Below are 57,671 nucleotides of genomic sequence, written 5' to 3'. Positions count from 1 at the left end.
GGCCCGCACCCGGCTCAAGAACCGGGTGCGGGCCTCTTCGCGTACGGAGGGGGAAGGGCCTCAGTCCTCGCCCAGGTACGCCTTGCGGACCGAGTCGTCGTGCAGCAGGTCCTGGCCGGTGCCGGAGAGGACGATGTTGCCGACCTCCATCACGTGCGCGTGGTTGGCGAGCGAGAGCGCCGCCTGGGCGTTCTGCTCGACGAGCAGGATGGTGGTGCCCTGCGCCCGCAGTTCGGTGATGGTCGCCATGATCTTCTGCATCATGATCGGGGAGAGGCCCATGGAGGGCTCGTCGAGCATGAGCAGTTTCGGCTGGGACATAAGGGCCCTGCCCATGGCGAGCATCTGCTGCTCGCCGCCGGAGAGGGTTCCGGAGGCCTGCTTCCGGCGTTCCCCGAGGATGGGGAAGAGGTCGTAGGCGCGCTGGATGTCCTTGTTGATTCCCTCGGTGTCCTTGCGGAGGAATGCGCCGAGGCGCAGGTTGTCCTCGATGGACATGCGGGGGAAGATGTGGCGGCCCTCGGGGGAGTGGGCGAGTCCGAGGGAGACGACCTGGTGGGCCGGGACCTTGCGGAGGGACTTGCCGTTGAACTTGATCTGGCCGGTGAGGGGCTTGATCAGTCCGGAGAGGGTGCGCAGCGTTGTGGTCTTGCCGGCGCCGTTGGTGCCGATGAGGGTGACGACTTCGCCTTCTTCGACCTTGAACGAGATTCCCTTGACGGCCTCGATCTTGCCGTAGGCGACGCGCAGGTCCTCGACTTCGAGAAGTGCGGTCATCGGTCGTTCTCCTTGCTGGTGCTCTCGCCGGGGGTGGCGGGGGCGTCCTCGGTCGTGGCCTCGGTCGTGGCCTGTGCCTCGGGTGCGGTGGCCTCGGCCGTGGGGGCCTCCGGGGCGGTGGTGGCCTCGGGGGTCTCCGCCGCTGCGGCGGCTTCGGCGGCTTCGACTTCGGCGACTTCGGCTGCGCCCGGGTCGCCTTCGAAGGGTTCGCCGAGGTAGGCGGCGACGACGCGGTCGTCGCCCTGGACCTCGGCGGCGGTGCCTTCGACCAGTTTCTCGCCCTGGACGAGGCAGGCGACGCGGTCGCAGAGGTTGAAGATGAAGCGCATGTCGTGCTCGATGACGAGGACGGCGATGCCCTTGTCGCGGATGGCGAAGATGAGTTCTTCGGCCGCGCGGGTCTCCTGCGGGTTCATGCCTGCGGTGGGCTCGTCGAGCAGGAGGAGGCCGGGCTCGCTGGCGAGCGCGCGGGCGATCTCCAGCTTGCGCTGTTCACCGTAGGGGAGGTTGCGGGAGAGGTGTTCGGCCTTGTGGGCGAGGCCGACGAACTCCAGCAGTTCCATGGCGCGGGCCTTGGACTCGGCCTCGGCGCGGTGGAAGCCGGGGCCGCGGAGCAGGGCGGACCAGAGGCCTTCCCTGGTGCGGGTGTGGCGTCCGACGAGGACGTTCTCCAGGACGGTCATGTTGGAGAAGAGCCGGATGTTCTGGAAGGTGCGGGCGATGCCGGTCGCCGTGATCTTGAAGGATTTGGCGGGGAGGACGTTGCCCTTGTAGCGGACTTCGCCCTCGGTGGGGATGTAGAGGCCGGTGAGGCAGTTGAAGAAGGTGGTCTTGCCGGCGCCGTTGGGGCCGATGAGGCCGACGATCTCGCCGGAGTTGACGGTGAGGTCGACGGACCGGACGGCGGTGAGGCCGCCGAACCGCATGGTGACGCCGCGGGCGTCGAGGACGGTTTCGCCGGGTGCGCTCACGGCTGCTGCCTCGGCGGTGGTGGTGTCGGTGGTCATCGTCAGGCCCCTGCCTTGGTGAGAGTGGCGGGCGCTTCGTCCTTCTCGTGGAATTCGAGCTGTCGGCGGCGGTTGGCGATGAGGCCCTCGGGGCGGAAGCGCATGAGGAGGACCAGCGCGAGCCCGAAGGCGAAGAGCTGGTAGTCGCTCATGAACTGGAGCTTGGCGGGGATGAGGAAGAGCAGTGCGCCGCCGACGAGCGGGCCGCTGATCGTTCCCATGCCGCCGAGGACGACCGCTGCGAGGAGGAAGGCCGAGTTGGGCGGGACGGCGTGGGCGAACTGGTACTGCTCGGGGGTCACGGTGTAGGTGACGTGTGCCTGTACGGCTCCGGCGAGGCCGGCGAGGGTGGCGCCGAGGGCGAAGGCGATGAGCTTGGTGCGGAAGCCGTTGATGCCCATGGCTTCTGCGGCTGTCTCGTCCTCGCGGATGGCGACCCAGGCGCGGCCGATGCGGGATTCGGCGCTGCGGCGGAAGACCACGACCACGATGAGGGTGACCAGCAGCATCAGGAAGAAGTAGTTCGCGAAGCGGCCGATGGTGAACCCGGCGATGGAGTGGGTGGCGCCGAAGTCGAAGCCGAAGATGGAGAGGTTCGGGATCGAGGAGATGCCGTTGGAGCCGTTGGTGACGTCGGGTCCGGAGGTGCCGTCGAGGTTGAGGACGGCGATGCGGAAGATCTCTCCGAAGCCGAGGGTGACGATGGCGAGGTAGTCGCCGCGCAGTCGCAGGGTGGGGGCGCCGATGAGGACGCCGAAGACCATGGAGGCGGTGGCGCCGACCAGGATGGCCTGCCAGAACGGCAGCTGGATGCCGAGCGGGGAGGTCGGGGAGCCGGAGACCAGGGCGGCGGCGTAGGCGCCGACGCCGAGGAAGGCGACGTAGCCGAGGTCGAGGAGGCCGGCGAGGCCGACGACGATGTTCAGGCCGAGGGCGACGGTGGCGAAGATGAGGATGTTGACGCCGATGGTCGCGTACTGGTCGTCGGACTGGGTGAACGGGAAGGCCGCGGCGGCGACGAAGGCGCCGACGAGGGTCACGTTGCGGTGGCGTGCGGTGAGGGTGGAGACGCGCTGGATGAGGCCGGCTTTCTGGATCGCCGCGAAGCCGAAGCCGGCGGTGATGAGGAAGCCGATGAAGAGCTCGTCGTACTCGGTGGTGATGCCATAGGTGAAGACGGCGAGGCCGAGGGCGAGGACGACCGCGACGATCAGGATCTCGATGTACGAGGGGAGGGTCTTCGCGGGCTGGGCGGGGGTGGTGGCGAGGGTGCCCTTGTAGGTGGCCCAGCGGTTGCTCAGGTTGTGCTTGAACTGGTCGTAGGCGCTGTCGTCGGGGTCGGCGGGGGTGATCTCGGGCCGCTCGTAGGGCAGGGAGCGGGCGCCGAGCCAGCCGATGAGGGTGGCGACGAGGGCGACGTAGGCGCCGGGTTCGAGGTTGACGACGCCGCCGAGGCTGACGCTGATGGCGATGATCGAGAACCAGGCGGTGGCGAGGGCCGCGTAGGAGGCGAGCCGGATCGCGGGGTCGGCGCCTTGGGGGGTGAGCCAGCCCAGGCCCTTGATCCCGTAGGAGGAGAGGCCGAAGAGGGCGACGAGGGCGCCGCTGACGAGGACGAGCCACTGGAGGCCGCCGGGGTAGCCGTAGACCGTGAGGTCGCCGGGGAAGGCGGAGGTCCAGGTCCAGGCGAGGAAGGCGGAGACGACGGTGAGTGCGCCGCCTGCCGTGGCGGTGGCCCGGGCTATGTGCGGCGGGAGGGTGAGCGGGCCGCGGGTGGTGGGTGCGGTCGTTGCGGGTGCGGTGACCGTGGTGGTGGTCTGTGTGGTGGTCATGGTGGTCACGCCCTGTCCGCGACGCGCTCGCCCATGATGCCCTGGGGCCGGAAGAGGAGCACGAGGATGAGGAGTACGAACGCCCAGGCGTTGGCCCAGGACTGGCCGCCGAGCTGTTCGAGGCCGGGGACTTCGGCGATGTAGGCGGCGGCCATGGTCTCGGCGACGCCGAGGGTGAGGCCGCCGATCATGGCGCCGTAGATGTTGCCGATGCCGCCGAGGACGGCCGCGGTGAAGGCCTTGAGGCCGAGGAGGAAGCCCATGCGGAACTGGACTTCGCCGTACTTGAGGCCGTAGGCGACGGCTCCGATGGCGGCGAAGGTGGCGCCGAGGGCGAACGCGACCACGATGATGCGGTCGGTGTTGATGCCCATGAGCTTGGCGGTGTCGGGGTCCTGTGCGGTGGCCTGCATGCCGCGGCCGGTGCGGGTCTTGATGACGAAGTAGCCGAGGACGGCCATCGACACGGGGGCGGCGATGAGCAGGAAGACGTCACCGGTCTGGATGGTGACGGGGCCGAGCTCGAAGGGGCCGCCGGGGATTTCGGGGAAGGTGCGGGCGGACTTGGCGCCCGGGTACCAGGCCCATACGGCTTGCTGGAGGGCGAGCGAGAGGCCGATGGCGGTGATGAGGGGTGCGAGGCGTGGTCCGCCGCGCAGCGGTCGGTAGGCGAATCGTTCCGCTCCGACCGCGATGGTGGTGGCGACGACGATCGCGCCGATGAGCATGAGGGGGAGTGCGAGCAGCACGCTGGTGCCGCTGGGGAGTATGAGCCAGACCGTGAGGGCCCCGAAGCCGCCGGTCATGAAGATTTCGCCGTGGGCGAAGTTGATGAGCTGGACAATGCCATAGACCATCGTGTAGCCGATGGCGACGAGCCCGTACATCGATCCGAGTAGCAGGCCGTTGACCAGCTGTTGCGGCAGTTCGTTCACCGCGGGTCCTCCGTGTCTTTCGCCGGGTATAGAGCAGCGCGGGGCGCCTGGTGTGCGGCGCCCCGCGCTGCCGGTGGTCGTTCAGTCAGGCTGGGTGGTGTCAGCTGGTGAGCTCGCCGGACTTGACCGCGGCCCAGGCGCCGTCCTTGTACTCGTAGACGGTGAGCTGCTTGTTGGTGGTGTCACCGAACTCGTCGAAGGAGACCTTGCCGGTCACGCCTTCGAAGTCGACCTTGCCGACGGCCTCGGCGACCTGGGCGCGGGCGTCGCTCGGGAGCTTGCCGTCGTTGGCCTCGACGACGGCCTTGACGGCCTCGATGATCGACCAGGCGGCGTCGTAGGAGTAGCCGCCGTAAGCCTCGAAGGGCTCCTTGTAGCCGGCCTTCTCGTAGTTCGCGACGAAGTCCTTGGCGGAGGGCAGGGTCTCGATCGGAGCGCCGACCGAGGTGGCGAGGTCGCCCACGCCTTCGGCGCCGGAGAGCTTGATGTACTCACCGCTGTAGATGCCGTCGCCGCCGACGAGCGGGATCTTGGCGCCGGCCTTCTTGATCTGCTTGCTCAGCGGGCCTGCCGCGGGGTACTCGCCGCCGTAGTAGACGACGTCGGCGCCGGAGCTCTTGACCTTGGTGGCGACCGAGGAGAAGTCCTTGGTCTCGGGGTCGATGTGCTCGGTGCCGGCGATCTTGCCGCCGAGCTTCTCGAACTCGGCCTTGAAGGTGCCGGCGAGGCCGGCGCCGTAGGTCTTCTTGTCGTCGATGACGAAGACCTTCTTCTTCTTGGCGTCGTTGAAGAGGTACTGCGCCGCGAAGGGGCCCTGGACCGCGTCGGTGGTGGCGGTGCGGAAGTAGGAGGCGAAGGGGCGCTCCTTGGTCCCCTCGTTCCACTTCTGGCCCTGGGTGAGGGAGGGCGAGGTGTTGGCCGGGGAGACCTGGGCGAGCTTGGCGTCGGCCAGGACCTTCTGCATGGACTCGCCGACGGAGGAGTTCAGCGGTCCGACGGTGCCGAGGACCTTCTTGTTGGCGACGAACTTGCTCGCGTTCTGCTGGCCGGACGACGGCTGGGCCTGGTCGTCGAGGGCCTGGATCTCGAAGGTGACGCCTTCGACGTACTTCTTGGCGTTGGCCTGCTTGGCGGCGAGGTCGGCGGAGTTCTTGATGCCGAGGCCGAGGGCGGAGAGGTCGCCGGTGAGCGGGGCGTCGAGGCCGATGACGACGGTCGTGGTGCCACCGTCGCCGTCGCTGCCGCCGCCCTTGCTGTCGTCACGCGATCCGCAGGCGGTGAGGGTGAGTGCTCCGGTGGTGAGCACGGCAGTGAGTATGAGCAAAGAACGGTGTCGCACGAAAAGTCCTTTCCCTGGCGCGGCCTCCTCTGCTTGAGGTGCCGTGTCGGTCGCCGGGCCGTACTGGGGTGGTGCGAGGGGGCTGTGCTGCAGACGTGCCCGGCGGCGCGGTGACTGGCGGTGACTCTAAGCGCAGCTGGGGGCGTCCGGGACGGGTCGGCGACGGATGTGACGCTCTTGTTATGCCGTTGAGCAAGGCTTGAGGTTCCTGGGTGCGGATGTGTGGCTTTGGCACGGAGTGCGGAATGACCACATGCTGAGAACGCGCAGCTCTGCTAAGGGGCTTGGGGTGATCTTGGTGCTGACGCGGGGTGGGGGTGGCGTCGGGCGTGCCGGGGCGCCCCGGGGGCCTCGGGCCGGGTCGGCGGCTGGTTCTCGCATTTCGCGGTTGTTACGCAGTGTTACAACGGCGAAGGTGCGTTCGGGTCCGCTGAGGCCAATGTGGCTGTTGAGTGGCTCATGGAACGTCGTGCGCCGTCAAGGGTGTTGACCGAGTGTGGTGATCGACGCCGTCGGATTTGGTGGGGATATGGTGCTGCCCGGCCGGAACGCGGAGGTGCGATTCCGGCCGGGCAGTGGGCCTTGCGGGGGCGGTACGGGGGTGACGGGGTGTGCTCTCGGGGTTCGGGGTTAGGGGGTCAGCCGGCGTCGGGGCGGGGGGCGTCGCGGAGGAGGCAGGTGAGGCGGGCGGTGCAGACCCGCTTGTCCTGTTCGTCGGTGATGACGATCTCGTACGTGGCGGTCGAGCGGCCGCGGTGTACGGGGGTGGCGACGCCGGTGACGAGGCCGCTGCGGGCGCCTCGGTGGTGGGTGCAGTTCAGGTCGACGCCGACGGCGATCTTGGTCGCGCCGCCGTGCAGCATGGAGCCGATGGAGCCGAGGGTCTCGGCGAGGACGGCGGAGGCGCCGCCGTGCAGGAGGCCGTAGGGCTGGGTGTTGCCTTCCACGGGCATGGTGCCGACGACGCGGTCGGCGGCGGCCTCGACGATGGTCACGCCCATGCGTTCGCCGAGGTGGCCGGCGGAGAAGAGGGCGGGCAGGTCGACGCCGAGTGTCGCGTACTCGTCGATGACTTCCTGCGGGAAGAGGGGTGCGGTGTGCTCGCCCATGGGTCCGGCTCCGATCGTCTGCGCTGGTTCATCGCTGTGTGCACTGTTCTTACCAGACGGCTGAGCGGACGCTTAGGGGGTGGCGGTTCTCAGTGGCTTCGGGGGTTTCCGGAGTCGCCCCGGAGGCTCTCGGATTCGCTTCCGGGGCTCTCGAAGCGGATGACGACCGACTTGCTGGCCGGGGTGTTGCTGGTGTCCGCGGTGGAGTCCAGCGGGACCAGGACGTTGGTCTCGGGGTAGTAGGCGGCGGCGCAGCCGCGGGCGGTGGGGTAGTGGACGACGCGGAAGCCGTCCGCCCGGCGCTCCACGCCGTCCGTCCACTCGCTGACGAGGTCGGTGTAGGAGCCGTCGGTGAGGCCGAGGGCGGCCGCGTCGTCGGGGTTGACCATGACGATGCGGCGGCCGTTCTTGATGCCGCGGTAGCGGTCGTCGAGGCCGTAGATGGTGGTGTTGTACTGGTCGTGGGAGCGCAGGGTCTGCAGCAGGAGTCTGCCTTCGGGGAGTTCGGGGAACTCGACGGGGGCGGCGGTGAAGTTGGCGCGGCCGGTGGCGGTGGGAAAGCGGCGCTCGTCGCGGGGGGCGTGGGGGAGGGTGAAGCCGCCGGGGCGGGCGATGCGGGCGTTGAAGTCCTCGAAGCCGGCGACGACGCGGGAGATGCGGTCGCGGATGGTGGCGTAGTCCTGCTCGAAATCCTCCCACGGCGTACGGGAGTTGGCGCCGAGTACCGCCCGGGCGAGGCGGGCGACGATGGCCGGCTCGGAGAGCAGGTCGGGGCCGGCGGGGGTGAGGTTGCCGCGGGAGGCGTGGACCATGCCCATGGAGTCCTCCACGGTCACGAACTGTTTGCCGCTCGCCTGGACGTCCTTGTCGGTGCGGCCGAGCGTGGGGAGGATCAGCGCGCGGGTGCCGGTGACGGCGTGGGAGCGGTTGAGCTTGGTCGACACGTGGACGGTGAGGCGGGCGCGGCGCATGGCGGCCTCGGTGACGGCGGTGTCGGGGGTGGCGGCGACGAAGTTGCCGCCCATGGCGAAGAAGACCTTGGCCTCGCCGTCGCGCAGGGCCTGGATGGAGCGCACCACGTCCAGGCCGTGGTGGCGGGGCGAGGTGATGCCGAACTCCTTGTCGAGGGCGTCGAGAAAGGCGGGTGCGGGCCGTTCGAAGATGCCCATGGTGCGGTCGCCCTGGACGTTGGAGTGGCCGCGCACGGGGCAGACGCCGGCGCCTGGGCGGCCGATGTTCCCGCGCAGGAGGAGGAAGTTGACGACTTCCCGGATGGTGGCAACGGAGTGCTTGTGCTGGGTGAGGCCCATGGCCCAGCAGACGATGGTGCGCTTCGAGGCGAGGACGAGGGCGAGGGCCTGCTCGATCTCGGCGCGGGTGAGGCCGGTGGCGGTGAGGGTCTCGTCCCAGTCGGCGACTTCGGCGGCCTTGGCGAACTCTTCGTAGCCGTGGGTGTGTTCGGTGACGAACACGGTGTCGACGGCGCCTTCGGTGGCGAGGACCAGCTTGTTGAGGAGGCGGAAGAGTGCCTGGTCGCCGCCGATGCGGATCTGGAGGAAGAGGTCGTTGAGCGCTGTGCCCTTGAGCATGCCGTGCGGCGTCTGCGGGTTCTTGAACCGCTCCATGCCGGCTTCGGGGAGCGGGTTCACCGAGATGATCTTCGCTCCGGAGTTCTTCGCCTTCTCCAGGGCGGAGAGCATCCGGGGGTGGTTGGTGCCGGGATTCTGCCCGGCGACGATGATCAGGTCGGCCTGGTGGATGTCCTCCAGGGAGACGCTGCCCTTGCCGATGCCGATGGTCTCGTTGAGCGCCGAACCGGACGACTCGTGGCACATGTTGGAGCAGTCGGGCAGGTTGTTGGTGCCGAACTCACGGGCGAAGAGCTGGAGGAGGAACGCGGCCTCGTTGCTGGTGCGCCCGGAGGTGTAGAAGAGGGCCTCGTCGGGGGAGTCGAGCGCGGTCAGCTCCTCGGCGATGATCGCGAAGGCGCGCTCCCAGGTGATCGCCTCGTACCGGTCGGCGCCTTCGGGGAGGTACACCGGCTGGGTGATCCGGCCCTGCTGGCCCAGCCAGTAGCCGCTGCGCCCGGCGAGGTCGGCGAGGGGGTGGGCGGCGAAGAAGTCGGGGGTGACGCGGCGCAGCGTCGCCTCCTCGGCGACGGCCTTCGCCCCGTTCTCGCAGAATTCGGCGGTGTGCCGCTTCTCGCCCTCGGGCCAGGCGCAGCCGGGGCAGTCGAAGCCGTCCTTCTGGTTGACCTTGAGGAGGGTCCGCGCGGTGCGGCGCACGCCCATCTGCTGCCTCGCGATGCGCAGGGAATGGGCGACGGCGGGCAGCCCGGCGGCGGCGTGCGGGGCCGCTTCGACCTGCGGGGCGTCCTGGACCGGGTCACCGGTCGGCGGCTTGCTGGCCATGATGCTGCTCCCCTTCGAGCGCTGTGTCCGCGTGCTGTGTGTCCTCACCATCGATCCTGTCACGGCTGCGCAAGGCCGTGCCGGTCCGGATTGTCAGTGGGCCGTGGCAGGATCGGGGGCGTGGCTGAGACGGCATCGAAGAAGACGGCAGACAACCGACCGCGCCTGCTCCTCATGGACGGGCACTCCCTGGCGTACCGGGCGTTCTTCGCCCTGCCCGCGGAGAATTTCACGACGGCGGTGGGGCAGCCGACGAATGCCGTGTACGGCTTCATGTCGATGCTGGCGAACACCCTGCGTGATGAGGCGCCCACGCACTTCGCGGTGGCGTTCGACGTGTCCCGCAAGACGTGGCGTGCGCAGGAGTTCCCGGAGTACAAGGCGAACCGCTCCAAGACCCCCGACGAGTTCAAGGGGCAGGTCGAGCTGATCGGCGAGCTGCTGGACGCGATGCGCGCGGACCGGTTCGCGGTGGACGGGTTCGAGGCGGACGACGTCATCGCGACGCTGGCGACCCAGGCCGAGGCGGCCGGGTTCGAGGTGCTGATCGTCACCGGCGACCGGGACTCCTTCCAGCTGATCACGGAGAACGTGACCGTGCTGTACCCCACGAAGGGGGTCTCCGAGCTGACCCGGTTCACCCCGGAGAAGGTCGTCGAGAAGTACGGGCTCACCCCGCAGCAGTATCCGGACTTCGCCGCCCTGCGCGGCGACCCGTCGGACAACCTGCCGGGCATTCCGGGTGTCGGTGAGAAGACGGCCGCGAAGTGGATCAACCAGTTCGGTTCGTTCGCCGATCTGGTGGAGCGGGCCGACGAGGTCAAGGGCAAGGCCGGGCAGAATTTCCGCGACCACCTGGACGCGGTGAAGATGAACCGCGTGCTGACCGAGATGGTCCGTGACGTGGAGCTCCCGAAGTCCCCGGCCGAGCTGGAGCGCGCCCCGTACGACCGCACGGCGGTCACCGGCGTCCTGGACATACTGGAGATCCGTAACCCGAGCCTGCGCGAGCGACTCCTCGCCGTCGACCCGGGTGCGGCGGAGGCCGAGCCGCCCGCGCCGGCGGCCGGTATCGAGCTGGACGGGGTCGTGCTCGGCTCGGGCGAGGTAGCTCCGTGGCTGGAGGCGCACGGTGCGCAGCCGCTCGGCGTCATGACCGTGGACACCTGGTCGCTGGGCGCCGGCACGGTCACCGAGGTCGCGCTCGCCGCCGCCGACGGGGCAGCGGCCTGGCTGGACCCGACGCAGCTGGAGGAGGCCGACGAGCGGGCGTTCGCCGCGTGGGTGGCGGACCCGGAGCGGCCGAAGGTGCTGCACAACGCGAAGAACGTGATGCGGGTCTTCCCGGAGCACGGCTGGCAGCTCGAAGGCGTCGCGATGGACACCGCGCTCGCCGCGTATCTGGTGAAGCCGGGGCGCCGCTCCTTCGCCCTGGACGCGCTGGCCGTGGAGTACCTGGGCCGGGAGCTGGCGCCGGCCGCCTCCTCGGACGGGCAGCTGGCCTTCGGCGCTGACGACCGGGCCGAGGCGGACGCCCTGATGGCGCAGGCCCGCGCCGTGCTGGACCTGGGCGACGCGTTCACGACCCGCCTGAAGGAGGTCAACGCCACCGAGCTGCTCCACGACATGGAGTTGCCGACGTCGATCCTCCTGGCCCGTCTGGAGCGGCACGGGATCGGGGCGGACCGGTCCCATCTGGAGGGCATGGAGCAGCAGTTCGCCGGGACCGTGCAGCAGGCGGTGAAGGAGGCGCACGCGGCGGTGGGCCGGGAATTCAACCTCGGTTCGCCCAAGCAGCTCCAGGAGATCCTCTTCGGTGAGCTGGGCCTTCCGAAGACGAAGAAGACGAAGACCGGATACACCACGGACGCGGACGCGCTGGCCTGGCTGGCCGCGCAGACCGAGCACGAGCTGCCGGTCCTGATGCTGCGCCACCGCGAGCAGGCCAAGCTCCGCGTCACGGTCGAGGGCCTGATCAAGACGATCGCCGCCGACGGCCGCATCCACACCACGTTCAACCAGACGGTGGCGGCGACCGGCCGGCTCTCCTCCACCGACCCCAACCTGCAGAACATCCCCGTCCGCACCGACGAGGGCCGGGCGATCCGCCGGGGTTTCGTCGTCGGCGAGGGATTCGAGACGCTGATGACGGCGGACTACAGCCAGATCGAGCTGCGGGTGATGGCCCACCTCTCCGAGGACGCCGGTCTCATCCAGGCGTTCACCTCCGGCGAGGACCTGCACACCACGGTCGCCTCGCAGGTCTTCGGCGTCGAGAAGGACGCTGTCGACCCGGAGATGCGCCGCAAGATCAAGGCCATGTCGTACGGACTGGCCTACGGTCTCTCCGCGTTCGGCCTCTCCCAGCAGCTGAACATCGACCCGGCCGAGGCGCGGGTGCTGATGGACACCTACTTCGAGCGGTTCGGCGGGGTACGGGACTATCTCCGCCGGGTCGTCGAGGAGGCGCGGGCCACCGGTTACACGGAGACGATCCTCGGCCGCCGCCGCTACCTCCCCGACCTGAACAGCGACAACCGCCAGCGCCGCGAGGCCGCCGAGCGGATGGCGCTCAACGCCCCGATCCAGGGAACTGCCGCGGACATCGTGAAGGTGGCGATGCTGCGGGTGGACCGGGCGCTGCGGGAGGCGGAGCTGACCTCGCGGATGCTGCTCCAGGTCCACGACGAAATCGTGCTGGAGATCGCGAGGGGCGAGCGGAAGCAGGTGGAGCAGATCCTGCGCCGCGAGATGGCGGGCGCGGTCGAGCTGCGCGCCCCGCTGGACGTCTCGGTCGGCGTCGGCAAGGACTGGGAGTCGGCGGCCCACTGAGCCAGGGAACGCCGAAGGGCCCGGAACCGCCACGGTTCCGGGCCCTTTCCGTTCCTCTACTTCCGGCCGGCAGGCGCTTCGGCAGGGGACCGGTCCGCCAAGGGCACCTGCCCCGGGCCGCCGTCCTCCGTCGGCCGCGGCTTCCGCAGCAGCCGCATCCACACCCCGTACAGCAACAGCCCCGCGCCCAGCCCGGCGCCCGCGCCGAAGCAGGCGGTCGGGATGATGTCGAGCGGGTTCTCGATGCGCCCGAAGTGGGCGTACCAGCGCACGCACCGGTGGGCGATGCCCAGCACCACACAGCCGGCCAGCAGCCCGAGCGCGCCCCACCGTTCGCCCCGGCCGAGTGCCGGGAGCGCCTGTGGCACCGGGGCCTCGGCGGTCCGCCGCAGCCCGGTGGCGACGAACCAGACCAGCACGGTGAGGGCCAACGCCGAGCTGCCGTACTGCGCGAACTGGTAGAGCGGGAAGCCTCCGACGCTCCGGTTCAGGAAGGGCAGCAGCTCCGTCCCCCACCGGCTGTGATGGGTGAACGCGTCCCACACCACGTGCGTGGCCGCCCCGAGTGCGGCGGACCGTACGAACCACAGCCAGGCGGACGGCCCGAACGACTGCCGGGTCCACCGCTCTCCCCGTACGAAGGTGTGGACGCGGCCCCGTAGGCGTACCGGTAGCAGCGCCACCAGCGGTTCGCGCAGCGCCGCCCACACCGCCACCAGCACGGCGGCGATCAGCACGTTCACGGTGACCACGCCGAGGAAGGTGTGTGTGAAGTCGCCGAACTTCATGGCCCCGGGGATCACCGTGTCCGCGAAGTACGTGACGTCGGGCGCGAACGAACCGGCGATGAGGGCCGAGGGGAACAGCTTCCAGCGGGCGGTCCCGTTCCGGCGGACGGCCGGGAGCACGGCGGCGGCATGGCTGAGGGTGAACGGCATGGCGGCAAGTATGCGGGAACGTCCGGCACCGCACGTCAGGGCACCCTCCGTTGCCCGCCCGGACAACGTGTGTGCAGGAACGTGAAAAAACAGTAAGAAGCGGTCAGGGTACGGTGCCTGGGCACCACGGGGTGCCGTAGGGTCGCTTGAGTCCTGCGCTGGGGAGCGCGAGCAGCCTTCGAGGGGGAGGGACCGGAACGTATGGCAGCGCACATTCGCCGACGGCTGCGCAAGGGGGCCACGACCACCGCGGTGGCGGCGGCCGCCGTGGCGGCGCTCGCGGCGTCCCAGGCACCCGCGGCCCCGCTGGCCGAAGGGTCCACGGGCGGCGACCAGCAGGCCGCCGGCGGTGAGACGGGCGGCCCGGAGGACGGTGCCGCCACGGGCAACTCGCCCTACTACACCGACCTTCCGCCCCTCGTCACGCCCGGCAGACCCGGTTCGTCCAGCAATCTCCCGGCCGCCACCGGAAGTGCCGAAGCGGGCATACCGGCCTCCATCCTGGCCGCGTACAAGCAGGCCGAGCGGACCGTCGCCAGCACCGACCCGGCCTGCCGGCTGCCCTGGCAACTCCTCGCGGCGATCGGCAAGGTCGAGTCCGGCCAGGCTCGCGGCGGCCAGGTCGACGCGAACGGCACCACCCCCACCCCGATCCTCGGCCCGGCCCTCAACGGTCAGGGCTTCGCGCTGATCAAGGACACCGACGGCGGGGCGTACGACGGCGATGCCGTCCACGACCGTGCGGTCGGCCCGATGCAGTTCATCCCGTCCACCTGGGCCACCTGGGGCCAGGACGCGAACGGTGACGGCCGCAAGGACCCCAACAACATCTACGACGCGGCGCTCGCCGCCGGCCGCTACCTCTGCGCGGGCGGCCGGAACCTCGCCGTCGCCGCCGATCTCGACCGGGCGGTGCTGAGCTACAACCAGTCGACGGAGTACCTGCGTACGGTCCGCTCCTGGTTCGCGTACTACCAGCGCGGCACGCACGAGGTGCCCGACGGCAGCGGAGTCCTCCCCACCGCTCCCAGCACCCCGTCGCCGAGCCCTGGCCCCCGCCCCGGCGGGACCACGAGCCCGCGCCCCGGCGGGACGACGAGCCCCACCCCCGGCGGGACGACGAGCCCGACGCCCACCCCGCCTCCCTCCAAGCCCGGCGGTACGAAGCCGGGCCCGGGCCCCTCGAAGCCCGGCGACGGCACCACCAGCCCGACCCCCACACCGCCTCCCACGCCGACACCGCCCCCGAAGCCGTCCCCGTCCCCGGCCGAGACCTTCGGCTCCCTGGAGAACGCGGGCACCGGGCCGCTCACCGCCACCGCGGGCGGGACGTTCGACGAGCGGGTCTCCGTACGCGCCCGGAACGCCCTCGGCGCGCCGATGGCCGAGGTGCCCGTCACCTTCACCGTCACCGGGACCACCGGCACCCTTTTCGACGGCGGCAAGAAGACGGTCACGGTCATCAGCAAGGCCGACGGCACCGCCACCGCACCCGCGCTCAAGGCGGGCGAGAAGACCGGCGAGTTCACCGTGACCGCCACCGCGGGCACCACCCGGCCGCGCACCCTCACCTATGCGGCGAGCGTCACCGCCCGCCAGGCCGACGCGATCGTCCGGACCGGTGACAAGGAGCTCGTCGCCGCGCCCGGCGAGAAGTTCGCGGACGCCGTCACCGTCAAGGCCACGTACAAGGGCGCTGCCGCCGCCGGAGTGGCCGTCACCGCCACCATGGTCAAGGACAGCCTGGGGCTCCTGGACAACGACAGGGGGCCGTACTTCGAGGACGCGGCCGGACAGCCGCTGCGCACCCTGGACCTCACGACGGACGCCGACGGCCTGCTCCAGCTCCCGGAGATCTTCGCCGACGAGAACCCGGGCAGGTACAAACTGCGGCTCACGACCGAGGGCGGCGCCTCGGTCGTCATCGAGCTCACCGTCCAGGCCCCGGAGGAGACGGCCCCGGAGGAGACCGAAACCCCCGAAGCCTGACCCACCGCTCCACCGCTCCACCGCTCCACGAACAGCCCCCGTGCCCACCCGGCACGGGGGCTGCCGTCCGTGTTCTCATCTCGCGTCCCGGTTGCTACGGTGCCCCACCCCTGACGAGCCGTCAGTCCCCGTCCCGGGAGGTCGAGCATGCGTGCCCTCGTCGCCGCCGCCATCGGTCTGGCCGCCGCCCTCGCGCTCGTGTCCACCATCTCCGCCGTCGGCTCCCCGCCGGGCGAGACCTCGCCGAAACCCCTGCTCACCACCGTCCCGGGCCCCAAGAGGTAATACCGCAGAGGGAGAGGTCCACCACCATGCGCCGCCGAGCCGGTCTCGTACTCCTGGCCTTCGCCGTGTTCTTCGCCGCCCTGTCGCCGCTGCTGCGCTGGTACGCCTTCCCCCGCCTGGCCAAGGTCCCGCCGAACCAGTACCAGGAGGTCGTCCTGGAGGCGAAGCCCGCCACCCTTCTCGACTACACGACCCTCAAGGCGAAGGAGGTCGAGAAGGTCACCATCGTCCAGACGCTCAAGGGCAACGTGGAGGAATCGGAGAAGATCGAACGCAGCGCCGGCCGGGACGTCGTCGTCTGGGACGCGCTCTCCTACATCGAGGGCCCCGACGGCAAGATGGTCTCCGAGATCCCCGAGCGCTACATCTTCGACGCCCACACCCAGGCCCCCGTCAACGCCACCGGGGAGATGGTCGACGGCGACCCGGTCCGCCGCGAGGGCATCGAGTTCAAGTGGCCCTTCCTCACGGAGAAGCGGGACTACGCCTATTTCGACGCCCAGAGTCGCACCACCGCGCCCATCCACTACAAAGGAACCCGCACCTTCCGCGGCCTGGAGGTCTACTACTTCGAGCAGACCATTCCGTGGACCAAGGTCCCGATGCCGAAGAAGATGCCCATCGAGGGCGTCACCGCCGAGCAGATCGCGCAGACGGGCATGACCCGCTGGTACACCACCCAGCGCATGTTCTGGGTCGACCCGGTCACCGGGGCTCCGGTCAACGGCGAGGAGATCCACGAGGAGGAGCTCCGGAACGCGAAGAAGATGGGAATGTCCGAGGACACCGTCACCGCGTTCTCCGGGCATGTGAAGATGCGCGAGGACTACATCGCGGACACCGTCGAGCTGGTGAAGTCCCAGCGCGTCCTGGTCCTCCTGCTCACCTCGTACCTGCCCTGGGGCTTTCCGGTCCTCGGCATCGGACTGCTCGCGCTCGCGCTGTGGCTGGAGGCGAGGTCGCGCCGGCCGGAGGGAGCGCCTCCGCAGAGCCCTACGAGCGTCTGAGCCTGGCCGAGGTATACCGCGTCGCCTGTACGGTCGTGGGGTCCTCCGGCCACGGGTGCTTCGGGTAGCGGCCGCGCAGCTCCGCCCGTACGGCCTTGTAGCCGTCCTGCCAGAACGACGCCAGGTCCGCCGTGACAGCGGCGGGCCGGCCGGCGGGGGAGAGGAGGTGGACCAGGACCGGCACCCCGGCCACCCGGGGCGTCTCGCTCAGCCCGAACAGCTCCTGGAGCTTCACCGCCAGTACGGGCTGCTCGCCGCCGTACTCGACCCGGATACGGGAGCCGCTCGGCACCTCGATCCGCTCCGGCGCCAGCTCGTCCAGCCGCACCGCCTCACCCGTCGCCCACGGCAGCAGCCGGCGCAGCGCCTGGCCCGCGTCGATCCGGCCCAGGTCGGAGCGGCGCCTGGCCCGTGACAGCTCCGGCTCCAGCCACGCCCCGGTCTCCGCCAGCAGCGCCTCGTCCGACACATCGGGCCACGGCGCGCCCAGCACCCGGTGCAGGAACGCCAGGCGCAGCCGGAACTGCTCACTGTCCCGGGTCCACCGCAGCAGCCCGAGACCTTCCCGCCCGAGCCCCTCCACCAGGGCCCCGCGCACCAAGTGCGGATCCGGCTGCTTCAGCGGCCGCACCGCCAGCTCCACCGCCCCCACCCGGTCCACCGACCGGGCCACCACCTCGCCGTCCACCCAGCGGACCTCCTCGCCCCGCACCCGCAGATGCCCGGCGGCCAGGAGCGCCGTGGCCTCGTCGACCACCGCCGCCAGCCGCACCCGGGCCGAGGCCGCGTGGGAGGGCCGGTCCGCGACGGCGACGGCCAGCCAGGGCGCGCTGCGCAGCCGCGAACCGTCCCGCAGCTCAGCGCCCGTCCCCGACACCATGAGGAAGGCCCCGTCGCCCCGGGTCCGCGCCACCCGCTCCGGGAAGGCCAGCGCGGCGACGAGCCCCACGACGGCGTCGTCGGAACCACCGCCTGCGGCGCCACCGGACGCGGAGCCCAGGGACGACGACAGCCGCCGCACCTCCTGCTTCCAGCGCCCCGCGTACCCGTCCTGCCCCCGGCGGGCGGTCCGCAGCGCCGCCGCGAGATCGTCCCCGTACTCCCTCGGCGGCTCTTCACTCAGCAGCGCCACCACCTCCGCGGCCCGCCGGGCCCCGGCCTCCCGGGCGCCGTCCAGCAGGGCGCGGGCGAGCCGGGGGTGCAGCCCGAGGCGGGACATCCGTACGCCCCGGTCGGTGACCCGGCCCTGCGCGTCCACCGCGCCGATCGCCTCCAGCACCTCGCGGGCGGCGCCCATGGCCCCGGCGGGCGGCGGGTCCAGCAGGGCGAGCGAGGAGGCGCCCGGGTCGCCCCAGCACGCCGCCTGGAGCGCGAACGCGGCGAGGTCGGCCACCTTGATCTCGGGTGAGGGGAAGCGCGCGAGCCGCCCGTCCTCGGCCTGCTCCCAGCACCGGTACACCGCCCCCGGCGCCTCCCGCCCCGCCCGGCCCGCACGCTGCCGGCCCGCCGCCTGCGAGGCCCGTACGGTGGTCAGGGCGCTCAGGCCCCGGGCGTGGTCGGTACGCGGTTCCCGGGCCAGGCCCGAGTCGACGACGACCCGCACACCCGGCACCGTCAGGGACGACTCCGCCACCGAGGTCGCCAGGACCACCCGCCGCCCCTCGGAGGAACCGGCGAGCACCGCGTCCTGCACGGCGGCCGGGGCGCGCCCGTGGACCTGGAGCACCTCGGCGGCCACCCCGGCGAGCTGGCCGGCCACCCGCGCGATCTCCCCGACACCGGGCAGGAAGCAGAGCACGTCCCCCTCCCGCTCCGCGAGGGCCCGCCGCACGGTCGCGGCCACATGCGTCAGCAGCGCCGGATCGACGCGCATCCCGTGCGGCGGCTTCACCGGCCGGGCGGGTGGCGCCCAGACGACCTCCACCGGATGCGACACGCCCTGCGCCTCGATCACCGGTGCGTCGCCCAGCAGCCGGGCCCACCCCTGCGCGTCCGTCGTGGCGGACGCCGCCACCAGCCGCAGATCGGGCCGGATCGCCTCCCGTACGTCCAGGAGGAAGGCGGCCACCGTGTCCGCGTCCAGGTGGCGCTCGTGGCACTCGTCGATGATCACCACGTCGACCCCGGCCAGCTCCTGGTCGCGCTGGAGCCGCTGGAGCAGCACCCCGGTGGTCACGACCTCCACCACGGTGTCCAGCCCCACCACGCGCTCCCCGCGCACGGTGAAGCCGACCCGCCCGCCCGGCTGCTCACCCAGCAGCCAGGCCATCCGCCGTGCCGCCGCCCGTGCGGCGATCCGGCGCGGCTCGGCGACCACGACCCGGCGCACCGGCCCGTTCCCGGTCAGCCCGGCCAGGACGAGCGGGACGAGCGTCGTCTTGCCGGTGCCGGGCGGGGCGCACAGGACGGCGACGCCCCGGTCGTCGAGCGCGCGCTCCAACGCGGGGACGGCGGTACGGACGGGGAGACGGTCCAGGGCTTCGGTGCGGATCACGCCCCCAGTGTCGTACGGGCGCTCCCCGCGCGGGACCGGCAGGCCCGGCCGGTCAGCCGGGGCTCAGTCCCGCTCGCACACGAAGATCGCCGTCCCCGGAATCAGGTTGCCGCGCAGTGGGGACCAGCCCCCCCATTCCTGGTTGTTCCAGGTCGGCCATTCCGGTTCGACGAGATCGACCAGCCGGAACCCGCCCGCCACCACGTCCCGGACCCGGTCACCGAGCGTGCGGTGGTGTTCCACATAGACGGCGTTGCCCTGCTCGTCCTGCTCCACATAGGGGACGCGGTCGAAGTAGGAGGCGGCGACGGAGAGGCCCTCGGGCCCCGGCTCGTCGGGGAACGCCCAGCGGATCGGGTGCGTCACGGAGAAGACCCAGCGACCGCCGGGCCGCAGCACCCGGCGGACCTCGCGGAAGACCTGCACGGGGTCGGCGACGAAGGGCACCGCCCCGTACGCGGAGCACGCCAGGTCGAAGGAGGCGCCCCGGAAGGGGAGCCGGCCCGCGTCCGCCTCGACGAGCGGGAGGCCCTCGCCGATGCGCAGGGCGTGCTGGAGCTGGCGGTGGGAGAGGTCGAGGGCCACCGGTCGGGCGCCCTGCGCGGCCAGCCAGCGTGAGCACTGTGCGGCCCCGGCGCCGATCTCCAGGACGTCGAGGCCCTTGAGGGAGGCGGCGGGCCCCAGCAGGGCGGCCTCCGCCTCGTCGAGCCCCTCGGGGCCCCAGACGAAGCGGTCGTCCCCCAGGAAGCCGCCGTGATCGCTCTGGTACTCGTCGGCGTTCCGGTCCCACCACCCGCGGCTGGCCCGGCTGCTCTCGGCCTCGTCCGCCGCGCGGCGGGTGGCCTCGGGCTCCGCCGGTTCGTCGGAGTGGGTTCCGTGGATCTCTTGGCTCATCGTGCCCGTCGTTGTAGTTTGCCTTCACTCGCCGCGCGCGGTACGTACCAGAGGTGGTACCGGGTACGGACGCGTGTGCGCGACGCCTTGCCGCACTGCCGTATCGTGTTCGGGCCGATCGGCCCGAACACGCCTCGGAGAACAGGAGTTGCTCCGGTGCAGGGCCGTTACGGGGCCTTCGTGTCCCCGGTCTGCGCCTGTGCGCATTGACCCTGTCCGGCTGCCCCCGTATGCTACAAGTTGCGCTGCGAGCCTGCGCGCCTCAGACCTAGCAGGCCGCGCTCGCGTCTGTTGCATGTCCCCTCGGTTGTCGAGGCGTCTCTCCGGAAACGGATTGCGCGCTTTCCAGGCTGTCCGGCTTCTGCAGAGGCGATACGGGCTTTCGGCGTAGCAGTACCTACGACTCTCTGTCCGTACCGGAGCCCTTTCCCACATGACGAGCAGCACCGAGACCACCGCCACCACTCCGCAGGTTGCGGTCAACGACATCGGCGACGCGGACGCGTTCCTCGCGGCGATCGACGAGACGATCAAGTACTTCAACGACGGCGACATCGTTGACGGTGTCATCGTCAAGGTTGACCGGGACGAAGTTCTCCTCGACATCGGTTACAAGACCGAAGGCGTCATCCCGAGCCGCGAGCTCTCGATCAAGCACGACGTCGACCCGAACGAGGTCGTCAAGGTCGGCGACGAGATCGAGGCCCTTGTCCTCCAGAAGGAGGACAAGGAAGGCCGCCTGATCCTCTCGAAGAAGCGCGCTCAGTACGAGCGTGCCTGGGGCACCATCGAGAAGATCAAGGAAGAAGACGGCATCGTCACCGGTACCGTCATCGAGGTCGTCAAGGGTGGTCTCATCCTCGACATCGGCCTCCGTGGCTTCCTCCCGGCGTCGCTCGTCGAGATGCGTCGTGTCCGCGACCTCCAGCCCTACGTGGGCAAGGAGCTCGAGGCGAAGATCATCGAGCTGGACAAGAACCGCAACAACGTGGTCCTGTCCCGCCGCGCCTGGCTCGAGCAGACCCAGTCCGAGGTTCGCCAGACGTTCCTCACCACCCTGCAGAAGGGTCAGGTCCGCTCCGGCGTCGTCTCCTCGATCGTCAACTTCGGTGCCTTCGTGGACCTGGGTGGCGTCGACGGTCTCGTGCACGTCTCCGAGCTCTCCTGGAAGCACATCGACCACCCCTCCGAGGTTGTCGAGGTCGGCCAGGAGGTCACCGTCGAGGTCCTCGACGTCGACATGGACCGCGAGCGCGTCTCCCTGTCGCTCAAGGCGACCCAGGAAGACCCGTGGCAGCAGTTCGCCCGGACGCACCAGATCGGTCAGGTCGTCCCGGGTAAGGTCACGAAGCTCGTTCCGTTCGGCGCGTTCGTCCGCGTCGACGAGGGCATCGAGGGTCTGGTCCACATCTCCGAGCTGGCCGAGCGCCACGTGGAGATCCCGGAGCAGGTCGTCCAGGTCAACGACGAGATCTTCGTCAAGGTCATCGACATCGACCTCGAGCGCCGCCGCATCAGCCTCTCGCTGAAGCAGGCCAACGAGTCCTTCGGTGGCGACCCGGCCTCGGTCGAGTTCGACCCGACGCTGTACGGCATGGCCGCGTCGTACGACGACCAGGGCAACTACATCTACCCCGAGGGCTTCGACCCCGAGACCAACGACTGGCTCGAGGGCTTCGAGGCGCAGCGCGAGGTCTGGGAGACCCAGTACGCCGAGGCGCAGACGCGCTTCGAGCAGCACCAGGCCCAGGTCATCAAGTCCCGCGAGGCCGACGAGGCTGCTGCTGCCGAGGGCGCTGCCGCCCCGGCCGGCGCTGCTCCGGCCGCCTCCGGCGGCAGCGGTGGCGGCGGCTCGTACTCCTCGGAGTCTGCGGACAACTCCGGCGCCCTCGCGTCGGACGAGGCCCTGGCTGCCCTGCGCGAGAAGCTGGCGGGCGGCCAGAGCTGACGCTCCGGACCCCGACGGCTCATCGGCTGCGGTAAAGCTGTAGAGCACGGAGAGTGAGGCCCGTTCCCTTTGGGGGGCGGGCCTCACTCGTGATTCAGCCCGTCAGGGCGTGACGATGATGTTGGTCAGGCCCCTGCCGCCGGTGACGGTGTTGCTCGCGTACACGGTGGTGCGGCAGGTGGCGCTGTTGTTGGTGACGTTGACGGCGAGCTGCCGGTCGCCGGTGGCGCCGGACAGGTTCGAGGTGTTGTTGCGGAAGACGGTGCCGCAGCCCCAGCCGCCCTGCTGGGTGTGGGTCTCGTAGCCGTTGTTGGTGGTGCGGGCGCCCCTGTTGCCCTGCACCAGGACGTTGTTGCCCTTCACGTCGACCCAGGAGTCGTCGTAGTTGGCCCCGGTGAGCCCGCTGCCGTCGAAGGTGTTGCCGATGATCCGGGCGCCCGTGGTGCCTTCCTTGATGTCGATGTTCTCGCCGCCGACACCCGGCCCGATCGTGTTGTTCAGGATCTGCGCGTTGTCGCTCCGGTCGGACAGGTCGTTCGCCGTCCCGACGTACACGCCCTCGCCCATGCCGCGCCCGTTCTGCCCGGTGTCGTAGACGCGGGAGTTCTTGAGTACACCGTCGCGCGAGGACTTGCGGAAGTGGACGCCCTCCATGTCGAGGTCGTGGACGGTCACCGAGTCGATGACGACGCCGTTCGCCGCGTCGGCCATGATGCCCTTCTGGCCGCCCGTGACCGTGACGCCGTGGACCGTCCAGTACGAGGCGCCGTTCAGGTGCAGCCCGTAGCCGCCGCCCGCCGTCAGGACGGCCCCGCTGGAGCCGGTGAGGGTGATGCGGGCGCCGGGGGTGCCGGGCCTGGTGGCCTTGAAGTTCCCGGTGTACGTGCCGTCGGCGAGCCGGATCGTGTCGCCCGGAAAGACGGTGGTGAGCGCCGCCTTCAGCTGGGCCGCGGTGGACACGTCGATCACGGCCGCCGCGGTGGCGTCCGCGGGCCCGGCCCCTGTCAGGGTCAGCCCGGCGGTCGCGAGGGCGGCGGCCGACAGGGCGGTGAGGGGAGTGCGGGGGCGCATGGGGGGCCTTCCCGTCGGAGGGGTCCAGGACGTGCCCGTACATTCCTGTGCATGAATACGGGATGCGTCCCTGAACGTGTTGCCCAGTGACGGTAGGGACGGCCGTAGGGTGCGTCAAGGTCTGGACCAATACCTGACGCGCCGTGAAGCCCCGCTGCCGGAAAGTGCGGTCGCCGGGAATGCTCATGGAGCGGGCCGCGTTCTTCCCAAGGAACACGAGGAGGAGCGGTAACCGTGCCTGATCCGCAGAGTTTGTACGAATGGGAGCCGAAGGGGCTGGCCGTCGTCGACATGGCGCTGGCCCAGGAGTCGGCCGGCCTGGTCATGCTCTACCACTTCGACGGGTACATCGACGCGGGCGAGACCGGCGAGCAGATCGTCGACGGCCTGCTCGAGACGCTGCCCCACCAGGTCGTGGTCCGCTTCGACCACGACCGGCTCGTGGACTACCGCGCCCGGCGTCCGCTGCTGACCTTCCGACGCGACCGCTGGACGTCCTTCGAGGCCCCGACCCTGGAGGTCCGGGTCGTCCAGGACGCCACCGGAGCGCCCTTCCTGCTGCTGTCGGGCCCGGAGCCGGACGTGGAGTGGGAGCGGTTCGCCGCCGCCGTGGAGCAGGTCGTCGAGCGCCTCGGCGTACGCCTCACGGTGAACTTCCACGGCATCCCCATGGGCGTCCCGCACACCCGCCCCGTCGGCATCACCCCGCACGGCAACCGCACGGACCTGATGCCAGGTCACCGCAGCCCCTTCGACGAGGCCCAGGTCCCCGGATCGGCGGAGTCCCTCGTCGAGTACCGGCTGATGGAGTCCGGCCACGACGTCCTCGGGGTCGCCACCCACGTCCCGCACTACGTCGCCCGGTCCGCCTACCCGGACGCGGCCCTGACCGCGCTGGAGGCGATCACCGCCGCGACCGGCCTGGTCCTGCCCGCGCTCGCCCACTCCCTGCGTACCGAGGCGCACCGCACCCAGACCGAGATCGACCGGCAGATCGGGCAGGGCGACGAGGAACTCGTCGCCCTCGTCGAGGGCCTTGAGCACCAGTACGACGCCGTCGCCGGATCCGAGACCCGCGGCAACCTCGTCGCCGAACCGGTCGACCTGCCGTCCGCCGACGAGATCGGCCGCGAGTTCGAGCGCTTCCTGGCCGAGCGGGAGGGCGACGGCTGAGGGCCCGGGCGCGCCCCGTAGGCTGCGGCCCATGCTGAAAGTGGGCCTGACCGGCGGGATCGGCGCCGGCAAGAGCGAAGTCTCCCGGCGACTCGTCGAGTACGGTGCCGTGCTGATCGACTCCGACCGGATCTCACGCGAGGTCGTGGAGCCCGGAACCCCGGGTCTTGCGGCCGTGGTCGAGGAGTTCGGGCGGGACGTCCTGGCCGACGACGGCACCCTCGACCGCCCGGCGCTCGGCCGTATCGTCTTCGCCGACCCGGACCGCCGCGCCGCGCTGAACGCGATCGTCCACCCCCTGGTCGGCGCCCGCGCCGCCGAGCTGGAGCGGGAGGCGGGTGCGGACGCCGTCGTCATCCACGACGTACCGCTGCTGGCGGAGAACGCCCTCGCCTCCTTCTACGACCTGGTCGTCGTCGTGGACGCGTCCCCCGGGACACAGCTGGACCGGCTGGTGAACCAGCGCGGGATGACCGAGTCCGACGCCCGCGCCAGGATGGCCGCCCAGGCGACCCGCGAGGAACGCCTCGCCGTCGCCGATCTGACCGTCGACAACGACGGGCCGCTGGAGGCGCTGGAGCCGCAGGTCCGCGGGCTCTGGGAGGAGCTACTCCGCAGGGCCGCCGCCACCGGCTGACCCCCGGGCCGGAATACCCGCTCCGGGGCGGATGTTGGAAACCGGGAGCGAAGGGAAGGATGCGATCGTGCCCGAGAGCAACCCGGAAACCCATGTCATCGACTTCCGCGCGGCCGAGCAACTGCTCGACGCCCGGGACCCACGGGGCGCGGTCAAGCTGCTCGACTCGGTGATCGCCGCCCACCCGGAGAACACCGCCGCCCGGCTGCTGCGGGCCCGCGCCTTCTTCGCCTCCGCCCAACTGCGCCCAGCCGAGCTGGAGTTCGAGCTGGTGCTGGAGCGCGAGCCGGACAACGCGTTCGCCCACTACGCGCTGGCCCGCACCTTCGAGCGGGCGGGCCGCCCGGAAGCGGCGACGCGCCACTTCCGGCTCGCGGCGGCGCTGGATCCGAAGCCGGACTACCTGAAGGCTGCCAGGTTCGAGGCGGGGGACTGAGCGGTCCGGGGCCTGAGCGGTCCGGGGCCTGAGCGGTCCGGGACCTGAGCGGTCCGGGACCTGAGCGTCCGGGCTGAGCGCCGGGCGCAGCAGGCCCGTCACGGCGGTTTCATACCGTCCCCCTGGTCCGGCCTGCGCCACCGAGGGCGCCCGCCCCGGTCGGGCTCGTACGGGGGCACGTTCCGGCCCGGCTGGTAGTGCGCCCCCTGGCGCATGCGGTAAATGACCACGCAGAGGTCCAGGACCGTGAGGGCCAGGAGCGCCGCGCAGGCCACCGCCCAGCCCGGCCGCCCGGTCAGGGAGAAGGCCAGCAGGCCGAAGAGCGCCCAGAACGTCCCCCAGAGACTCAGCCACAGCCGCATCCGCAGCGGACTGCGGGCGGTCGCGGGCTCACTGCCGGTACGCATGGCGATCACCTCACCCTCCAGCATGGACCCGTGAGGCCCTCGACGGGAACCGAGGCAGCGGGGCGGGCCGTTGGTCCCTCATGGGTGAGTCACTGGTATGCGAGGGATATGCGGGGACGGCACGCTGGCCGACATCGTCCTCTGCTCACCCGCGCGTCGAGCACGGCTCCGCGGTGACGGCGGTGGACCAGTCGCCGACGGCACCTGACTGCCGGCCCGCCCCACGTGCCGGCCGGCCCCACATGCCGGCCGGCGGCCTTCCTCGCGTACGGGCCGCCGCCCACGCTGACGGGCGGCCTTCCTCGCCTACGGGCTGCCGCAGTCTCCGGCTCGCTCAGTGCACGAAGGTGTAGCTGCGCCACGGCGGACCGTTCTCGGCCGCCACGTCGCTGAACCGGGTGGCCACGTAGGCCGTCCCGTGGCCGGTGCAGTCGCGGGTGGGGTAGAGGACGATGTCGACCAGAGTGCCGTTCTCGATCTCCCGGGCCCCGGTGGCGGCCAGTCGGTGGCAGCCGCGTACCGGGGGACTGTTCACCTGCACCACCGCCTCGCGGTCGGTGTGGTAGGTCACCGGGCCGACGGCGGTGCGGCCGAGGCCGGAGCAGCCCGAGACGGTGAGGGCGAGGAGCGAGGCTGCGGCGACGGCGCCGAGGCGGTGTCGGCGGCGGGGATCGGGCGCGGTCACGGACATGGGCGGGTCCTCGTCTGCTCGTCCGGCTCTCACCGGTGCTCGTCCGGTTCTCATCGGTACGCCTCCGGCCCTCATAGGCACGCAGGGGAGACGTGCTGGCGCTGGCCACCCTGCCCGCTCCCCACCGCCCCGGCATTTCGTGCGCGGCCGACCGGGCGAGGAGCGGAACAGCCGGCAGGCCGTCCGCCCGTCACTGGGCGTAACTGGTGCCGGACCGGTCCCGCGCCCCCCGCATACCGCCCTGAACTGCGGTGACGCAGCCGAGGGAAGGGTTGTCAGACGTCCCGCCTAGACTCGCAGAGTCAGCATGAACCGTGCTGGTCGGATCAGCGGACCAGGTGGGAGGGGGTGGCCGGAATGGCAGAGCCAGCGGCACAGGGCGCTGGGGACCCGCGCGCCGACGAGCTGCGCACCGCGGACGTCGCCCGCCTGCTGCGCTGCGCGGCGGTCTTCCTGCCGGGCCCGGTCCCGCGAGACGGCCGGATCGCCTTCTGGGACCCGCACGCGGAGCCCGGAGTGTCCGCGCGGGACGGATCCTCCTTCGCCTATGCGGACGACACCGCCTATGCCGACGACCGGACCCCGGCCGACGGTGTGCCGTACAGCGCGGCCGAGCTCACGGTCGTCCGGCGGGACGGCACCCGGGGCCGGGGGAAGCCCGGTGTGCGGAGCGCCGAGGTGCCCGCCGCGCTGCTGTCCGTGGCCGACGCGCTCCCCGTGCTCGTCCGCGCCCGGCACCAGGCGTCCGCCCACCCAGCCACCCGCTGCTGGGGCGCGGCCACGCTGCACGCCCTCCACCTGGTCGCGCGCGGCAGGCTCCTGCCGGGTCTCACAGCGGGCGGCCACGACGCCTGGCGGGCGGGCCCGCGGGATGCCGAGGACGTCGCGCACCTGCGGGCCACCGCCGCGGCGATGCCGGCCGAGGGGTACGCGGTGCCGCTCCCGGCGCCCGGGCCGCCCCGGCTCCCCGACCCGGAGGCGCTGATCGGGTCCTTCCTGGACGCGGTCGCCGACACCCTCCCGCGCACCCCCGCCGCCGCTTTCGCGATGGGCGCGCCCTTCGCCGCCCGGGAGCCCCAGCACCTGCCGCACGCCGCCGCCTGGGCCGTCGAGGTGGCCTCCGGCCTGGACGCGGGGGTCCGGGTCTCGCTCCGGCTCGACCTCTCCGCCTACGAGCTGTTCGACACCGCCGACACCTACGCCGTCACGGCTTCCGGGGAGGCCACCGATCAGGACGCCCCGGCGCACCCCGACGACCCGGCGGCGCGCCACGCCGCCGCGGCCGTCGTGCAGGTGCACAGCCTCGCCGACCCGACGTACGTGGTCGACGCCGCCGCCCTCTGGAACGGGCTCGCGGGCGAGCCGTTCGGGCCGCGCGCCCGGGTCGACGCGGTGCTGGCGCTGCGGCGGGCCGCCCGGGTCTGGGCCCCGCTGGAGCGGCTGCTGGACCAGCCCGTGCCCGATGTGCTCGCGATCACCGAGGACGAGCTGTACGAGCTGCTGGGCGACGCGGGAGCCCGGCTGGCGGCCGCCGGGGTCCACGTGCACTGGCCGCGCGAGCTGGCCCGTTCGCTCACCGCGGCCGCCGTCGTGCGGCCCGCGCCCGGATCGGCCACCGACGGCACCTCGTTCTTCGACGCCGAGCAGCTCTTCGCCTTCAACTGGCAGGTGTCGCTGGGCGACGAGCGGCTGACCGAGGCCGAGATGGACACCCTCGCCGAGGCCCACCGCCCGGTGGTGCGGCTGCGTGACCAGTGGGTGGTCGTCGACCCCGCGCTCGTACGGAAGGCGCGCAAGCGGGAGCTGGGGCTGCTGGACCCGGTGGACGCGCTGGCCGTCGCCCTCACCGGGAGCGCCGAGGTGGACGGGGAGCAGGTCGAGGCCGTCCCGGTCGGAGCTCTCGCCGCGCTTCGTACGCGCATCCTCGCTGACGACGGGACGATCGCACCGCCGCCCGGTCTCGACGCGACCCTGCGCGACTACCAACTGCGCGGCCTGGCCTGGCTGGACCGGATGACCGCGCTCGGGCTCGGGGGCTGCCTCGCCGACGACATGGGCCTCGGCAAGACGATCACCCTCATCGCCCTCCACCTCCACCGCGCGCGTCAAGCGCCCACCCTGGTGGTCTGCCCCGCCTCCCTCCTCGGCAACTGGCACCGGGAGATCAACCGCTTCGCCCCCGGCGTCCCGGTCCGCCGCTTCCACGGCACCGACCGGGCCCTGGGCGAGCAGGACGGCGGCTTCGTCCTCACCACGTACGGCACCATGCGCTCCAGTGCGCCCCAGCTCGCCGCGCACACCTGGGGCCTGGTCGTCGCCGACGAGGCCCAGCACGTCAAGAACCCCCACTCCTCCACCGCCAAGGCCCTGCGCACCATCCCCGCCCCGGCCAGGGTCGCCCTGACCGGCACCCCCGTGGAGAACAACCTCTCCGAGCTCTGGGCCCTGCTCGACTGGACGACCCCCGGCCTGCTCGGGCCGCTCAAGGCGTTCCGGGCCCGGCACGCCCGGATCGTGGAGAACACAGGGACAGCGGCGGGGCTGGGCAACGAGGAGGCCGTCGAGCGGCTCTCCCGGCTGGTCCGCCCCTTCCTGCTCCGCCGCAAGAAGTCCGACCCCGGCATCGCCCCCGAGCTGCCGCCCAAGACGGAGACCGACCATCCCGTCTCCCTCACCCGCGAGCAGGCCACGCTGTACGAGGCGGCGGTGCGCGAGACGATGGCGCAGATCGAGGCGGCCGAGGGCATCGCCCGCCGCGGTCTGGTCATGAAGCTGCTGGCCTCGCTCAAGCAGATCTGCAACCACCCGGCGCAGTATCTGAAGGAGGAGCCCACCCGGCTCACCGGCCGCTCCGGCAAGCTCGCCCTGCTGGACGAGCTCCTCGACACGATCCTCTCCGAGGACAGCTCGGTCCTGATCTTCACCCAGTACGTGACCATGGCGAAGCTCCTCTCCGCCCACCTCGCCTCCCGCGCGATCCCCTCGCAGCTCCTGCACGGCGGTACGCCGGTGCCCGAGCGGGAGCGGATGGTGGACCGCTTCCAGTCCGCCGAGGTCCCCGTCTTCCTGCTCTCCCTCAAGGCGGCCGGGACCGGGCTGAACCTCACCCGCGCCGCCCATGTCGTCCACTACGACCGCTGGTGGAACCCGGCCGTGGAGGAGCAGGCCACCGACCGGGCGTACCGCATCGGGCAGACCCAGCCCGTGCAGGTCCACCGGCTCATCGCCGAGGGCACGGTGGAGGACCGGATCGGCGAGCTGCTGGAGTCCAAGCGCGCCCTCGCCGACGCGGTCCTCGGCACCGGTGAGACCGCCCTCACCGAGCTGAGCGACCGGGACCTCGCCGATCTCGTCTCGCTGCGGAGGCCCGCATGAGCCCGCGCATGGGCCCCCGTTCGATGCCCGGTCCGGCTTCGCGCCCCGCCCCCCGCTCGGCTCCTCGCGCCCGGCCGGGCCCCGACGACCTGCGCCGCACCTTCGAAGCGGTGCCCGCCCGCACCTCGCAGGAGGGCGAGCCCTTCGCGGACAGCTGGTGGGGCCGCGCCTGGGTGGCCGCGCTGGAGTCCCTGTCGATGGACGAGGCCCGGCTCGCCCGCGGCCGCGCGTACGCGGACGAGGGCAAGGTCGCCGCGATCACCGTCACCCCCGGACGCGTCGTCGCCTATGTCCACGGCAGCCGCGCCCGTCCCTACCGCGCCGAGCTGCGCCTGCGCACCTTCACCGACACCGGCTGGGACACCCTGCTCGACGCGGTCGCCACCCAGCCCGGCCACCTCTCCGCGCTGCTGGCGAAGGAGATGCCGCACTCCCTGGCCGACACCGCGCGGGAGGCCGACGTCCGGCTGCTGCCCGGCGGCAACGATCTGGACCCGAGCTGTACGTGCCCCGACCACGGCCGGCCGTGCAAGCATGTCGCCGCCCTCTGCTACCAGACCGCGCGGCTGCTGGACAGCGACCCGTTCGTCCTGCTGCTGATGCGGGGCCGGGGCGAGCGCGAGCTGCTGGACGAGCTGGGCCGCCGCAACGCCGAACACACCGCCCGCGAGCGCCCCGCCGCGCCCGCCGCCCCGTCGGTCGCCGTCGAGGAGGCCCTCGAGGACCGGTACCTGCCGCCGCTCCCGGCGCCCCTTCCCGCACCGCCGTATCCGGGCCGGCCGCCGTCCTACCCGGACCTGCCGGGTGCGCGCGACCCGCTGGGCCTGGACCACCTCGCCACCGACGCCGCCGCCCGCGCCCACACCCTCCTGACGACGGGCCGCGATCCGCTCGCCGGGCTCACTCCCTGGCAGGACGCCGTCCGGATCGCCGCCTCACGCCCGACCGCCGGTCTCACCGCCACCACCCGCGCGCTCTACCGGGAGCTGGCCCACGCCACCGGCCGCAACACCACCGACCTGGCTCGCGCGGTGGCCGCCTGGCGGCAGGGCGGCGCCGAGGGCCTCACGGTCCTGGAGACGCCCTGGGACCCGCCGGCCGGTCCCTTCGACCGGGCGAGGCCCCTGCTGGCCGCCGCCGATTTCCCGCGCTTCACGCCGTGGCGCAACCACCTCGCCCACCCCGCCGGCACGCTCCAGCTCCGCTTCGGCCACGACGCCCGCTGGTACGGCTACGAGTCCGACCCCGGCGCGGACGACTGGTGGCCCCGCGCCACCCCCGACTTCGACCCGGTCGCCGCCCTCGAAGCCCTGCTGACCGGCGACAGGGTCACGGCGGCTCCCGACGACACGTACGTACGGTAAAACCCTTGGCCACAGCGTAGTTGACGCTGTTAGCGTCCCTGACGTGGCGAAACTCAATCAGATCATCGCAGTGGAGAAGGGCGTCAAGTCCAAGGCGCACCAGGACCTGACGGCAGCCCACCACGGCCTGCAGAAGGCCGGACTGCTGGCCGGGATCTCCCGGACCTACCAGCCCAAGGACGAGGAGGGCGAGCAGCTTCCGCCCGAGTCGACGCTGGTCCAGGTCAAGGCCGAGGACGTGCTGCGGGACACCGCCGCCACGCTCACCCGGCTCTTCGATGTCACCGCCACGAAGGACTGGGCGAACTGCTCGGCCCGGGCCGATGTGAAGGTCGACGGCCGGGTGCTGGTGAGCGAGGTGCCGGTGTCGTATCTGCTCTTCCTGGAGAAGCAGCTGACCGACCTCAACACCTTCATCCGCAAGCTGCCGGTGCTGGACGCCGCCGAGTCCTGGGTGCAGGACCCCTCGACGGACTCCTGGAAGACCGAGCCGGTCCGGACGCTCCGTACGAAGAAGGTGCCCCGCAACCACGTGAAGGCGGAGGCCACCGAGAAGCACCCGGCGCAGGTCGAGGTGTACTACGAGGACATCCCGATCGGGTACTGGACGACCGTCAAGTTCTCCGGGGCGCTGCCCGCGCGGCGCGTCAACGAGCTGCTGGACCGGGTCGAGAAGCTCCAGCAGGCCGTGAAGTTCGCCCGCGAGGAGGCCAACGGCGCAGACGTCACCGACCAGCGGGTGGGTGATGCGGTATTCGGTTACCTCTTCGGGTGACCGACCATGGATTCCCCGGCCGCCGATCAAGGGGGCCGGGGTGCGCGAGGAGCGCAAGCTGAAACTGAAGCTTGTCGTGAAGGCGCGGTTCCCGTGGAGGTTCGACTCCTCCCTCCGGCACGGGCCGGAGTAGCCCAAGCAGGCAGAGGCAGACCGCCGTCAATCTCAGACTCTTGCTCCAGACTCAGCATTCGCCGCCGATCGCCGGATCGAACGGGCCCGGGCCCGCGCGCGTCGAGATGCCGGTTCAAGTCCGGCCCGCAGAGCTCCGATCTGCGGTGGTCCAAAGGCAGGACGCGACGACATCATGACTGACCCGGACCCTTAAACGTGCCGGCGTGCAAGATGGGCGGCACACACAGGGCCCGGAGGCCGGCTACGCCTCCGGGCCCGCTCCCGTTTCATGGCGCGGACCCGATTGGCCCCTCACTGCCGGTACCCGTTCAGGAAGCGGCCGATGCGGCTGATCGCCGCGTCGAGGTCGTCGGCGTACGGGAGGGTCAGGATGCGGAAGTGGTCCGGGCGCGGCCAGCTGAAGCCGGTGCCCTGCACCACCTGGATCTTCTCCCTCAGCAGCAGGTCCAGCACGAACTTCTCGTCGTCGAGGATGGGGTGCACCTTCGGATCGATGCGCGGGAACGCGTACAGCGCGCCCTTCGGCTTCACGCACGAGACGCCGGGGATCTCGTTCAGCCGCTCCCAGGCCCGGTCGCGCTGCTCGTGCAGCCTGCCGCCCGGGGCCACCAGCTCCCGGATGGACTGCCGCCCGCCGAGCGCGGCCTGAATGGCGTACTGCGCGGGCGCGTTGGGGCACAGGCGCATGGAGGCCAGCATGGTGAGGCCCTCCAGATAGTTGCGGGCGTGCTGATGCGGACCGGACACCACCATCCAGCCGGAGCGGAACCCGGCCACCCGGTACGTCTTCGAGAGGCCGCTGAAGGTGAGGCAGACCAGGTCCGGGGCGAGGACGGCCGCGCTGTGGTGCTCGGCCCCGTCGTACAGGATCTGGTCGTAGATCTCGTCGGCGAACACCATCAGCCCGTGCCGACGGGCCAGATCCAGAATGCCTTCGAGGATCTCGCGCGGATAGACCGCGCCGGTGGGGTTGTTCGGGTTGATGATCACGACGGCCCTGGTCCGGTCGGTGATCTTCGACGCCATGTCCGCGAGATCCGGGTTCCAGTCCGATTCCTCGTCGCAGATGTAATGCACGGCCTTGCTGCCCGCGAGCGTGGTCACCGCCGTCCAGAGCGGGAAGTCCGGGGCCGGGATCAGCACCTCGTCGCCGTCCTCCAGCAACGCCTGCACGGCCATGGAGATCAGCTCGGAGACGCCGTTGCCGAGGAAGATGTCGTCCACGCCGACCTCGGTGAGCCCCATGGCCTGGTAGCGCTGGGCCACCGCCCGCCGCGCGGAGAGGATGCCGCGTGAATCGGTGTAGCCGTGGGCCTGGGGCAGCATCCGGATCATGTCCTGGACGATCTCCTCCGGCGCCTCGAAGCCGAAGAGCGCCGGGTTGCCCGTGTTGAGCCGGAGCACGCTGTGGCCCGCCTCCTCCAGGGCGTTGGCGTGCTCGATGACCGGGCCCCGGATCTCGTAACAGACCTCGTTGAGCTTGCTGGACTGCCGGAACTCCATGCGGTGCCTCCCCGAGCCGAACTGCGATACTTGGTTTTACCAAGTGTGAGCTTGGAAAGTCCAACAACATGTCTAGACTGCGTCGCATGCCACGTCAGCAGCCCGCCGCCCAACGCCCGGTCAGACGCCGGAGCTATGACCAGTTCTGCGCCACCGCCCGCGCCCTCGACTCCGTCGGCGACCGGTGGACGCTGCTGATCGTCCGCGAACTGCTCGCCGGACCCCGCCGCTACACCGACCTCCACGCCGACCTGCCGGGCGTCTCCACCGACGTCCTGGCCTCCCGTCTCAAGGACATGGAGCAGGGCGGCCTCGCCGTACGGCGCAAGCTCCCGCCCCCCGCCGCCGCGTCGGTCTACGAGCTGACCGAGCGGGGCCACGGCCTGCTGCCCGTGCTCGCCGCCCTCGCCGAGTGGGGAGCCCCGGCGCTCACCGAACGCCGCCCCACCGACGCCGTACGGGCCCACTGGTTCGCCCTGCCGCTGCTGCGCGCGCTGGCCGGGCTCACCCAGGTGGGGGTCCTCGAAGTCCGGCTGGACGAGGGGGAGTTCCATGTACGTACGGGTGGGGGAGCGGCGGTGGAGTCCGAGGGCCAGGTCTACGGGTTCGGCCCGGCGCCCCGGCCCGACGCCCGCATCACCCTCGACGCCGAGCTGTGCCTGGAGCTGGGGCGCGGCGGCGCCACCCTCGCGGAGGCGGTCAAGGACGGCCGGATCGAGGTGTCGGGTCAGGGGTCACTCGCCGCCGAGCTGCGGGGCGAGTGACGCGGGGGTGCGTCGACGGGGATGGATGATGGAGGCGTGCGACTCGAAGCGATCACCTGGGAACGGCTGGCCGGCGAGCTGGCCCGGCACAGCGACGGCCTGACCGCCGCCGACGGAGCCCCCTGGCTCACCCTCGGTATCGACGGCGCCCCGGCCGCCCGCACCGGTGACCTGGCCGAACGCGTCGCCGATGAGCTGAGGCTGCGCGGCCGGTCGGTGCTCGTGGTCTCCACCGAGGGGTTCCTGCGCCCGGCGAGCCTGCGCTTCGAGTACGGCAAGGAGGACCCGGACTCGTACGCCGCATCCTGGTTCGACACGGGCGCGCTCTGGCGCGAGGTGTTCGGGCCGCTGGAGGCGGGCGGCTCCGGGCGGGTGCTGCCCGACCTGTGGGACCCGGTCACGGACCGGGCGACCCGTACGCCGTACCACCCGCTGCCGGAGGGCGGGGTGGTGATCGTGCACGGGCCGCTGCTGCTGGGGCACTGGTTCCCGTTCGCGCTGAGTGTCCATGTGCGGCTCTCACCCGGGGCGTTGCGGAGGCGCACGGCGGAGGCGGAGCGGTGGACGCTGTCCGCTTTCGCCCGTTACGAGGACGAGGTGGCGCCCTTTGACGTCGCGGACGTGGTCGTGCGCGCGGACGACCCGCTCCATCCGGCGTGGTCGGGGCTGGGCGGCCTCTGAGTCGGCGGCGGCCTCCAGCGCGGGGCGGGCTCTAGGGGAGGGGCGGCTCCAGAGGGAGGGGCGGGCGCCCGCCCACCGTGGCCACCGCCTCGGCCCCGGCCCGGCAGCCCTCCGCCGCGGCGGCCCGGTCGTCCGCCCCGGCCAGCAGGGCCGCGAGGAACCCGCCGGTGAACGCGTCGCCCGCCCCCGTCGAGTCGACCGGGTTGAGAACCGGCCGGGCCCGGACCTGCCCTGTCACCACGCCCCCCGCGGCCAGCACCGCACCGCCGCCGCCCACAGTGACGGCGATCCGGGGGAACGTACGGCTCAACTCCGCCGCCGCGTCGGCCGGTTCGGGCAGGCCGGTCAGCAGCCGGGCCTCGTCCGCGTTCGGCAGCAGCAGCTCGGCCCCCTCGGCGAACTCCAGGAACCGCTTCGGGCCCAGCTTCGCGAGGAACCCGGCCGACGCCGGATCCGCGCTCACCGGAACGCCCCGTTCCCGGGCCGTCCGCAGGGCAAGCCGCGCCGTGGCGCGGCTGGTCGCGGCGAACAGGAGATAGCCGGAGAGGTGCAGCCACCCCACGCCGTCCAGCATCGACGGCGCGAAATCCTCGATGGCCAGCCGCAGCACGGCCCCGCTGTCGGTGAGGAACGTCCGCTCGGCGGCGGCGTCCACCAGGGAGATGACGGTCGCGGTCGCCACCTCCTCGTCCACCGCCAGCAGCGCCCGCACCCCCGCCCGCTCCAGCGCGTCCCGGTGCCACTCGGCCGACTCCGCCCCGGCCCGGGCCAGCAGTGCCACGTCCCGGCACCCCGAACGCACCGCCCAGCACGCGACGTTGGCGCCCGCACCGCCCGGCACGCTCCGGATCCGGGCGGCGGTGTCCGTGCCGTGGACGAGGGGGGATCCGTGGAGCGCCACCACGTCCGTGACCACCTCCCCCACCACGAGGAGCCCGCGCCCGGTCGAGGGGCCGGCGCCGGTCACCGTACGGCGGCCGCTGCGGCGATCCGCGCCGCGAGCCGCACGTTCCCGCGCACCGCCGCCAGGTTCGCCTCCAGCGACGCGCCCTCGGTCCGCCGCATCAGCTGGTCCAGCAGGAACGGGGTGACGCCCTGCCCGGTGATCCCACGCTCCCGGCACGCGCCGAGTGCCTCCGCCAGCACCCGGTCGTGCAGTGTGGGGTCCAACTGGTCTTTTTCCGGTACGGGGTTGGCGACGATCAGCGCGGCATCCGGGCCGCCCAGCGCCTCCTTCGCCCGGACCACCTCCACCACCTCCTCGGGGCTGTGCACGGTCCAGTCGACCGGCTGGCCGGAGCTGCTCAGATAGAAGCCGGGGAAGTGCCCGGTGCCGTAACCCAGGATGCCCACCCCCAGGGTCTCCAGACGCTGGAGCGTCGCCGGGACGTCGAGGATCGACTTCACGCCCGCGCAGACCACCGTGATGCCGGTACGGGCGAGCAGCCGCAGATCGGCTGACTCGTCCTGGCTGTCGGCCCACTCCCGGTGCACGCCCCCGAGCCCGCCGGTGGCGAAGAAGCGCAGGCCCGCCCCCGCCGCCAGGAACGCCGTCGCGGAGACCGTCGTCGCCCCGCTCGCCCCGAGCGCGAGGGCGGGTGCGAGATCGCGGTGGCCCAGCTTCCGGACCGCCGGATCTCCGGCCACCCGCTCCAACTGGTCCTTCTCCAAGCCCACACGGGCCCGCCCGTCCAGGACGGCGATGGTGGCCGGGACCGCGCCGGCGGACCGGACGATCCCTTCCAGCTCGATGGCCACCCGGAGGTTGCGGGGGCGCGGCAGCCCGTGCGCGATGATCGTCGACTCCAGGGCCACGACGGGCAGCCCGCCGTTCAGCGCCGCGCGTACCTCGGCGGAGAGGACCGGCTCGTAGGAGGTATCGGTGTTCTGTGGCATGCCCCCATCCCTGTCGCGGGCAGGAGGGCTGCAAACCACGGGGAGACCAGTTCCGGCCGGTCCTGGTGGCGGGTCGGCCGGAAGTGGTCGCTAAGGTGACCGGCCATGACGACAAACGACCAGGCTGCCGCCTCCTTCGCCGTGCACATCCCGGACGCCGAGCTCGAACCGGAGCCGCTGGATCAGGCACAGATCGTCTCGGGCGACCCCGTGGTGACGGGCAAGGTGCTGTGGGAGTCCGCCGACGGCAAGCAGGTGCGCGGGATCTGGCAGATCACGCCGGGAGTGGTGACCGACACCGAGGCGAACGAGCTGTTCGTGGTCGTCAGCGGACGGGCGACCGTGGCGGTCGAGGGCGGCGCGACGCTGGAGATCGGGCCGGGGGACGCCTGCGTCCTGCGCGAGGGCGACCGGACGACGTGGACGGTCCACGAGACGCTCCGCAAGGCGTACCACATCAGCCTCTGAGGCCTGCGAGGCTCAGTCTCCGGCGGCGGAGGGCCTCGTGCTCCGGCGCAGCGCCACCGCGGCCACCGGCAGCAGCAGGGCGGCACCGATCGCGTTCAGTGGGCCGTACCCCCACTGGGCGACGATCACCCCGGCCGTCGCTCCGCCGACGCCCGCCGCCGCGTTCATGGTCAGGTCCGACAGGCCCTGCACTGCCGCCCGGGCGTCCTGCGGTACGGAGTCGGTGAGCAGCGCCGAACCGGCGATCATCCCCGCCGACCAGCCGAGGCCGAGCACGAAGAGGCCCAGGGCGGTCTGACCGTGCCGGGGCCCCGCGGTGCCCGCGAGCAGTGCGGCACAGCTCAGCAGGCCGACCGCGAGGCCGATCACGGAGAGCCGGCCGAAGCGGTCGGCCAGCCAACCCATCACCGGCGAGAACGCGTACATGCCCGCGATGTGCCCGCTGATGACCAGCCCGATCAGCTGGAGACCGGCGCCGTGCCCGCCCAGATGGACCGGGGTCATGACCATGATCGACACCATCGCGGTGTGCGACACGGTGACGGTCCCCAGGGCCAGCCTGGCCATCGGCGACTCCCGTACGGCTGCGACCCCGTCGCGCAGGGACCGCTTCCGCCGGCCCTGGACACTCTGCGGGGCCAGGGCGCGCGCCGTGAGCAGAGGGTCCGGGCGCAGCAGCACGGCCACGATCATTCCGGCGAGCAGGAACGCGACGGCGGACCAGAGGTAGGGGCCCGCGGTCTCGGGCACCGGGCTCCCGCGGAACAGCCGGCCGGCCGGGGCCGCGATGTTGGGGCCCGCCACCGAGCCGATCGTGGTGGCCCAGACGACGGTGGAGATCGCGCGGCCCCGCCTCTCCGGCCCGACCAGGTCGGCCGCCGCGAAGCGGGCCTGGAGGTTGGCGGAGGAGCCGGCGCCGAACGCGGCCATCCCGAGCAGCAGCAACGGGAAGCTGCGCGCCATCGTGCCGAGGACCACCAGAGCGCCGCCGAGCGCCCCGACCAGATAGGCGAGCACCAGGCCGGGGCGCCGGCCGTGCGAGGTCATCAGGGCGGCCAGCGGCAGCGACAGCAGCGCCGTGCCGACGACGGACGCGGTCGGGGCCAGCCCGGACAGGGCCTCGGAGCCGGTCACCTCGGTGGCCAGCATCGGAGCCAGGGCGATACCGATGGCCACACCGAGGCCGCCGAGTATCTGGCTGACGACGAGCACGGCCGACGTCCGGCGCTGGAGGGCGGGCAGGTCGGCGGCCGTGACCGGGGGTACGGCGGAGCAGGGGAGCGATGGTGTCACCGGCGCAGTGTGCCATCAGATGAACGGCGTGTTGCACCCGTACGGGTGAACCGGCCGCCGAAGCGGCAGGGAAGCGCACCGGTTGCCGGTTCACCCGCTGGAACAGCCGCCGGACGCCGCCTGCGACAGCCACCGGGTCCCCCGTAACAGCCACCGGGTCCTCCGCAACAGCCACCGGACACACGCTCCCCGCAACAGCCGCACAGCCACCCCCTAGAACAGCGGTTGCGGAAGCACCCCCTCCAGCGCCAGCAGCTGCCGTTTCGTCTCCAGGCCGCCCCCGAACCCCCCGAGGCCGCCGTCGCTCTCCACCACGCGGTGGCAGGGCACCACCACCGGCAGCGGGTTGGACCCCATGGCGGCCCCCACCGCCTGCGCCCCGTCCGGCCGGCCGACCCGTGCGGCCAGCTCGCCGTACCCGACGACCGTCCCGTAAGGCACTCCGGACGCCAGCTCGCGGAGCACTTCGCGGTGGAAGCCGGCCGTCAGCGACCAGTCCAGCTCCAGGCCGAAGTCCTGCCGCCCTCCCGCGAAATAGGCCGCGAGCCGGCGTATCGGCTCGGCGAGGCGCGGCGAGCCGGGTGCCTCCACCGGCTCCGTGCCGAGCCGGGCCCGCAGCTGGACGAGCGCCGCGTCCCGCACGTCGGGGCGGGCGTGGAAGGCCACGCTCACCAGACCGGCGGGGGTCGCGGCGAGCAGCAGTGGCCCGATGGCGCTCTCCACGACGGACCACTCGACGGCCGGCTCCGCACCGGCCCCGTAGCTGTTCATGCGGTCCACGGTACGACCGGCCACTGACAACGGCGGTCCCGTCGGCGGAAACCGGACGGGCCCGCCCCGCACCGGCCCGGCCACCCCCCGTCAGCGCGTGGCGTCGCGCACCACGTCGGGATAGTTGGTGATGATGCCGTCGACGCCCCAGGCGTGGACCTTCGCCGCGTTCGCCGCGTCGTTGACCGTCCAGGTGTTCACCCTCAACCGCTTGCCGTGCGGCCCCTTGAGCCGCTGCACGGCCGCCACGTAGTCGGCGCCGATCGTCGTGTACGAGGGGTTGATCTGGTCGGTGAACGCCGCGTACGCGGGGAGGTCGGTCACCGCCGGGGTGCCCAGGAAGCCGGTGGTGACGTCGGGGCGCAGGGCGTGCACCTGCTTGACGCTGGCGGCGCCGAAGCTCTGGATGACCAGCCGGTCCCGCACGTGCGAGCGGTCCAGCCACCCCGCCGTGCCCAGCACGCGCAGGATGTCCCGCTCGATACCCGGGTAGGTCGCCGGGCTCTTGATCTCCAGGAGCAGCTTCTGCCGGTTGCGCTCCAGGCGGTTAACGAACTGGGTGAGCGTCGGCACCCGGGCCCCCGCGAACCGAGCCCCGAACCAACTGCCCGCGTCGAGCTTCGCCACCTCCGCGGCGGTGAAGTCCTTGACCGCCCACGGAGCACGGTCGGGGAAGACCTCCTCGACGTCGGTCGTGCGCTTCAGGCCGGTGTCGTGCAGCACGACCAGCACTCCGTCCTTGGTGCGGTGGACGTCGTTCTCGACCCAGTCGATGCCGAGCGCCTTCGCGGCGTCCGCAGCGGCGAGCGTGTTCTCCGGCGCGTAGCCCGAAGCGCCCCGGTGGGCCACGACGAGGGGGCCGGCCTGCCGGTCCGGGGTCCGGGCGGATGTCTCCTGCGGCTGGGCGGCGGGCAGCAGCAGGGCGCCGGCGCCGAGTACGGCCGCGGCGGCGGTGGAGGCGGTTGCGGTGCGTACGAACACGTGGACTCCCGTATCGGAGGGTGCGGACACGACGACCCTGGCAGCGGCCCACCAACTCCGGGCGGGCGTAGGCCGGGGCGGCGATGGCCGCGGAGTGAACGGAACCCGCGCCGCCCGAGTGGCCCGGGAACACGCCAGGGGGCCAGGAGCACGGTCCTGTGCCGATAAAATGTGTTCCTTACATATGCCTGTGGGGCCCTGGGCCATCCCCCTCGAACCCGGGCTTTCGCGAAGGGCGTGCCGACGTGCAGGGAACGGTTGACGGATTCACCCATGGCCCGGTGATCCCGGTCCTGGCTTTCCTCGTGGCCTGTCTGGGGGCCGCTCTCGGCCTCCGCTGCACCATCAGGTCCCTGCGCACGGCACGCTCCTTCAAGACCGGCCGGCTGGCGCTCGGTGCGCTGTCCATCGGCTCCGGGATCTGGACCATGCACTACGTGGCGATGGCGGGCTTCACCGTCGTGGAGGCACCGCTCTCCCACGACAAGCCCTACGTCCTCGCCGGCCTGGCCGTGGCCGTCGTGATGGCCGGCGTCGGCCTCTTCATTGTCGGGTACAGGGGCGCGACCCGCATGGCGTTGATCACCGGTGGCACCCTCACCGGCCTCGGCATCGCCTCCACGCACTACCTGGGCATGGCGGGCATCCGCTTCCGGGGGCACTTCACCTACGAGACGCCCCTCGTCGTCCTCTCGGTCCTGATAGCCGCCACCGCCGCCACCGCCGCGCTCCGGGCGGCCCTCTCCGCCCGTGTCCTCCTCTCCGGCCTGGGCGCGGGCGTCATGATGGCCGTCGCGGTGACCGGGATGCACTACACCGGCATGGCCTCGCTCGGTGTGCACCTGCATCCGACCGCGCCCGGTCCCACTTCCGGCCGCCTTCCGTCGGACTGAACGCGTCCGCCGCTCCCGCCGCCTCCGCGGGAGGGCGCGCTGCGGCCTCGCGGCGCCGAACCGGGGCCGTTGTCAGTGGCGGGCCGTACGGTGGTTGCATGCGGCCCGTTTCCAAGATCGAACGTTCGGTGGCGCCCTTCGAGGTCGTCAGTCCCTACCAGCCCAGCGGCGACCAGCCGGCGGCCATCGCCGAGCTGGAGCGGCGTATCCGCGCAGGTGAGAAGGATGTCGTCCTGCTCGGCGCGACCGGCACCGGCAAGTCGGCGACCACCGCCTGGATGATCGAGAAGCTGCAGCGCCCCACCCTGGTGATGGCGCCGAACAAGACGCTCGCCGCCCAGCTGGCCAACGAGTTCCGCGAGCTTCTGCCGAACAACGCGGTGGAGTATTTCGTCTCGTACTACGACTACTACCAGCCCGAGGCGTACGTCCCGCAGTCGGACACCTACATCGAGAAGGACTCCTCGATCAACGAGGAGGTCGAGCGGCTGCGCCACTCGGCGACGAACTCGCTGCTCACCCGGCGTGACGTCGTCGTGGTCGCCTCCGTCTCCTGCATCTACGGCCTCGGTACGCCCCAGGAGTACGTGGACCGCATGGTCCAGCTCAAGGTCGGCGAGGAGATCGACCGCGACCAGCTGCTGCGCCGGTTCGTGGAGATGCAGTACGCGCGCAACGACCTCGCGTTCACCCGCGGCACCTTCCGGGTCCGGGGCGACACCATCGAGATCTTCCCGGTCTACGAGGAGCTCGCCGTCCGTATCGAGATGTTCGGCGACGAGATCGAGGCTCTCTCCACCCTGCACCCGCTGACCGGCGAGGTCATCAGCGAGGACCGGTCGCTGCACATCTTCCCCGCCAGCCACTACGTGGCCGGACCCGAGCGGCTCCAGAAGGCCGTCCGGGGCATCGAGGAGGAGCTCCAGGAGCGCCTGGCCGAGCTGGAGAAGCAGGGCAAGATGCTGGAGGCCCAGCGGCTGCGCATGCGCACCACGTACGACATCGAGATGCTCCACCAGATCGGCAGCTGCTCCGGCGTCGAGAACTACTCGATGCACTTCGACGAGCGGGCCCCCGGCACCGCCCCCAACACCCTCCTCGACTACTTCCCCGAGGACTTCCTGCTCGTCCTCGACGAGTCGCACGTCACCGTGCCGCAGATCGGCGCGATGTACGAGGGCGACGCCTCCCGCAAGCGGACCCTCGTCGACCACGGCTTCCGGCTGCCGTCCGCCATGGACAACCGCCCGCTGAAGTGGGAGGAGTTCCTGAAGCGGATCGACCAGACGGTCTACCTCTCCGCCACCCCGGGGAAGTACGAGCTCTCGCGCGGCGACGGCTTCGTCGAGCAGATCATCCGCCCCACCGGCCTGGTCGACCCCGAGATCGTCGTCAAGCCCACCGAGGGCCAGATCGACGACCTGGTGCACGAGATCCGCAAGCGCACCGAGCGCGACGAGCGGGTCCTGGTCACCACCCTCACCAAGAAGATGTCGGAGGACCTCACCGACTACTTCCTGGAGCTCGGCATCCAGGTCAGATATCTGCACAGCGACGTCGACACCCTGCGCCGCATCGAGCTGCTGCGCGAACTGCGCTCCGGCGAGTACGACGTCCTGGTCGGCATCAACCTGCTGCGTGAGGGTCTCGATCTCCCCGAGGTGTCCCTCGTGGCCATCCTCGACGCCGACAAGCAGGGCTTCCTGCGGTCCGGCACCTCGCTCATCCAGACCATCGGACGCGCCGCCCGGAACGTGTCCGGCCAGGTCCATATGTACGCGGACAAGGTCACTCCGGCGATGGCGCAGGCCATCGACGAGACGAACCGCCGCCGTGAGAAGCAGGTCGCCTACAACACCGAGCGCGGGCTCGACCCGCAGCCGTTGCGCAAGAAGATCAACGACATCGTCGCGACCATCGCCCGCGAGGAGATCGACACCGAGCAGCTCCTCGGCACCGGCTACCGGCAGGGCAAGGAGGCCAAGACCCCGGTGCCGACGCTCGGGGTGAAGGCACCCAAGGGCGGCGCTAAGGGCAGGGGCACGTCGGTCGGCGCGGTGGTCAGCGACCGTCCCGCGACCGAACTGGCCGGGATCATCGAGGAGATGACCGACCGGATGCGGGCCGCCGCCGCCGACCTGCAGTTCGAGGTGGCCGCCCGGCTGCGCGACGAGGTGGGGGAGTTGAAGAAGGAGCTGCGCCAGATGAAGGAGGCGGGCCTCGCCTGACGCCCGGCACACCGGGCGTGCGGCGACCGCTGCGCCGTCCGGTGTCCTGCCCGGTGTGTTGCAAGACCGACACAAAAGCGTGCGGGGCCTGCTGCCGTCCTGGGGGGAATGCGTAGGGTGCGGGGAAACCGCAGACGGACGGTTGCGGGGCAATGCCGAGAGGGGACAGCGCGTGACGGTCAACATGACCAAGGGTCAGGCCATCAACCTGCAGAAGAGCGACGGGGGGACCCTGACGGCGGTACGGATGGGTCTCGGCTGGCAGGCGGCTCCGCGCCGCGGTCTGTTCGGCTCGCGCACCCGGGAGATCGACCTGGACGCCTCGGCGGTGCTCTTCGCCGACAAGCAGCCCGTCGACGTCGTGTTCTTCCGTCACCTCGTCAGCGACGACGGCTCGGTCAAGCACACCGGGGACAACCTGGTCGGCGGCGCCGGCTCCGGCGGCGACGACGAGGCGATCCTCGTCGATCTCCAGCGCGTCCCGGTCCACATCGACCAGATCGTCTTCACGGTGAACTCGTTCACCGGGCAGACGTTCCAGGAGGTCCGACACGCCTTCTGCCGCATCGTCGACGAGACCAACGGCCAGGAGCTCGCCCGGTACACGCTGGACGGCGGCGGCCAGTACACCGCCCAGATCATGGCCAAGGTGCACCGTGCGGGCAGCGGATGGCAGATGACGGCCCTCGGGAACCCGGCCAACGGCCGCACCTTCCAGGACCTGATGCCGTCCATCCTGCCCCACCTGTAGGCGGACCGCACCGGATCAGGCCGGCACCGGCACCTGGGGCTCCCGGAGGCACCCGGCTCCGGGAGCCGCACCGCGCGGGACCAACGCAGCACACATCGTCGAGGGGGACAGCGTAATGACGGCCGAGCTGGTCCGGGGGCAGAACCACACCTTGCCCCAGACCCGTCTGGAGATCCGGGTGTCGGCGGGCTCACCCGTCGTGGCCGGCGCCACCCTCGGTGACGAGAACGGCGTGGTGCGCGGCGCCGAGTGGATCGCCCACCCCGGCTCGCCCCAGCTCCCCGGCCTCGAAGTCTCCCAGCAGGCCGCGGCCGGCCACCGCCTCGCCGTCGACCTGGAGGCCCTGCCCGAGACGGTGCACCGGGTCACCGTGCTGCTCGCCCTCCCGGTGGGCGTGGGCGGCCCGACCCGGTTCGGCACCACCGCCGCGCCCTTCGTCGCCGTCACCGGGCCCGACGGCACGGAGATAGCCACCTTCACGCTCACCGGCCTGGACGCCGAGTCGGCGGTCAGCGCCCTGGAGCTCTACCGCCGCCAGGGCGCCTGGAAGGTCCGGGCAGTCGGCCAGGGGTACGCGGCGGGGCTGGCCGAGATGCTCGCCGACCAGGGCCTGGCCCAGGCGGCCGAGCTGGCCGCCTCCATCCAGGAGGCGGTCGCCCGGTCCCTGGCCCGCTCGGTGGCCCCACCACCGCCCCGCACGCCCGAGGGCGACCGCGTACGGCACGCCTCCGGGCCACCGGACCAGCCCACGGCGACCGCACACCCCTCGGCGGCACGCCCTCCGACCGCACACCGGCCCACCGCCACCCCCGCGCACCCGCCGACCGGCACCGACCCCGGCACAGCCTCCGCCCCCACGGCTTCCGCCCCCGGCGGCCCCATCAACTACGCGCACCCCAGCCGGCAGCACGCCGCCCCGCCGACGCCGCCGCCCACTCCGCCCCCCGCCCAGCCCGGGCAGGCCGCGCAGCCGGTCGCCGGTGACGCCACCGGCTGGTCGATGGACGAGCGGCTCTACAACCAGATCTGGGGCATGTTCGAGGACCTGGCCCGCGCCGCCGCGGCCTACCGCAGTGCCGTGGACTTCGCCGACTCCCGGATGGACCAGGAGCTGGACCGTTCCCTGTCCGACCCGCGCAACCGGATCGGCGGCGCGGGCGACCGTGCCCGCGAGGAGGCCCGTGCCAAGCGCGACGAGCTGACCGCCCGGGCCCGTGAGGTCCTCGACCGTGACCTCGCCCAGCTGGCCGCCGAAGCCGCCGTCGTCGAGCCCGCGCTCCCCGCCGCGTACGCCGGCTGGGACAACCCCGTCTGGCACGCCCACCGCGTTCCGATGGAGTTGCCGATGGCCCTGCGTCTCGGTGACCTCCATCTCCCCGAGCGCACCGGCCTGCGCATCCCTTTGCTCGTCCGGCTGCCGCTGGAGCGGGGGATATGGGTCGACAGCGGGCGTACGGCCTCCGAGGCCGCCGCGCTCATCGACAGCGACCGGCTGCGCCGCCTGGCGATGGAGACCGCCGTCCTGCACGCCGCCCGGCTGCTCGCGGTGTACCCGCCCGGTGAGTTCTCGGTGCACGTCATCGACCCGGCGGGTTCGGCGGCGGGGCCGCTGGCACCGCTGGTCGACGCGGGCGTCCTCGCCGGGCCGCCGGCCGCCGGGCCCCAGGGGGTGGCCTCGGTCCTCGCCCACCTCACCCGCCGCGTGGACCTGGTGCAGATGGCGGTGCGGGCCGGTGCGGCCGATTCCCTCCCGCCCGACCTGGACACCGGCGAGCAGCTCCTGGTGGTCAACGACTTCCCGCACGGCTTCGACGACCGGGCCGTCACCCAGCTCCGCTATCTCGCCGACGAGGGCCCCCCGGTCGGCGTGCATCTGCTGATGGTCGCGGACCGCGAAGACGCGCATGCGTACGGGCCGGTGCTCGACCCCCTGTGGCGTTCGCTGCTGCGGATCACCCCGGTCGCCGACAGTCACCTCGCCGACCCCTGGGTCGGTCACGCCTGGACCTATGAGCCGCCGGTGACACCACCGGGCAGCCGCGTCCTGGAGCAGGTCCTCGCGGCGGTCACAGCGGCCCGCAGAGCTGCGGGCCGCTGAGCTTCATACGGCCCCTGACCTGCGTTCTTGGTGAGCTCTTTACTCTTTTCTTTACCTTTCCTTGGTGATGCCTGTACTGTTCGGTGCACGGAGGGGAGTACTCCTTACGCGACGTTCCCGTCAGTACGGACCGTGACCGGTCCCGGGGCGTCGGCCCGGCACGCATCCCGTGTGCCAGGGTGGAAGAGACCTCCGGCAGCGACGACGCTGATCAGTAGCCGTAGCGAACTGCCGGAGGCGCAGTGGACGTTTCATGGACCCTTTGGGCCCTGACCATCTTCGGGCTGTCAGCCCTGATCGCCGTCGACTTCTTCATCGGGCGCAAGCCCCATGACGTGTCGACCAAGGAAGCCGGGATCTGGACGATCGTCTGGATCGCCCTGGCCGTCCTCTTCGGACTCGGCCTGCTGGTGTTCGGCAACAGCCAGGCGTCCGGCGAGTTCTTCGCCGGATTCATCACCGAGAAGTCACTGAGCGTCGACAACCTCTTCGTCTTCGTCCTGATCATGGCGAAGTTCTCGGTGCCCTCCCACCTCCAGCAGCGCGTGCTGCTCATCGGTGTGCTCATCGCCCTGGTGCTCCGGGCGATCTTCATCGCCGCCGGTGCCGCCGTGATCGCGAACTTCTCGTGGGTGTTCTACATCTTCGGCGCGTTCCTGATCTACACCGCCTGGAAGCTCATCCAGGAGGCGCGGGCCGACGAGGAGGAAGAGGAGTTCGAGGAGAACCGTCTCCTCAAGTCCATCGAGAAGCGCTTCGGCGTCGCCGACCAGTACCACGGCACGAAGCTCTTCATCCAGCGCAACGGCAAGCGCGTCCTGACCCCGCTGATGGTGGTCATGCTCGCCATCGGTACCACCGACGTCCTGTTCGCGCTGGACTCGATCCCGGCGATCTTCGGCCTGACCCAGGATCCGTACATCGTCTTCACGGCCAACGCGTTCGCGCTGATGGGCCTGCGCCAGCTGTACTTCCTCATCGGCGGTCTGCTGAAGAAGCTGGTCCACCTCAGTTACGGCCTGTCGGTCATCCTCGGCTTCATCGGCGTCAAGCTGGTGCTGCACGCCCTGCACGAGTCGGGGGTGCACGTGCCCGAGATCTCGATCCCGTTCTCCCTCACCGTCATCTGCGGCGTCCTGGTGGTCACCACGATCACCAGCCTGATCGCCAACAAGAAGCGGGAGGCGGCCGAGGCGGCAGCGAAGGCGAAGAGCGTCGACGCGGCCGACGAGGAGACCGAGAGCGTCAGCAGCTGACCCCGGCCCCCGAGGGCGGCACAGGGACTTCACCGGCAGCGGCCGGGGCGGAACGGCGCAAGCCGTCCGACCCCGGCCGCTGTGCGTACACCCCCGCCATGGGCCCCTCGTCGCAGGTCCGTGAGGGACCTACGGACAGTAGCGGCGAAGCCCTCGGGACCGGTGCGGGCGGACGCTCCCAGCGCCTCGATCAGGGCCGCGCGGTCCGGCGCCCGGTGCGGCCAGGAGAGGCAGAAGGACAGGTCGTCCTCCACGACGGCTCCGATGTCCTCGACGACCAAGGGCGAGGACGCGGTCCGGATCACGCACGGCGAGCTGATAGGTGTTGACGCCGCCCAGCGAGTGGCCGAGGACGACGACCGCGCCGAGTCCCAGATGGTCGAGGACCGCGACGGCGTCCGCGAGACAGCCCCGGCGGTGGTGGTCGCTCGGGCGGCCCGACTCCCCGTGCCCCCGCTGGCCGGACGCTACGACCCGCCGGTCGGGGGTCAGCGCCCGGGCCGACCGGGCGAAGGCCCGCCCCTTCGAGAAGTGGCCGTGCAGAGCCAGCAGGGGCCGGCCGGGCCCGCCGAAGTCGAGGAAGGACAGCCGGCGCACGTCGAGGTCCAGATCGACGCGGGTTGCCTCTGGCACGGTGAAGGTCATGCCGGGACCGTAGTGGGCGGGGCCGACACAGCCCGGGGCAATAGGCCCCGGCTACCAGCCCCGCGCCCGCCACTCCGGCAGGTGCGGCCGCTCGTCGCCGAGGGTCGTGTCGTTGCCGTGACCCGGGTAGACCCAGGTCTCGTCCGGCAGGCGGTCGAACAGCTTCGTCTCGACGTCGTGCAGGAGGCTCGCGAACGCCTCGGGGTCCTTGTGCGTGTTGCCGACCCCGCCGGGGAAGAGGCAGTCCCCGGTGAACAGGTGCGGCGCCCCGTGCGGGTCGTCGTAGACCAGCGCGATCGAGCCGGGCGTGTGGCCGACCAGGTGGCGGGCGGTCAGCTCGACCCGGCCCACGGTGATCGTGTCGCCGTCCTCCACGGGCACGTCCGTGGCGACCGGGATGCCCTCGGCGTCGTACCGGCCCGCGTACGTCCGGGCGCCGGTGGCCCCCACCACCTCGGCCAGCGCCTGCCAGTGGTCGCCGTGACGGTGGGTGGTGACGACGGACGCGATGCCGTCGTCACCGATCAGCGTCAGCAGGGCGGCGGGCTCGGCCGCCGCGTCGATCAGGAGCTGCTCGCCGGTGGCCCGGCAGCGCAGGAGATAGGCGTTGTTGTTCATGGCGCCGACGGCGACCTTGGAGATCATCAGATCCGTCAGTTCGTGCACGCTCGCCGGTCCGCCGACCTTCACCGCTCCGCTGTACGTCATACGGCTCACCCTAATCCGTCGCCGCCGGGGCCGGACGGTGTCCGAGGAGACCTGGCCGCGCCCCGGCGGGAACCGCCTACAGCGGGGGCAGCACCGGCAGTGCGCCCCCCGTCACGGTCAGGGTGGAGCCGTCGCGGCGGCCGGCCAGCCAGCCGAGCAGATCGGCGGCCGTACCGCGCACCGAGACCGCGGGGCTGTCCGAGCCGCCGCCCGTCGTCCAGATGCGGCCTGCCTCATCGGTCAGGGTGGTGGCGGGAACGCCAGGGTGCCCGCCGAAGCGGTCGGTGAGGAAGACGATCTCCCGCTCCGTGAAGCCCTCCGGCAGGTCCTCCAGCTCGTAGCCGACGTCCAGGTCGACGTGGTGGATCTCCAGCTCGATCAGCCGACGGAAGGGGACCCGGGGCGCGGAATCCGTCACACCGTTGCGCAGGGAGACCGTACGGGACCAGTCGGCCTGTTCCGCCGCCACCGCCTGCAGGCGGCCCGCGCTCTCCTCGAAGTCGGCCAGCTGTTCGGCGAGGGGGCGACGGGCGCCGGCTGCGATGTCGGCGTCCCTGGTTTCGCTGCTCGCGTACATCGGGAGACCCCTGAGAACATTTCCGAGCGCGTCGGCGTTACGTGACAGGTGGGCCAGAACATGGCCCCGACTCCATCCGGGCAGCCGTGACGGCTCAGCGAGCGTGGCGTTGTCCCACTTGTCAGCTTCGCTGAGCAGTCGGTCGGTCGCTTCGCGTACAGCTCCCAGGTCGTGCGCATGATCCATCATGCGGCCGAGCCTAGCTCCGCCACCCATTCGGGTGAAGGAGTCCGAGCGCGACCGTAAATCGAATGTGCGTGCTATACGCTCGGAGGAGACAAAGCTTCCCACATCGCTGTGGCGCCCCCCATAACCTGGAACGGGGGCTGAGATTCCCCCGTTTCTCTCTAGAAAGGTGCGGACCGGCGTGGCCGACCGTCTCATCGTCCGTGGCGCGCGCGAGCACAACCTGAAGAACGTCTCGCTCGATCTCCCCCGTGACTCCCTCATCGTCTTCACCGGGCTCTCCGGGTCGGGCAAGTCGTCCCTCGCGTTCGACACGATCTTCGCCGAGGGCCAGCGGCGCTATGTGGAGTCCCTCTCCTCGTACGCCCGGCAGTTCCTCGGCCAGATGGACAAGCCGGACGTCGATTTCATCGAGGGCCTCTCTCCTGCCGTCTCCATCGACCAGAAGTCGACCTCGCGCAACCCGCGCTCGACGGTCGGCACCATCACGGAGGTCTACGACTACCTCCGGCTGCTCTTCGCCCGGATCGGCAAGCCGCACTGCCCCGAGTGCGGGCGCCCCATCGCCCGCCAGTCGCCGCAGGCCATCGTGGACAAGGTCCTCGGCCTGCCCGAGGGCAGCCGCTTCCAGGTGCTCTCGCCGCTGGTGCGCGAGCGCAAGGGCGAATTCGTCGATCTCTTCGCCGACCTCCAGACCAAGGGGTACAGCCGCGCCCGGGTCGACGGCACCACCATCCAGCTCTCCGAGCCGCCCACGCTCAAGAAGCAGGAGAAGCACACCATCGAGGTGGTCATCGACCGCCTCACCGTCAAGGACAGCGCCAAGCGCCGGCTCACCGACTCGGTCGAGACCGCCCTGGGCCTCTCCGGCGGCATGGTCGTGCTCGACTTCGTCGACCTCCCCGAGGACGACCCCGAGCGCGAGCGGATGTATTCGGAGCACCTCTACTGCGCGTACGACGACCTCTCCTTCGAGGAGCTGGAGCCGCGCTCCTTCTCCTTCAACTCGCCTTTCGGCGCCTGCCCCGACTGCACGGGGATCGGTACGCGCATGGAGGTCGACCCGGAGCTGATCGTGCCGGACGAGGAGAAGTCGCTCGACGAGGGCGCCATCCACCCCTGGTCGCACGGGCACACCAAGGAGTACTTCGGCCGGCTGATCGGCGCGCTCGCCAAGGCGCTCGGCTTCCGCACGGACATCCCCTGGGCCGGACTCCCGCAGCGGGCGAAGAAGGCCCTGCTGTACGGCCACAAGATCCAGACCGAGGTCCGCTACCGCAACCGTTACGGGCGCGAGCGCGCCTACACCACCCCCGCCTTCGAAGGCGCGGTCCAGTTCGTCAAGCGGCGCCACACCGAGGCCGAGAGCGACTCCAGCCGGGAGCGCTTCGAGGGCTACATGCGCGAAGTTCCCTGCCCCACCTGTGAGGGCACCCGGCTCAAGCCGATCGTCCTGGCGGTGACGGTGATGGAGAAGTCCATCGCCGAGGTCGCCGCGATGTCGATCAGTGAGTGCGCCGAGTTCCTCGGCCGCCTCAAGCTGAACGCCCGCGACAAGAAGATCGCCGAGCGGGTCCTCAAGGAGGTCAACGAGCGGCTGAAGTTCCTGGTCGACGTGGGCCTGGACTACCTCTCCCTGAACCGCGCGGCCGGCACGCTCTCCGGCGGCGAGGCCCAGCGCATCCGGCTCGCCACCCAGATCGGCTCCGGCCTGGTCGGTGTGCTGTACGTCCTGGACGAGCCGTCCATCGGGCTGCACCAGCGCGACAACCACCGCCTGATCGAGACGCTGGTCCGGCTCCGCGACATGGGCAACACGCTCATCGTCGTCGAGCACGACGAGGACACCATCAAGGTGGCCGACTGGGTCGTCGACATCGGCCCCGGCGCCGGTGAGCACGGCGGCAAGGTCGTCCACTCCGGCTCGCTCAAGGAGCTGCTGACCAACAAGGAGTCGATCACCGGCCAGTATCTGTCCGGCAAGCGGGCCATCCCGACACCGGACATCCGCCGGCCGGTCGACCCGGCCCGCAGCCTCACGGTGCACGGCGCCCGCGAGAACAACCTTCACGACATCGACGTCTCCTTCCCGCTCGGTGTGCTCACCGCGGTCACCGGCGTCTCCGGTTCCGGGAAGTCGACCCTGGTCAACGACATCCTCTACACCCACCTGGCCCGCGAGCTGAACGGCGCCAAGTCGGTTCCCGGCCGCCACACCCGGGTCGACGGCGACGACCTCGTCGACAAGGTGGTCCACGTCGACCAGTCACCGATCGGCCGGACACCCCGGTCGAACCCGGCGACGTACACCGGGGTCTTCGACCACGTCCGCAGGCTCTTCGCCGAGACGATGGAGGCGAAGGTGCGCGGTTATCTGCCGGGCCGCTTCTCCTTCAACGTCAAGGGCGGCCGCTGCGAGAACTGCTCCGGCGACGGCACGATCAAGATCGAGATGAACTTCCTGCCCGACGTGTACGTCCCGTGCGAGGTCTGCCACGGTGCGCGCTACAACCGGGAGACCCTGGAGGTCCACTACAAGGGCAAGTCCATCGCCGAGGTGCTGGACATGCCGATCGAGGAGGGCCTGGAGTTCTTCGAGGCCGTCCCGGCGATCGCCCGCCACCTCCGTACGCTCAACGACGTCGGCCTCGGATACGTCCGGCTCGGTCAGTCCGCGCCGACCCTCTCGGGCGGCGAGGCGCAGCGCGTCAAGCTGGCGAGCGAGCTCCAGAAGCGATCCACCGGCCGCACGGTCTACGTCCTGGACGAGCCGACCACGGGTCTCCACTTCGAGGACATCAGCAAGCTGATCACCGTCCTCTCCGGACTGGTCGACAAGGGCAACTCGGTGATCGTCATCGAGCACAACCTGGACGTCATCAAGACCGCCGACTGGGTCATCGACATGGGCCCCGAGGGCGGCAACGGCGGCGGTCTGGTCGTCGCCGAGGGGACGCCCGAGCAGGTCGCCTCGGTCCCCGCCAGCCACACCGGGAAGTTCCTCCAGGGGATCCTGGACGCGGACCGGATCAGCGAGGCCGCGGTGCCCTCAGGGCGGGGGACGGCTCGTAAGGCCGCCGCCCGGAAGACCACCACGGCGAAGAAGACCGCGGCGCCCAGGAAGGCGGTGGCCACGAAGACGGCCGCCACCGAGGCGACGGTGGCCAAGAAGGCGACGGCCACGAAGGCCACCGCCACCAAGGCCACCGCGAAGAAGGCGACCCGCGCCCGCAAGGCGTGAGCCGACGCCGGTGGCCCCCTCCCGCCCAGGAGGGAGCCACCGGCGTGTGTGGCCGGCGAGGGACCGGCCCGGCCGCAGGCCGTCCGTTCCCCGCCGGTATCGTCGGTTCCGTCACCGGCGGGGAACGGGGCGGGAACGGACGGCCACGGCCCTCGTCGCCTCCCTGCCCGTCCGGCGACACCCGCCCCGCCCCGAACAACGATCCGTGGAGTCCGCATGCCCGGCCTGCCCGCCGCCCGCCGTACCCTGCTGAAGGGCGCCGCGCTCGCGGGTGCCGCCGCACTGGGAGCGGCCGCCTGCTCCACCGAATCCAAGCTCGGCCACGCCAAGCAGCCCACCCCCACCGCCCCCGTCGACCTAGGCGAAGCCTCCGAGGTGCCGGTCGGCGGCGCCAAGCTCTACCGCGAGCAGCGCCTCGTCGTCAGCTGTCCGGCGAAGGGCGAGTACAAGGCCTTCAGCGCCCAGTGCACCCACGGCGGCTGCGTCCTGACCAAGCTCGAAGGCACCGAGGGTCACTGCGCCTGCCACGGCAGCCGCTTCGACACGACCACCGGCCAGGTCGTCCAGGGCCCGGCCACCGTGCCGCTGCCCGCCGTCCCGGTCACGGCCGACGGCGGAAAGCTCGTCGCGGGCCCGGGCGCCTGACCCCACCCCGCTAAGCGGACCGGACGGTCACTCCCAGGCCCAGTCGATGCCGACGAGCCCCGGCCGCACCCCCTCCTCCACCACGTGCACGGTCCGGTGCCGTCCGGTCAGGGTCAGTTCCCTGCGGGCGGCCCGTGGGGCACCGGCGGAGGACTGCTCGAACCGGCGGCACCGCACCGGCAACGCTCCTTCGTCGAAGCCGACCTGGAGCACGTACTGCCCGCCGCCGAAGGTGAAGCCGCGCACGTACTCCTCGCTGGGCCCGCCCGTACCGTCCTCGAAGCCGTAGCCGAAGAGGTACGTCTCGCCCGACCGCAGCCGGGTGTCGAAGAGCAGCTCGGCCACCAGTACCCCCGCGTCCGCGTCCCAGCGCACCCGCCCGGTCCGGCAGTTCTCTCCCGCCCGTACGGCGATCCGCGACGGGTCGCACCCCGGATCGCCCCGGTGGATCGCCAGATAGCGGTCGACCCCGTCCCGGTGCGCCCGTACGGCATGGAGCGACGTGCGGCCCGCCAGCTCGCGCCGGGCCCCGATCCGTACCCGTTCCAGGTGGTCCACGGTGTGCAGCCCGCCGTCCACCGGTGACTCGATCGCCGCCAGCAGCCGCTCCACCGCCCCCGAGGACTCCAGCAGCGAGCGGTACGAGCGCGACGCCGGTCGCTCCCCGTCCGCACCGGCACCGTCGCCCCGCAGCAGCCGCAGCAGCGAGTCGTCCGGCAGCGCGAGCACATCCTCCAGCGCACGGACGGCCCGCAGCGACTGCGGCCGACGGGGACGGCGTACGCCCTGCTGCCAGTAACTCAGGGTGGTCACCCCGAGCTTGACGCCCCGGTGCGCCAGATGGTGCTGCACCCGGTGCAGCGGCAGTCCGCGCACCGAGAGGGCGGTGCGCAGGGCCAGATGGAAGGGGCCGGTGTGCAGCGCCCGGTCCAGTTCTCTCTCGGTGTGCCGCATAGGGGCCTCCGGTGAACGTTCACGTGGGGAGAGGGGACACCGCCCCCGGGGGATGCGGGGGAGCAGGTGAAGGGGCTGCGCCGTTCACACGCGCGTCGCGCCGTTCACATCGTGGTGTCACTCCGCATTGAAGCGTGTTGACCTGCTCCGGACAACGGCCGATGCTCCTCATCAGCGTCCGGACGCGCTCCTCCGATCCCCGCCCCCCCGCCTTGGGAGGAACGCCATGCGCAACCGAAGAATCCGGCCCCGAAGGTACTCGTTCACCGCCCTTCTGGCCGCCGCCCTCCTCGCCGTCCCCGCGGCCACCGCCACCGCGGCCCAGTCCCCGTCCGCATCTCAGGACGGCGTCTCCATCGCCGCCGCCCAGCGTCTCGGCATCACCATGCAGGCCCAGCAGAAGACCAACTGGTGCTGGGCGGCCGGCGGCAACACCATCGCCGCCTGGTTCGGCCGCAGCTACTCCCAGAACCAGTTCTGCAACGCCTCCTTCAACCGCTCCCAGAACACCGAGTGCCCCAACTCGCAGGCCACCCTCGGCAACGTCCAGACCGGACTGTCCTGGACCGGCGTCCGGCCCGGCAGTTACGTCACCGGCTGGCTGCGCTATCCGACCGTCCAGAGCGAGATAGCGGCCCGGCGGCCCATCGAGACCCGCATCCAGTGGTCGTCCGGCGGCGGTCACATGCACGTCATCTACGGCTACGACGACGCCGACAGCTGGGTCTACTGGGGTGATCCGTGGCCCTCCAGCGACCGCTACAACTGGGCCTCGCACTCCTGGTACGTCAACAACAACCAGTTCTCCTGGACCCACTCGCTCTACCGGATCGGGGCGTGAGGACATGACCGCGACCACCCGCCGCCTCGGCGTCGCCGCCGCGCTCGCCGCCACCGCACTGTTCACCGCCGCGCCCCCGTCCACCGCCGACGAGGGCCACGCCGCACCGCCCGAGCTGACCGCCGCCACGCTGGAGGCCGCCCACGAGGCCGCCTCCGCTCCGGCGACCCTGGACACCCTGTCCCGGTTCTTCGCGCGGGAGGGAGCGGTGGCGCGTACGGCGGCCGCACCGCGCATCGAGGCGAAGACCGTCCCCGTACGCACGCTCTCCGCCGCGTTCGTCGCCGGGAAGCCGGGGGCCGCGCCGAGCACCCTGGACTACCTCGCCGCCACCGCCGTCTCCTCCGACGGCCGGAAGGCCTCCCTGTGGACCGTCCCCGGGGCCGCCGGGAGCGGACGGTGGCAGGTGGTGAACATCGCCACCGGCGACGACGAGGCCCGCTACACCGCGCGGGGGGCCCGGGCACTCCCCGGCGGCACGGTGTTCCGTGAACCGCAGATCGACGCCTGGTACGTCCACGACGCCTCCCGGGTGCTCCCGCTGGACGAGGACGCGACGGCGGCGGTGGGCGCCCGGGGCACGACCCTGAACGCCTACCGGGCCCGGGTGAAGGAGGCGTACGGCGACAAGCTGCCCGGCTCCGGGTACGCGAAGTCCGGCAAGGCGGGAGGCTACGGTTCCGAGGCGGCTCCCGCCGCTCCGGGCCCCGCCCCGGCGCCCGCCCCCTCGCTCGCCGACGCGGCGAGCACGGCCACCCCCGACACCGCCCTGACCACCGTCTCCACGATGGCCGGAGCCGGGGCCCTGCTCGCCCTGGCCCTCGGCGGCGCCACCGCCGTACGCCACCGCGTCCGCACCCGGCAGAACCCCGCGCCGGACGCCTGAGCGGAGCGCTCCGGGGCCGTCCACCCCTGAGCGCCCCGACGGGCCGCGAACCCGTGCTCCGGGGCCGCCGGCACCCCGGCACCCCGGAGCGCACCCGTCACCCGGAGGGCGACGCGCTGTCACACCCCGCAAGTAGGGTGTGAGACATGGCAGACCCCTCCAGCTACCGCCCCAGCCCGGGGCAGATCCCCGATTCCCCGGGGGTCTACAAGTTCCGCGACGAGCACCGCCGGGTGATCTACGTCGGGAAGGCCAAGAACCTCCGCCAGCGCGTGGCCAACTACTTCCAGGACCTGGCCGGTCTCCACCCGCGGACGCGCTCGATGGTCACGACCGCCGCCTCCGTCGAGTGGACGGTGGTCTCCACCGAGGTCGAGGCGCTCCAGCTGGAGTACACCTGGATCAAGGAGTTCGACCCCCGGTTCAACGTCAAGTACCGGGACGACAAGAGCTACCCCTACCTCGCCGTCACGCTGAACGAGGAGTTCCCCCGCGTCCAGGTGACGCGGGGCGCGAAGAAGAAGGGCGTGCGCTACTTCGGTCCGTACGGGCACGCCTGGGCGATCCGCGAGACGGTCGACCTGATGCTCCGCGTCTTCCCCGTCCGCACCTGCTCCGCCGGTGTCTTCAAGAACGCCGCCCGCACCGGTCGCCCCTGCCTGCTGGGCTACATCGACAAGTGCTCGGCCCCCTGCGTCGGCCGGGTCACCCCCGAGGAACACCGCGAGCTGGCCGAGGACTTCTGCGACTTCATGGCCGGGCGCACGGGCACCTACATCCGCCGCCTGGAGAAGGACATGACGCAGGCGGCCGAGGAGATGGAGTACGAGCGCGCCGCCCGCCTCCGGGACGACGCCGGGGCCCTCAAGCGGGCCATGGAGAAGAGCGCCGTCGTCCTCGCGGACGCCACCGACGCCGACCTGATCGCCGTCGCCGAGGACGAGCTGGAGGCCGCCCTCCAGATCTTCCACGTGCGCGGCGGCCGGGTCCGCGGCCAGCGCGGCTGGGTCACCGACAAGGTCGAGGCGGTCGACACCTCCGGCCTCGTCGAACACGCCCTCCAGCAGCTGTACGGGGAGGAGCGCGGCGAAGCCGTCCCCAAGGAGGTCCTGGTCCCCGCCCTGCCCGAGGACACCGAGGCGGTCTCCCAGTGGCTCGCCGAGCGCCGGGGCTCCCAGGTCAGCCTGCGGATCCCGCAGCGCGGCGACAAGAAGGACCTCATGGCGACGGTCCAGCGCAACGCCCAGCAGGCGCTCGGTCTGCACAAGACCAAGCGCGCCTCCGACCTGACCACCCGCTCCCGCGCCCTGGAGGAGATCGCCGAGGCGCTCGGCCTGGACACGGCGCCGCTGCGCATCGAGTGCTACGACATCTCCCACCTCCAGGGGGACGACGTGGTGGCCTCCATGGTGGTTTTCGAGGACGGCCTCGCCCGCAAGAGCGAGTACCGCCGCTTCCAGATCAAGGGCTTCGAGGGCCAGGACGACGTCCGTTCGATGCACGAGGTGATCGGCCGCCGCTTCAAGCGCTACCTCCAGGAGAAG

At 71.6% G+C, this 57,671-nt stretch carries 46 protein-coding genes and 2 pseudogenes (1 of these 48 only partly in view); 25 read left to right on the top strand and 23 right to left on the bottom strand.

Annotated elements, in window-relative coordinates; all coding sequences use genetic code 11:
• Positions 1–60 precede the first annotated feature (60 nt).
• The 7 genes from ABZ154_RS06345 to ABZ154_RS06315 all read right to left on the bottom strand — a co-directional run bounded on the left by ABZ154_RS06345 (position 61) and on the right by ABZ154_RS06315 (position 9,410).
• Positions 61–777: an ABC transporter ATP-binding protein gene (locus ABZ154_RS06345; RefSeq protein WP_350680302.1), complete on the bottom strand. Its 717-nt coding sequence runs from the start codon at positions 775–777 to the stop codon at positions 61–63.
• Positions 774–1,784, bottom strand: a complete 1,011-nt coding sequence (locus ABZ154_RS06340) for an ABC transporter ATP-binding protein (RefSeq protein WP_356829591.1) — start codon at positions 1,782–1,784, stop codon at positions 774–776. Before ABZ154_RS06340 ends, ABZ154_RS06345 begins: the two co-directional genes overlap by 4 nt.
• Before the next feature lie 2 nt (positions 1,785–1,786).
• Entirely contained in the window at positions 1,787–3,625 is a 1,839-nt protein-coding gene (locus ABZ154_RS06335) for a branched-chain amino acid ABC transporter permease (RefSeq protein WP_319173306.1), read from the bottom strand.
• Entirely contained in the window at positions 3,622–4,551 is a 930-nt protein-coding gene (locus ABZ154_RS06330; RefSeq protein ID WP_093686380.1) for a branched-chain amino acid ABC transporter permease, read from the bottom strand. The genes ABZ154_RS06335 and ABZ154_RS06330 overlap by 4 nt, the downstream gene beginning before the upstream one ends.
• Positions 4,552–4,651: 100 nt before the next feature.
• Complete coding sequence (locus tag ABZ154_RS06325) at positions 4,652–5,890, bottom strand: branched-chain amino acid ABC transporter substrate-binding protein (RefSeq protein ID WP_356829588.1); 1,239 nt, start codon at positions 5,888–5,890, stop codon at positions 4,652–4,654.
• A gap of 638 nt (positions 5,891–6,528) precedes the next feature.
• A complete protein-coding gene (locus ABZ154_RS06320; RefSeq protein WP_356829586.1) occupies positions 6,529–6,999 on the bottom strand; it encodes a hotdog fold thioesterase in 471 nt (156 codons plus the stop codon).
• Between the two features lie 89 nt (positions 7,000–7,088).
• Complete coding sequence (locus ABZ154_RS06315; protein WP_356829585.1) at positions 7,089–9,410, bottom strand: FdhF/YdeP family oxidoreductase; 2,322 nt, start codon at positions 9,408–9,410, stop codon at positions 7,089–7,091.
• A 120-nt stretch (positions 9,411–9,530) separates the two neighbouring features.
• Between ABZ154_RS06315 and polA the strand changes: the two genes are divergently transcribed.
• Positions 9,531–12,242, top strand: a complete 2,712-nt coding sequence (polA, locus tag ABZ154_RS06310) for a DNA polymerase I (protein WP_356829583.1) — start codon at positions 9,531–9,533, stop codon at positions 12,240–12,242.
• A 56-nt stretch (positions 12,243–12,298) separates the two neighbouring features.
• Here polA and ABZ154_RS06305 read toward each other — a convergent pair whose 3' ends face one another.
• The gene (locus ABZ154_RS06305) at positions 12,299–13,180 is read right to left on the bottom strand and encodes a DUF4184 family protein (RefSeq protein ID WP_356829582.1); all 882 of its coding nucleotides are present in this window, start codon (positions 13,178–13,180) and stop codon (positions 12,299–12,301) included.
• Between the two features lie 201 nt (positions 13,181–13,381).
• Here ABZ154_RS06305 and ABZ154_RS06300 point away from each other — a divergent pair, with 201 nt between their 5' ends.
• From ABZ154_RS06300 to ABZ154_RS06290, 3 genes are all read left to right on the top strand, one after another.
• A complete protein-coding gene (locus ABZ154_RS06300) occupies positions 13,382–15,169 on the top strand; it encodes a lytic transglycosylase domain-containing protein (protein WP_356829580.1) in 1,788 nt (595 codons plus the stop codon).
• Between the two features lie 147 nt (positions 15,170–15,316).
• Complete coding sequence (locus ABZ154_RS06295) at positions 15,317–15,454, top strand: SPW_0924 family protein (RefSeq protein ID WP_356829578.1); 138 nt, start codon at positions 15,317–15,319, stop codon at positions 15,452–15,454.
• A gap of 26 nt (positions 15,455–15,480) precedes the next feature.
• Positions 15,481–16,461, top strand: coding sequence for a DUF3068 domain-containing protein (locus ABZ154_RS06290; protein WP_356829576.1), 981 nt, complete (start codon positions 15,481–15,483; stop codon positions 16,459–16,461).
• Here the strand turns inward: ABZ154_RS06290 and hrpB are convergent.
• Together hrpB and ABZ154_RS06280 are read right to left on the bottom strand one after the other, a co-directional pair.
• Positions 16,448–18,955, bottom strand: coding sequence for an ATP-dependent helicase HrpB (hrpB, locus tag ABZ154_RS06285; protein ID WP_356829574.1), 2,508 nt, complete (start codon positions 18,953–18,955; stop codon positions 16,448–16,450). The two genes, ABZ154_RS06290 and hrpB, sit on opposite strands and share 14 nt — an antisense overlap.
• Before the next feature lie 63 nt (positions 18,956–19,018).
• Entirely contained in the window at positions 19,019–19,849 is an 831-nt protein-coding gene (locus ABZ154_RS06280; RefSeq protein ID WP_356829572.1) for a class I SAM-dependent methyltransferase, read from the bottom strand.
• 433 nt (positions 19,850–20,282) lie between these two features.
• Here ABZ154_RS06280 and rpsA point away from each other — a divergent pair, with 433 nt between their 5' ends.
• Positions 20,283–21,797, top strand: a complete 1,515-nt coding sequence (rpsA, locus tag ABZ154_RS06275) for a 30S ribosomal protein S1 (protein ID WP_031125625.1) — start codon at positions 20,283–20,285, stop codon at positions 21,795–21,797.
• Between the two features lie 102 nt (positions 21,798–21,899).
• On the opposite strand, the gene ABZ154_RS06270 is transcribed toward rpsA, so the two are convergent.
• Entirely contained in the window at positions 21,900–22,868 is a 969-nt protein-coding gene (locus ABZ154_RS06270; RefSeq protein WP_356829570.1) for a right-handed parallel beta-helix repeat-containing protein, read from the bottom strand.
• Between the two features lie 234 nt (positions 22,869–23,102).
• On the opposite strand from ABZ154_RS06270, the gene ABZ154_RS06265 reads away from it, so the two are divergent.
• The 3 genes from ABZ154_RS06265 to ABZ154_RS06255 all read left to right on the top strand — a co-directional run bounded on the left by ABZ154_RS06265 (position 23,103) and on the right by ABZ154_RS06255 (position 25,114).
• Positions 23,103–24,041 carry a PAC2 family protein gene (locus tag ABZ154_RS06265; protein ID WP_356829568.1) on the top strand — a complete coding sequence of 313 codons (939 nt, stop codon included), beginning with the start codon at positions 23,103–23,105 and terminating at the stop codon, positions 24,039–24,041.
• Positions 24,042–24,072: 31 nt separating this feature from the next.
• Entirely contained in the window at positions 24,073–24,678 is a 606-nt protein-coding gene (gene coaE / locus ABZ154_RS06260) for a dephospho-CoA kinase (RefSeq protein WP_356829566.1), read from the top strand.
• Positions 24,679–24,745: 67 nt separating this feature from the next.
• Complete coding sequence (locus ABZ154_RS06255; protein WP_356829564.1) at positions 24,746–25,114, top strand: tetratricopeptide repeat protein; 369 nt, start codon at positions 24,746–24,748, stop codon at positions 25,112–25,114.
• Between the two features lie 98 nt (positions 25,115–25,212).
• On the opposite strand, the gene ABZ154_RS06250 is transcribed toward ABZ154_RS06255, so the two are convergent.
• Positions 25,213–25,545 (bottom strand): DUF6343 family protein, encoded by a 333-nt coding sequence (locus tag ABZ154_RS06250; protein ID WP_356829562.1) that lies wholly within the window; start codon positions 25,543–25,545, stop codon positions 25,213–25,215.
• 310 nt (positions 25,546–25,855) lie between these two features.
• On the bottom strand, positions 25,856–26,212 hold the full coding sequence (locus ABZ154_RS06245) for a hypothetical protein (RefSeq protein WP_356829560.1): 357 nt from the start codon (positions 26,210–26,212) through the stop codon (positions 25,856–25,858).
• Between the two features lie 357 nt (positions 26,213–26,569).
• Here ABZ154_RS06245 and ABZ154_RS06240 point away from each other — a divergent pair, with 357 nt between their 5' ends.
• From ABZ154_RS06240 to ABZ154_RS06225, 4 genes and pseudogenes are all read left to right on the top strand, one after another.
• Positions 26,570–29,587, top strand: a complete 3,018-nt coding sequence (locus tag ABZ154_RS06240) for a DEAD/DEAH box helicase (RefSeq protein WP_356829558.1) — start codon at positions 26,570–26,572, stop codon at positions 29,585–29,587.
• Between the two features lie 8 nt (positions 29,588–29,595).
• Positions 29,596–30,951, top strand: a complete 1,356-nt coding sequence (locus ABZ154_RS06235; protein WP_356829702.1) for an SWIM zinc finger family protein — start codon at positions 29,596–29,598, stop codon at positions 30,949–30,951.
• A gap of 43 nt (positions 30,952–30,994) precedes the next feature.
• Positions 30,995–31,726, top strand: a complete 732-nt coding sequence (locus ABZ154_RS06230) for a hypothetical protein (RefSeq protein WP_109977272.1) — start codon at positions 30,995–30,997, stop codon at positions 31,724–31,726.
• A gap of 34 nt (positions 31,727–31,760) precedes the next feature.
• A pseudogene (locus ABZ154_RS06225) lies at positions 31,761–31,846 on the top strand.
• 306 nt (positions 31,847–32,152) lie between these two features.
• Here ABZ154_RS06225 and ABZ154_RS06220 read toward each other — a convergent pair.
• On the bottom strand, positions 32,153–33,364 hold the full coding sequence (locus ABZ154_RS06220) for a pyridoxal phosphate-dependent aminotransferase (protein WP_356829556.1): 1,212 nt from the start codon (positions 33,362–33,364) through the stop codon (positions 32,153–32,155).
• An 86-nt stretch (positions 33,365–33,450) separates the two neighbouring features.
• Between ABZ154_RS06220 and ABZ154_RS06215 the strand changes: the two genes are divergently transcribed.
• Together ABZ154_RS06215 and ABZ154_RS06210 are read left to right on the top strand one after the other, a co-directional pair.
• Positions 33,451–34,128 carry a winged helix-turn-helix transcriptional regulator gene (locus tag ABZ154_RS06215; protein WP_356829554.1) on the top strand — a complete coding sequence of 226 codons (678 nt, stop codon included), beginning with the start codon at positions 33,451–33,453 and terminating at the stop codon, positions 34,126–34,128.
• A 36-nt stretch (positions 34,129–34,164) separates the two neighbouring features.
• Positions 34,165–34,809: a uridine kinase gene (locus tag ABZ154_RS06210; protein ID WP_356829552.1), complete on the top strand. Its 645-nt coding sequence runs from the start codon at positions 34,165–34,167 to the stop codon at positions 34,807–34,809.
• Positions 34,810–34,840: 31 nt separating this feature from the next.
• Here the strand turns inward: ABZ154_RS06210 and ABZ154_RS06205 are convergent, their stop codons facing one another.
• Both ABZ154_RS06205 and ABZ154_RS06200 read right to left on the bottom strand, forming a co-directional pair.
• Entirely contained in the window at positions 34,841–35,776 is a 936-nt protein-coding gene (locus ABZ154_RS06205) for a PfkB family carbohydrate kinase (RefSeq protein WP_356829550.1), read from the bottom strand.
• Complete coding sequence (locus ABZ154_RS06200; RefSeq protein ID WP_356829548.1) at positions 35,773–36,705, bottom strand: pseudouridine-5'-phosphate glycosidase; 933 nt, start codon at positions 36,703–36,705, stop codon at positions 35,773–35,775. Before ABZ154_RS06200 ends, ABZ154_RS06205 begins: the two co-directional genes overlap by 4 nt.
• A gap of 105 nt (positions 36,706–36,810) precedes the next feature.
• On the opposite strand from ABZ154_RS06200, the gene ABZ154_RS06195 reads away from it, so the two are divergent.
• Positions 36,811–37,173: a cupin domain-containing protein gene (locus tag ABZ154_RS06195; RefSeq protein ID WP_356829546.1), complete on the top strand. Its 363-nt coding sequence runs from the start codon at positions 36,811–36,813 to the stop codon at positions 37,171–37,173.
• A gap of 12 nt (positions 37,174–37,185) precedes the next feature.
• On the opposite strand, the gene ABZ154_RS06190 is transcribed toward ABZ154_RS06195, so the two are convergent.
• The 3 genes from ABZ154_RS06190 to ABZ154_RS06180 all read right to left on the bottom strand — a co-directional run bounded on the left by ABZ154_RS06190 (position 37,186) and on the right by ABZ154_RS06180 (position 40,218).
• Positions 37,186–38,385 (bottom strand): MFS transporter, encoded by a 1,200-nt coding sequence (locus ABZ154_RS06190; protein WP_356829700.1) that lies wholly within the window; start codon positions 38,383–38,385, stop codon positions 37,186–37,188.
• 294 nt (positions 38,386–38,679) lie between these two features.
• Entirely contained in the window at positions 38,680–39,237 is a 558-nt protein-coding gene (locus ABZ154_RS06185) for a methylated-DNA--[protein]-cysteine S-methyltransferase (RefSeq protein WP_356829544.1), read from the bottom strand.
• Between the two features lie 90 nt (positions 39,238–39,327).
• Positions 39,328–40,218, bottom strand: coding sequence for a glycerophosphodiester phosphodiesterase family protein (locus tag ABZ154_RS06180; protein ID WP_356829542.1), 891 nt, complete (start codon positions 40,216–40,218; stop codon positions 39,328–39,330).
• 245 nt (positions 40,219–40,463) lie between these two features.
• Here ABZ154_RS06180 and ABZ154_RS06175 point away from each other — a divergent pair.
• From ABZ154_RS06175 to ABZ154_RS06155, 5 genes and pseudogenes are all read left to right on the top strand, one after another.
• Positions 40,464–41,078: pseudogene (locus tag ABZ154_RS06175) on the top strand (MHYT domain-containing protein); the annotation flags it as partial.
• 131 nt (positions 41,079–41,209) lie between these two features.
• Complete coding sequence (uvrB, locus tag ABZ154_RS06170) at positions 41,210–43,339, top strand: excinuclease ABC subunit UvrB (RefSeq protein ID WP_356829540.1); 2,130 nt, start codon at positions 41,210–41,212, stop codon at positions 43,337–43,339.
• Between the two features lie 172 nt (positions 43,340–43,511).
• Positions 43,512–44,090, top strand: a complete 579-nt coding sequence (locus ABZ154_RS06165; protein WP_327217649.1) for a TerD family protein — start codon at positions 43,512–43,514, stop codon at positions 44,088–44,090.
• 115 nt (positions 44,091–44,205) lie between these two features.
• Positions 44,206–46,188 carry a TerD family protein gene (locus ABZ154_RS06160; RefSeq protein ID WP_356829538.1) on the top strand — a complete coding sequence of 661 codons (1,983 nt, stop codon included), beginning with the start codon at positions 44,206–44,208 and terminating at the stop codon, positions 46,186–46,188.
• Positions 46,189–46,430: 242 nt separating this feature from the next.
• On the top strand, positions 46,431–47,444 hold the full coding sequence (locus tag ABZ154_RS06155; RefSeq protein WP_356829536.1) for a TerC family protein: 1,014 nt from the start codon (positions 46,431–46,433) through the stop codon (positions 47,442–47,444).
• A 129-nt stretch (positions 47,445–47,573) separates the two neighbouring features.
• Here ABZ154_RS06155 and ABZ154_RS06150 read toward each other — a convergent pair whose 3' ends face one another.
• The 3 genes from ABZ154_RS06150 to ABZ154_RS06140 form a co-directional block, all read right to left on the bottom strand.
• Positions 47,574–48,089 (bottom strand): alpha/beta hydrolase, encoded by a 516-nt coding sequence (locus ABZ154_RS06150; RefSeq protein WP_356829534.1) that lies wholly within the window; start codon positions 48,087–48,089, stop codon positions 47,574–47,576.
• Positions 48,090–48,140: 51 nt separating this feature from the next.
• Positions 48,141–48,797 (bottom strand): MBL fold metallo-hydrolase, encoded by a 657-nt coding sequence (locus tag ABZ154_RS06145; protein WP_356829532.1) that lies wholly within the window; start codon positions 48,795–48,797, stop codon positions 48,141–48,143.
• A 76-nt stretch (positions 48,798–48,873) separates the two neighbouring features.
• Entirely contained in the window at positions 48,874–49,563 is a 690-nt protein-coding gene (locus tag ABZ154_RS06140) for a maleylpyruvate isomerase family mycothiol-dependent enzyme (RefSeq protein ID WP_356829530.1), read from the bottom strand.
• A gap of 178 nt (positions 49,564–49,741) precedes the next feature.
• On the opposite strand from ABZ154_RS06140, the gene uvrA reads away from it, so the two are divergent.
• The gene (gene uvrA / locus ABZ154_RS06135; RefSeq protein ID WP_356829528.1) at positions 49,742–52,801 is read left to right on the top strand and encodes an excinuclease ABC subunit UvrA; all 3,060 of its coding nucleotides are present in this window, start codon (positions 49,742–49,744) and stop codon (positions 52,799–52,801) included.
• Positions 52,802–53,017: 216 nt separating this feature from the next.
• On the top strand, positions 53,018–53,446 hold the full coding sequence (locus ABZ154_RS06130; RefSeq protein ID WP_356829526.1) for a Rieske (2Fe-2S) protein: 429 nt from the start codon (positions 53,018–53,020) through the stop codon (positions 53,444–53,446).
• A 27-nt stretch (positions 53,447–53,473) separates the two neighbouring features.
• Here the strand turns inward: ABZ154_RS06130 and ABZ154_RS06125 are convergent, their stop codons facing one another.
• Complete coding sequence (locus ABZ154_RS06125) at positions 53,474–54,400, bottom strand: hypothetical protein (protein ID WP_356829524.1); 927 nt, start codon at positions 54,398–54,400, stop codon at positions 53,474–53,476.
• Between the two features lie 226 nt (positions 54,401–54,626).
• Between ABZ154_RS06125 and ABZ154_RS06120 the strand changes: the two genes are divergently transcribed.
• From ABZ154_RS06120 to uvrC, 3 genes are all read left to right on the top strand, one after another.
• Positions 54,627–55,241 (top strand): papain-like cysteine protease family protein, encoded by a 615-nt coding sequence (locus tag ABZ154_RS06120; protein ID WP_356829522.1) that lies wholly within the window; start codon positions 54,627–54,629, stop codon positions 55,239–55,241.
• A 4-nt stretch (positions 55,242–55,245) separates the two neighbouring features.
• Complete coding sequence (locus ABZ154_RS06115; protein WP_356829520.1) at positions 55,246–56,127, top strand: hypothetical protein; 882 nt, start codon at positions 55,246–55,248, stop codon at positions 56,125–56,127.
• 146 nt (positions 56,128–56,273) lie between these two features.
• On the top strand, positions 56,274–57,671 hold the 5' portion of the coding sequence (gene uvrC / locus ABZ154_RS06110) for an excinuclease ABC subunit UvrC (protein WP_356829518.1). 729 nt of this gene lie beyond the right edge of the window; the window shows 1,398 of its 2,127 coding nt (coding positions 1–1,398); its start codon is at positions 56,274–56,276; its stop codon lies beyond the right edge, outside the window.

The organism is Streptomyces sp. NPDC006261, assembly GCF_040613515.1.
GTDB lineage: Bacteria > Actinomycetota > Actinomycetes > Streptomycetales > Streptomycetaceae > Streptomyces.
The sequence above is the reverse complement of the archived record's forward strand: the minus strand, read 5'-3'. Positions and strand labels throughout refer to the sequence as shown.

Coding starts and splice junctions, on each gene's coding strand:
- ABZ154_RS06345 (WP_350680302.1), bottom strand. CDS start 777: ATGACCGCACTTCTCGAAGTCGAGGACCTGCGCGTCGCCTACGGCAAG.
- ABZ154_RS06340 (WP_356829591.1), bottom strand. CDS start 1,784: ATGACCACCGACACCACCACCGCCGAGGCAGCAGCCGTGAGCGCACCC.
- ABZ154_RS06320 (WP_356829586.1), bottom strand. CDS start 6,999: ATGGGCGAGCACACCGCACCCCTCTTCCCGCAGGAAGTCATCGACGAG.
- ABZ154_RS06315 (WP_356829585.1), bottom strand. CDS start 9,410: ATGGCCAGCAAGCCGCCGACCGGTGACCCGGTCCAGGACGCCCCGCAG.
- ABZ154_RS06305 (WP_356829582.1), bottom strand. CDS start 13,180: ATGCCGTTCACCCTCAGCCATGCCGCCGCCGTGCTCCCGGCCGTCCGC.
- ABZ154_RS06300 (WP_356829580.1), top strand. CDS start 13,382: ATGGCAGCGCACATTCGCCGACGGCTGCGCAAGGGGGCCACGACCACC.
- ABZ154_RS06295 (WP_356829578.1), top strand. CDS start 15,317: ATGCGTGCCCTCGTCGCCGCCGCCATCGGTCTGGCCGCCGCCCTCGCG.
- ABZ154_RS06290 (WP_356829576.1), top strand. CDS start 15,481: ATGCGCCGCCGAGCCGGTCTCGTACTCCTGGCCTTCGCCGTGTTCTTC.
- ABZ154_RS06280 (WP_356829572.1), bottom strand. CDS start 19,849: ATGAGCCAAGAGATCCACGGAACCCACTCCGACGAACCGGCGGAGCCC.
- rpsA (WP_031125625.1), top strand. CDS start 20,283: ATGACGAGCAGCACCGAGACCACCGCCACCACTCCGCAGGTTGCGGTC.
- ABZ154_RS06270 (WP_356829570.1), bottom strand. CDS start 22,868: ATGCGCCCCCGCACTCCCCTCACCGCCCTGTCGGCCGCCGCCCTCGCG.
- coaE (WP_356829566.1), top strand. CDS start 24,073: ATGCTGAAAGTGGGCCTGACCGGCGGGATCGGCGCCGGCAAGAGCGAA.
- ABZ154_RS06250 (WP_356829562.1), bottom strand. CDS start 25,545: ATGCTGGAGGGTGAGGTGATCGCCATGCGTACCGGCAGTGAGCCCGCG.
- ABZ154_RS06245 (WP_356829560.1), bottom strand. CDS start 26,212: ATGTCCGTGACCGCGCCCGATCCCCGCCGCCGACACCGCCTCGGCGCC.
- ABZ154_RS06240 (WP_356829558.1), top strand. CDS start 26,570: ATGGCAGAGCCAGCGGCACAGGGCGCTGGGGACCCGCGCGCCGACGAG.
- ABZ154_RS06235 (WP_356829702.1), top strand. CDS start 29,596: ATGGGCCCCCGTTCGATGCCCGGTCCGGCTTCGCGCCCCGCCCCCCGC.
- ABZ154_RS06220 (WP_356829556.1), bottom strand. CDS start 33,364: ATGGAGTTCCGGCAGTCCAGCAAGCTCAACGAGGTCTGTTACGAGATC.
- ABZ154_RS06215 (WP_356829554.1), top strand. CDS start 33,451: ATGCCACGTCAGCAGCCCGCCGCCCAACGCCCGGTCAGACGCCGGAGC.
- ABZ154_RS06200 (WP_356829548.1), bottom strand. CDS start 36,705: ATGCCACAGAACACCGATACCTCCTACGAGCCGGTCCTCTCCGCCGAG.
- ABZ154_RS06195 (WP_356829546.1), top strand. CDS start 36,811: ATGACGACAAACGACCAGGCTGCCGCCTCCTTCGCCGTGCACATCCCG.
- ABZ154_RS06185 (WP_356829544.1), bottom strand. CDS start 39,237: ATGAACAGCTACGGGGCCGGTGCGGAGCCGGCCGTCGAGTGGTCCGTC.
- uvrB (WP_356829540.1), top strand. CDS start 41,210: ATGCGGCCCGTTTCCAAGATCGAACGTTCGGTGGCGCCCTTCGAGGTC.
- ABZ154_RS06160 (WP_356829538.1), top strand. CDS start 44,206: ATGACGGCCGAGCTGGTCCGGGGGCAGAACCACACCTTGCCCCAGACC.
- ABZ154_RS06150 (WP_356829534.1), bottom strand. CDS start 48,089: ATGACCTTCACCGTGCCAGAGGCAACCCGCGTCGATCTGGACCTCGAC.
- ABZ154_RS06145 (WP_356829532.1), bottom strand. CDS start 48,797: ATGACGTACAGCGGAGCGGTGAAGGTCGGCGGACCGGCGAGCGTGCAC.
- ABZ154_RS06140 (WP_356829530.1), bottom strand. CDS start 49,563: ATGATGGATCATGCGCACGACCTGGGAGCTGTACGCGAAGCGACCGAC.
- ABZ154_RS06130 (WP_356829526.1), top strand. CDS start 53,018: ATGCCCGGCCTGCCCGCCGCCCGCCGTACCCTGCTGAAGGGCGCCGCG.
- ABZ154_RS06125 (WP_356829524.1), bottom strand. CDS start 54,400: ATGCGGCACACCGAGAGAGAACTGGACCGGGCGCTGCACACCGGCCCC.
- ABZ154_RS06120 (WP_356829522.1), top strand. CDS start 54,627: ATGCGCAACCGAAGAATCCGGCCCCGAAGGTACTCGTTCACCGCCCTT.
- ABZ154_RS06115 (WP_356829520.1), top strand. CDS start 55,246: ATGACCGCGACCACCCGCCGCCTCGGCGTCGCCGCCGCGCTCGCCGCC.